General features: G+C 64.4%; 44 protein-coding genes and 1 pseudogene. 25 read left to right on the forward strand and 20 right to left on the reverse strand.

The annotated features are described in order from the left end of the window. Window positions 1-974, forward strand: a 974-nt coding sequence (locus WB785_RS08155; protein ID WP_424078359.1) for a PecA family PE domain-processing aspartic protease, incomplete at its 5' end; no start/stop codon positions are given. Here the strand turns inward: WB785_RS08155 and WB785_RS08160 are convergent. Beyond that, window positions 971-1,468, reverse strand: a complete 498-nt coding sequence (locus tag WB785_RS08160) for a hypothetical protein (protein ID WP_424078360.1) — start codon at window positions 1,466-1,468, stop codon at window positions 971-973. The genes WB785_RS08155 and WB785_RS08160 overlap by 4 nt on opposite strands. A gap of 283 nt (window positions 1,469-1,751) precedes the next feature. Between WB785_RS08160 and WB785_RS08165 the strand changes: the two genes are divergently transcribed. The 5 genes from WB785_RS08165 to WB785_RS08185 all read left to right on the forward strand — a co-directional run bounded on the left by WB785_RS08165 (window position 1,752) and on the right by WB785_RS08185 (window position 9,093). Then, entirely contained in the window at window positions 1,752-4,259 is a 2,508-nt protein-coding gene (locus WB785_RS08165; protein WP_424078405.1) for a SpoIIE family protein phosphatase, read from the forward strand. Continuing rightward, the gene (locus tag WB785_RS08170) at window positions 4,259-4,576 is read left to right on the forward strand and encodes an STAS domain-containing protein (protein ID WP_424078361.1); all 318 of its coding nucleotides are present in this window, start codon (window positions 4,259-4,261) and stop codon (window positions 4,574-4,576) included. The genes WB785_RS08165 and WB785_RS08170 overlap by 1 nt, the downstream gene beginning before the upstream one ends. 376 nt (window positions 4,577-4,952) lie before the next feature. Further along, window positions 4,953-6,995: a glycoside hydrolase family 172 protein gene (locus WB785_RS08175; protein WP_424078363.1), complete on the forward strand. Its 2,043-nt coding sequence runs from the start codon at window positions 4,953-4,955 to the stop codon at window positions 6,993-6,995. 197 nt (window positions 6,996-7,192) lie between these two features. Continuing rightward, entirely contained in the window at window positions 7,193-8,665 is a 1,473-nt protein-coding gene (locus WB785_RS08180) for an MFS transporter (protein ID WP_424078365.1), read from the forward strand. Window positions 8,666-8,751: 86 nt separating this feature from the next. Beyond that, on the forward strand, window positions 8,752-9,093 hold the full coding sequence (locus tag WB785_RS08185) for a DUF732 domain-containing protein (protein WP_424078366.1): 342 nt from the start codon (window positions 8,752-8,754) through the stop codon (window positions 9,091-9,093). Window positions 9,094-9,102: 9 nt separating this feature from the next. Here the strand turns inward: WB785_RS08185 and WB785_RS08190 are convergent, their stop codons facing one another. Beyond that, window positions 9,103-9,267 carry a hypothetical protein gene (locus tag WB785_RS08190; RefSeq protein ID WP_424078368.1) on the reverse strand — a complete coding sequence of 55 codons (165 nt, stop codon included), beginning with the start codon at window positions 9,265-9,267 and terminating at the stop codon, window positions 9,103-9,105. 574 nt (window positions 9,268-9,841) lie between these two features. Here WB785_RS08190 and WB785_RS08195 point away from each other — a divergent pair. Next, entirely contained in the window at window positions 9,842-10,819 is a 978-nt protein-coding gene (locus tag WB785_RS08195) for a Gfo/Idh/MocA family protein (protein ID WP_424078369.1), read from the forward strand. A 4-nt stretch (window positions 10,820-10,823) separates the two neighbouring features. Here the strand turns inward: WB785_RS08195 and WB785_RS08200 are convergent, their stop codons facing one another. Beyond that, a complete protein-coding gene (locus tag WB785_RS08200; protein WP_424078370.1) occupies window positions 10,824-11,675 on the reverse strand; it encodes an SDR family NAD(P)-dependent oxidoreductase in 852 nt (283 codons plus the stop codon). 136 nt (window positions 11,676-11,811) lie between these two features. On the opposite strand from WB785_RS08200, the gene WB785_RS08205 reads away from it, so the two are divergent. Further along, on the forward strand, window positions 11,812-12,558 hold the full coding sequence (locus WB785_RS08205) for a GAP family protein (RefSeq protein ID WP_424078371.1): 747 nt from the start codon (window positions 11,812-11,814) through the stop codon (window positions 12,556-12,558). Window positions 12,559-12,769: 211 nt separating this feature from the next. Then, window positions 12,770-15,022 carry a molybdopterin-dependent oxidoreductase gene (locus WB785_RS08210; protein ID WP_424078372.1) on the forward strand — a complete coding sequence of 751 codons (2,253 nt, stop codon included), beginning with the start codon at window positions 12,770-12,772 and terminating at the stop codon, window positions 15,020-15,022. On the opposite strand, the gene WB785_RS08215 is transcribed toward WB785_RS08210, so the two are convergent. Then, window positions 14,986-15,357, reverse strand: a complete 372-nt coding sequence (locus WB785_RS08215; protein WP_424078373.1) for a ClpX C4-type zinc finger protein — start codon at window positions 15,355-15,357, stop codon at window positions 14,986-14,988. The two genes, WB785_RS08210 and WB785_RS08215, sit on opposite strands and share 37 nt — an antisense overlap. Window positions 15,358-15,453: 96 nt before the next feature. Here WB785_RS08215 and WB785_RS08220 point away from each other — a divergent pair, with 96 nt between their 5' ends. The 6 genes from WB785_RS08220 to WB785_RS08245 are packed head-to-tail and all read left to right on the forward strand — an operon-like array spanning window position 15,454 to window position 21,537. Further along, window positions 15,454-17,058, forward strand: a complete 1,605-nt coding sequence (locus tag WB785_RS08220) for an AMP-binding protein (RefSeq protein ID WP_424078374.1) — start codon at window positions 15,454-15,456, stop codon at window positions 17,056-17,058. After that, complete coding sequence (locus WB785_RS08225; protein WP_424078375.1) at window positions 17,045-17,818, forward strand: class II aldolase/adducin family protein; 774 nt, start codon at window positions 17,045-17,047, stop codon at window positions 17,816-17,818. The genes WB785_RS08220 and WB785_RS08225 overlap by 14 nt, the downstream gene beginning before the upstream one ends. 12 nt (window positions 17,819-17,830) lie before the next feature. Then, window positions 17,831-19,099, forward strand: coding sequence for an amidohydrolase family protein (locus tag WB785_RS08230; protein ID WP_424078376.1), 1,269 nt, complete (start codon window positions 17,831-17,833; stop codon window positions 19,097-19,099). After that, entirely contained in the window at window positions 19,099-19,908 is an 810-nt protein-coding gene (locus WB785_RS08235; protein ID WP_424078377.1) for an MOSC domain-containing protein, read from the forward strand. Before WB785_RS08230 ends, WB785_RS08235 begins: the two co-directional genes overlap by 1 nt. Window positions 19,909-19,940: 32 nt before the next feature. After that, on the forward strand, window positions 19,941-20,705 hold the full coding sequence (locus WB785_RS08240) for an SDR family NAD(P)-dependent oxidoreductase (RefSeq protein WP_424078378.1): 765 nt from the start codon (window positions 19,941-19,943) through the stop codon (window positions 20,703-20,705). Between the two features lie 13 nt (window positions 20,706-20,718). Further along, window positions 20,719-21,537, forward strand: a complete 819-nt coding sequence (locus tag WB785_RS08245) for a sugar phosphate isomerase/epimerase family protein (RefSeq protein WP_424078380.1) — start codon at window positions 20,719-20,721, stop codon at window positions 21,535-21,537. 9 nt (window positions 21,538-21,546) lie between these two features. Here the strand turns inward: WB785_RS08245 and WB785_RS08250 are convergent, their stop codons facing one another. Together WB785_RS08250 and WB785_RS08255 are read right to left on the reverse strand one after the other, a co-directional pair. Beyond that, complete coding sequence (locus WB785_RS08250; protein ID WP_424078381.1) at window positions 21,547-22,134, reverse strand: hypothetical protein; 588 nt, start codon at window positions 22,132-22,134, stop codon at window positions 21,547-21,549. An 88-nt stretch (window positions 22,135-22,222) separates the two neighbouring features. Continuing rightward, complete coding sequence (locus WB785_RS08255; protein ID WP_424078383.1) at window positions 22,223-23,329, reverse strand: enolase C-terminal domain-like protein; 1,107 nt, start codon at window positions 23,327-23,329, stop codon at window positions 22,223-22,225. Window positions 23,330-23,371: 42 nt separating this feature from the next. Here WB785_RS08255 and WB785_RS08260 point away from each other — a divergent pair, with 42 nt between their 5' ends. Continuing rightward, complete coding sequence (locus WB785_RS08260) at window positions 23,372-25,153, forward strand: glycoside hydrolase family 15 protein (RefSeq protein WP_424078406.1); 1,782 nt, start codon at window positions 23,372-23,374, stop codon at window positions 25,151-25,153. Here WB785_RS08260 and WB785_RS08265 read toward each other — a convergent pair. Genes WB785_RS08265 through WB785_RS08275 form a run of 3 tightly spaced genes read right to left on the reverse strand, consistent with a single transcriptional unit; the run spans window position 25,150 to window position 30,963 of the window. Then, window positions 25,150-28,065 carry an FAD-binding and (Fe-S)-binding domain-containing protein gene (locus tag WB785_RS08265; RefSeq protein WP_424078384.1) on the reverse strand — a complete coding sequence of 972 codons (2,916 nt, stop codon included), beginning with the start codon at window positions 28,063-28,065 and terminating at the stop codon, window positions 25,150-25,152. The genes WB785_RS08260 and WB785_RS08265 overlap by 4 nt on opposite strands. Before the next feature lie 6 nt (window positions 28,066-28,071). After that, window positions 28,072-29,865, reverse strand: coding sequence for a thiamine pyrophosphate-requiring protein (locus WB785_RS08270; RefSeq protein ID WP_424078386.1), 1,794 nt, complete (start codon window positions 29,863-29,865; stop codon window positions 28,072-28,074). Between the two features lie 15 nt (window positions 29,866-29,880). Continuing rightward, window positions 29,881-30,963, reverse strand: coding sequence for an SDR family oxidoreductase (locus tag WB785_RS08275; protein ID WP_424078387.1), 1,083 nt, complete (start codon window positions 30,961-30,963; stop codon window positions 29,881-29,883). Between the two features lie 168 nt (window positions 30,964-31,131). Between WB785_RS08275 and WB785_RS08280 the strand changes: the two genes are divergently transcribed. Next, on the forward strand, window positions 31,132-31,368 hold the full coding sequence (locus WB785_RS08280) for a CsbD family protein (RefSeq protein WP_424078408.1): 237 nt from the start codon (window positions 31,132-31,134) through the stop codon (window positions 31,366-31,368). A 112-nt stretch (window positions 31,369-31,480) separates the two neighbouring features. Here WB785_RS08280 and WB785_RS08285 read toward each other — a convergent pair whose 3' ends face one another. From WB785_RS08285 to WB785_RS08300, 4 genes are all read right to left on the reverse strand, one after another. After that, window positions 31,481-32,578, reverse strand: coding sequence for a diacylglycerol kinase (locus tag WB785_RS08285; RefSeq protein ID WP_424078388.1), 1,098 nt, complete (start codon window positions 32,576-32,578; stop codon window positions 31,481-31,483). Window positions 32,579-32,656: 78 nt separating this feature from the next. Further along, window positions 32,657-33,388: a cutinase family protein gene (locus WB785_RS08290; RefSeq protein WP_424078389.1), complete on the reverse strand. Its 732-nt coding sequence runs from the start codon at window positions 33,386-33,388 to the stop codon at window positions 32,657-32,659. A 173-nt stretch (window positions 33,389-33,561) separates the two neighbouring features. Next, window positions 33,562-34,686, reverse strand: coding sequence for a DUF1214 domain-containing protein (locus tag WB785_RS08295; protein ID WP_424078390.1), 1,125 nt, complete (start codon window positions 34,684-34,686; stop codon window positions 33,562-33,564). Next, window positions 34,683-35,258, reverse strand: a complete 576-nt coding sequence (locus tag WB785_RS08300; protein WP_424078391.1) for a TetR/AcrR family transcriptional regulator — start codon at window positions 35,256-35,258, stop codon at window positions 34,683-34,685. The genes WB785_RS08295 and WB785_RS08300 overlap by 4 nt, the downstream gene beginning before the upstream one ends. Before the next feature lie 28 nt (window positions 35,259-35,286). Here WB785_RS08300 and WB785_RS08305 point away from each other — a divergent pair, with 28 nt between their 5' ends. Continuing rightward, window positions 35,287-36,534, forward strand: coding sequence for a sulfotransferase family protein (locus WB785_RS08305; RefSeq protein WP_424078392.1), 1,248 nt, complete (start codon window positions 35,287-35,289; stop codon window positions 36,532-36,534). 22 nt (window positions 36,535-36,556) lie between these two features. Here the strand turns inward: WB785_RS08305 and WB785_RS08310 are convergent, their stop codons facing one another. Further along, complete coding sequence (locus WB785_RS08310) at window positions 36,557-37,132, reverse strand: peptidoglycan endopeptidase (protein ID WP_424078393.1); 576 nt, start codon at window positions 37,130-37,132, stop codon at window positions 36,557-36,559. A 312-nt stretch (window positions 37,133-37,444) separates the two neighbouring features. After that, a complete protein-coding gene (locus tag WB785_RS08315) occupies window positions 37,445-39,157 on the reverse strand; it encodes a DUF4407 domain-containing protein (protein ID WP_424078394.1) in 1,713 nt (570 codons plus the stop codon). 341 nt (window positions 39,158-39,498) lie between these two features. Between WB785_RS08315 and WB785_RS08320 the strand changes: the two genes are divergently transcribed. Continuing rightward, window positions 39,499-39,846, forward strand: a complete 348-nt coding sequence (locus WB785_RS08320; protein ID WP_424078396.1) for an aminopeptidase — start codon at window positions 39,499-39,501, stop codon at window positions 39,844-39,846. Window positions 39,847-39,892: 46 nt separating this feature from the next. On the opposite strand, the gene WB785_RS08325 is transcribed toward WB785_RS08320, so the two are convergent. Beyond that, window positions 39,893-40,909, reverse strand: coding sequence for a DNA topoisomerase IB (locus WB785_RS08325; protein ID WP_424078409.1), 1,017 nt, complete (start codon window positions 40,907-40,909; stop codon window positions 39,893-39,895). 142 nt (window positions 40,910-41,051) lie between these two features. On the opposite strand from WB785_RS08325, the gene WB785_RS08330 reads away from it, so the two are divergent. Continuing rightward, window positions 41,052-41,615: a hypothetical protein gene (locus tag WB785_RS08330; protein ID WP_424078410.1), complete on the forward strand. Its 564-nt coding sequence runs from the start codon at window positions 41,052-41,054 to the stop codon at window positions 41,613-41,615. Between the two features lie 41 nt (window positions 41,616-41,656). Next, a complete protein-coding gene (locus WB785_RS08335) occupies window positions 41,657-42,085 on the forward strand; it encodes a type II toxin-antitoxin system Rv0910 family toxin (RefSeq protein ID WP_424078398.1) in 429 nt (142 codons plus the stop codon). A gap of 81 nt (window positions 42,086-42,166) precedes the next feature. Here WB785_RS08335 and WB785_RS08340 read toward each other — a convergent pair whose 3' ends face one another. Beyond that, entirely contained in the window at window positions 42,167-42,463 is a 297-nt protein-coding gene (locus WB785_RS08340; RefSeq protein ID WP_424078399.1) for a LapA family protein, read from the reverse strand. A gap of 105 nt (window positions 42,464-42,568) precedes the next feature. Between WB785_RS08340 and WB785_RS08345 the strand changes: the two genes are divergently transcribed. Further along, window positions 42,569-43,873: an NAD(P)/FAD-dependent oxidoreductase gene (locus WB785_RS08345; protein ID WP_424078401.1), complete on the forward strand. Its 1,305-nt coding sequence runs from the start codon at window positions 42,569-42,571 to the stop codon at window positions 43,871-43,873. A 28-nt stretch (window positions 43,874-43,901) separates the two neighbouring features. Next, window positions 43,902-45,086, forward strand: coding sequence for a glycosyltransferase (locus tag WB785_RS08350; RefSeq protein WP_424078402.1), 1,185 nt, complete (start codon window positions 43,902-43,904; stop codon window positions 45,084-45,086). A 2-nt stretch (window positions 45,087-45,088) separates the two neighbouring features. On the opposite strand, the gene WB785_RS08355 is transcribed toward WB785_RS08350, so the two are convergent. The 3 genes from WB785_RS08355 to malQ are packed head-to-tail and all read right to left on the reverse strand — an operon-like array spanning window position 45,089 to window position 48,611. Then, window positions 45,089-45,547, reverse strand: coding sequence for a nuclear transport factor 2 family protein (locus WB785_RS08355; RefSeq protein ID WP_424078411.1), 459 nt, complete (start codon window positions 45,545-45,547; stop codon window positions 45,089-45,091). Beyond that, window positions 45,547-46,428, reverse strand: a complete 882-nt coding sequence (locus WB785_RS08360; RefSeq protein WP_424078412.1) for an LLM class F420-dependent oxidoreductase — start codon at window positions 46,426-46,428, stop codon at window positions 45,547-45,549. The genes WB785_RS08355 and WB785_RS08360 overlap by 1 nt, the downstream gene beginning before the upstream one ends. A 20-nt stretch (window positions 46,429-46,448) precedes the next feature. After that, window positions 46,449-48,611: a 4-alpha-glucanotransferase gene (gene malQ, locus WB785_RS08365; protein ID WP_424078403.1), complete on the reverse strand. Its 2,163-nt coding sequence runs from the start codon at window positions 48,609-48,611 to the stop codon at window positions 46,449-46,451. A 302-nt stretch (window positions 48,612-48,913) separates the two neighbouring features. Here malQ and eccB point away from each other — a divergent pair, with 302 nt between their 5' ends. Together eccB and WB785_RS08375 are read left to right on the forward strand one after the other, a co-directional pair. Then, the gene (gene eccB, locus WB785_RS08370; protein ID WP_424078404.1) at window positions 48,914-50,434 is read left to right on the forward strand and encodes a type VII secretion protein EccB; all 1,521 of its coding nucleotides are present in this window, start codon (window positions 48,914-48,916) and stop codon (window positions 50,432-50,434) included. After that, a pseudogene (locus WB785_RS08375) lies at window positions 50,431-51,396 on the forward strand (type VII secretion protein EccC); the annotation flags it as partial. The gene eccB and the pseudogene WB785_RS08375, both read left to right, overlap by 4 nt.

Below are 51,396 nucleotides of genomic sequence, written 5' to 3' on the forward strand. Positions count from 1 at the left end.
GTGGTAACGCGGGCGCCGTTGGCACCGCCGCCGACGGCGGGGATGGCGGCATGGGTGGTATCGGCGGTAGCGGCGGCCCGGTCGGCACACCCGGTATCAACGGAGCCGGTGGCACCGGCGGAACCCCCGGCGGGACCGACGGCACGCCCACTTTGGCGAACGCAACCGTCCATATCACGATGAATGGTCTCAACCAGCCGGTGGCATACATCTCCGTAAATGGCGGACCGATGGAGCCGGTAATCGTTGACACCGGATCCACTGGACTTGTTATCGAACCCCAATACGTGCCAACGCTAGGCCTTGGCAGCGAAGTCTATTCGGGTGCAGCGGGTTACAGCGGCGGGCTGTCGTACTCCTACGACACGTACGACACCTCGGTGAGTTTCGGAAGTGGCCTCGTCACCTCGCCGACCGCCGTCGACCTTGTCACCCCCCAGTCGCTGTCGGCTTTCGAAAACTATTTCGCTGGCACCGGTGCAGTTGGGGTTCTGGGTATCGGGCCAGATAACGGCTTCCCGGGCACCAGCACTGTGATCACAGCGTTGCCCGGCACTCTTGATCAGGGTGCGCTCATCAACGAATCCCAGCACCTGCTGGAGTTCGGTCCCAACCCGTTACCCAGCACCATCTCGATCGCCGGAGCCCCGATCAGCACCCTGGACGTCAAGATCGGTGCGGGACCGCTGGAACGCATTTTCGTCTCAATCGATTCGGGTGGTTTGACCGGATACCTCCCGTCGTCGGTGCTCGCCACCGGCCAGACCACTGGATTCGTGCCAGCGGGAACAACCATTTCGGTCTACACCGGCAACGGCGACACGCTGCTGTACTCCTACACGACGACCGCGACGAATGGACCGTTTGTTACGACCGGAAACCTGGTGAATTCCGGGTACATACCCTTCTCCTTGGGACCGGTGTACGTGGCGGAAAGCCCGAGCGGTTTCGGGACCACTACCTTCGATTACTAAGCTCGATTCCGTCGTGGAAGATAGGCTCCGGCGGTGTACAGCAGCGCCCCGGCGAGCACGATGAACTTGATGATGGCTGCGCTGCGGGCGCGACTCGCATTAGCATCAATATTGTTGTCTGCCATAACGTTTAAGAGCGCAACGCCTTCCAGCGCATCGCCGGCCACAGCGGGAATGACACCAAGACAAACCGCGGCTGGGTGGCCTAGCCGCCTGCGGGCGTGGTCCACCAGCAGTGCGGTAAAGACACCATAGGTGGTCATGTAGCCGAAATCGAGTTGTAGGGATCGGCGCGCTGCGCGCTGGCCGTCGTCTCCCCATGCGCTCATAATTCGTTGTGCGCGTGTGGCATTGCCCGCCAATTCGAATGCAATGATGCCCGGCCCGCCGGCGCGGCGCATCTGTCGCTCCAGCGCCAGCATCACGTACGTATAGCCGGTGAAAGCCGTGACGGCCCAGATCAGGGCACTGCGGCGACGGTGGTTGCTGGACATTTCTGTCCTTTCTCCAGGCCTGGCTGTACAAGCGACGCGAATCGTTCGCGTCATTCTCGACACCCGATTCTGCTCGCCGAGGAACAGGTCCGCATCGTGCTGTCGGAGGTGCTGCGGAATGGTTGGTGATTACGCGCGCGGATAACGGGTATGGCGAGTACGACTCGTAGGCGCCTAAGACACCGATCGCGGCGTACGGTTTTGACAGATTGAACAAGGATTATGGGAGTGACGGGGTGCAGCGGTATTCACCGGGCAAGGTCGGCATGAGCCGGTGAGCGGAATGCATGATGAGCTTGACGAGCTAGTCGAGGCTCGCGATCAGCTGGAAAAACTGGTGCAGGTCATTGTCGGGATCGGTTCCGATTTGGACCTTGACGTGACGTTGCATCGAATCGTCGATGCGGCAATGGAGCTGACCGGCGCCCGCTACGGAGCCTTGGGCATCCGCGACCCCGACGGCGCCCTGGTCTCGTTCGTCCACGCGGGGATCGACGACGACGCCGCTCGACGACTCGCTGATCTGCCGGTAGGTGATGGTCTTCGCGTCGACGATCTGAGCACGTATCCGCAGGCCGCGCGGCTGCACGAGCACGACCCTCCGATGCGGGCACTCCTGGGAATACCGATCACCGTGCGGGCAGCGCAGTTCGGCGATCTTTACCTGGCCGACGACCGGCCTGGCCGGGTGTTTTCTACGGCTCACGAGAGTGCCGCGCGGGCGTTGGCGTCGGCGGCGGCTGCCGCCATCGACAATGCCCGGCTGTTCGAGCGAGAACGCGAATCGGCGAAATGGACGAAGGCCAGTCGTGAGATCACGACTGCGTTGCTGTCCGGCGACCCACAGATGGGACCGTTGCAGCTCATCGTCAACCGGGCGCTGGAGTTGGCCGATGCTGAGCAGGCGATCTTGCTGGTTCCGAGCGAATCGGATCTACCGGCCGACGAAGTCGACACCCTTGTCGTGGCGGCTACGGCGGGCCGGTACGCGTTGGAGGTGATCGGGCAGCAGGTTCCGATGGACGCTTCCACCACGGGCGGCGTTGCGCGCCGCGGCATACCCTTGATCACCGATTCCTTCCAATATCCGATCGAGGGGTTCACCGACGTCGGTGAACGCTCGGCGATCGTCATGCCGCTGATCGCGGACGAGGCGGTACTTGGCGTTATCGCCGTCGCACGCAACCCGCGACAGTCACCCTTCGGCAGCGATTACCTTGAGCTCGTCAGTGACTTCGCCCGACACGCTGCAATTGCGTTGGCGCTGGCAGCAAGTCGCGAACATGCGCTCAACCAGCAGCTCGCCCAAGCCGACACCGTGGATGACGCACTACGAGCCGCAGCGGAAGAACTACGTCGCCTCTGGCGGGCCCGCAGCGTGCTGGCCGTCATCTTCCCGGCCCACAGGTCATTCGGGGAAACCGGCTCCGGCGGACCGGACCTAGTGTCCGTCGGCGAGCCCGCGACGTGGGACGACCTGTCGACCGAAACACGCGAGACGCTGACGTCGCTGCGCGACGGCGACCTACTGGCGCCCAACGCAACGCGTGCGGGGACGGCCGGGATCGCATTGCAGCATCCCGAGGGCGTGCTCGTCGTCTGGATCCGGTTGGCCGAGAAGCGGCCGTTCACCCTCGAGGACCAGACCTTGCTCACCGTGCTGGCAGGCCGACTCGGCCAAGGTCTGCAACGGGTGCACCAGGTAGACCAACAGCGCGAAACCGCATTGGCGCTGCAGCACGCCATCCTCGGGCCTGCTCATCTGCCGCGCGGCTTCGCGGTGCGCTATCAAGCCGCCAGCCGGCCCCTGCAGGTGGGCGGCGACTGGTACGACATCGTCGACCTGGAAGACGGGCGCATTGCGTTGATTGTCGGCGACTGTGTCGGTCATGGGCTCGCGGCGGCGACCGTGATGGGACAGTTGCGCAGCGCCTGCCGCGCGCTGCTGCTCGACCACCCAAGCCCACGTGCCGCACTCGCGGGGCTGGACCGCTTCGCGGCGCGGCTACCCGGCGCCGAGTGCACCACCGCCTTCTGCGCAGTGCTCAACCCCGCCACCGGTGAATTGGTGTACTCCAGCGCTGGGCATCCGCCGCCCATCCTGGTCTACGCCGACGGCAGCACCCGGACGCTTGAGGATGGCAAAACCATTCCCTTGGGATTGCGACCCGACCGGCCGCGCCCGGAAGCTCACGTGACTCTGCCAGGGCGCGCGACCCTGCTGCTCTACACCGACGGTCTGGTCGAGCGGCGCGGCAGCGCGCTGGACCACGGCATCGGCCGCGCCTCTACCCTCGTACAAGACGGCCGCGACTCAGCCCTGGATGATTTGGCGAACCAGATCATGTCTCGTCTCGCGCCCGGCGACGGCTACCAAGACGACGTCGTGCTGTTGCTCTACCGCCACCCCGCGCCGCTGGAGATGGATTTCCCGGCCCACGTCAGTCAGCTTGCCCCCACCCGCGCCGCCTTACGCAGCTGGCTGAACCGAGCCCGGGTGGGCCCAGATCAAGCGCACGACATGCTCGTCGCCGCCGGAGAGGCCGTCGCCAACGCCATCGAACACGGTCATCGCGACAGCCCGGAGGGCAGCATTAGCCTGCGCGCGACTGCGCTGGTCGACCAGGTGCAGTTGACCATTGTCGACACCGGTTCGTGGAAGCCTCCGCAACCGGCCGTCGATGCCAATCGCGGCCGCGGTATCACCCTTATGCGAGCGCTCATGCACGACATCGCCATTCACCCCGAAGCGGCCGGAACAACAGTTCATTTGTTCGCGAGGATCACCTGATGCCCACATTGCTCACTCTCGACACCGCGCGCGGCGACGACGGGAAGCTCGTGCTGACCGCGGCTGGGGAAATTGATCTCAGCAACGTCGGCACATTCACTCAAGCTCTCAGTACCGCCATCGCTGAGGCAGAGGGTTGCGGCGGGAAACTCACGGTCGACCTCAGCACGGTGAAGTACCTGGACAGCGCGGCCATCAACGCGTTGTTCAACTACGCTGAGCAGATCCAGCTCATCGTCCACCCTTTCTTGATCCGCATCTTCACCATCACCGGGCTGAACGAACTGACTACCGTCGAGGCAGCGGCGGAAAGCTGAGGTACCTCTCTACCGACGACGTAAACCGCGAATGTGCTTGCGTGCCTGCATGTTTCGCCATGACACCAGCTCTGCCTGCATCGTGGCTAACATCACCCGTTGGATCCACAAAACGACGGTCGTACTAGCACGCCGCGAAGCCACCACGCTGATGTAGGCCCTCCAGCCAGTACTGGTGTATGAGTACCACATACCGAGCCAATTCCTCCAACCGGTTACGAGCAGTTTTCCTGCATGCGAACACCTCGAAACTGTTCTCACGGTAGCGATTTCGCGCCGTGAACAGTCTGACAGTCCCATCACCGGCATCGCGGATAGGTGATCGGCGTGTCGGTTACGCGCTCAAAGCAAACGGGCACGCGAGATAATCGCTGCCATGCCGGTCGTCGTTCGTGCGTTGTCGGCAACGTTCGCATTCCTGCTGCTGGGAGTCAGCATTGTTGCCGACGCCTCGGCGGAGCCTGTCGGCCCGGTTATCAGCGGGCACGGTGAGAAGCTGGTGGGCTGGGACACCTACCGTCATCTAGACCGGTTGCCATATTTGAGTGGCGACACACAGAGCCTGCAGGTCTCGAGCTTCGATCGAAGTGGCGGCAACTTCGACATCTCCACCGGCAACAAGAACGGCACCGGTGGCTGCCTGGCAGCCGGTGGTGCCGGTTGCGTCATCGCGGAAGATCGCGGCGCCGGTGAGATCGATTCGGTCTGGTTCACCCGGGACGGCGGGAATGTGACCGCGCTCGGAGCGATCCGCGTTGAGCTGGATGGGCACACAGTGCTCGACGCACCATTGCAATCGTTGGTCGACGGTGCGCTGGGAGCGCCGTTCGTCTGGCCTCTGGTAGCCAACGCGACGCAGTCGCCCGGCGGCGTCTACGTCAAAGTGCCGATGCCGTACCGGAAGTCGATGCGGATCAGCGTCGCATCGCATTTGGAGTATTACCACGTCGACTATCGCAAGTTTTCCACTGCCGACGGCGTGACCACGTTCGTGCCCTCCGACCCGGCACTCGACATCTTTGCTGCGTTCCGCGCGGCCGGCGCCGTCGACCCCAAATCGGCAGCACCCACCGCAACGCACAACCATCACGTCAACCAGATTCCCGCCCACAACCGGCTGCAGATCGCGGATTCGACCGGCTCAGGGAGTATCTCCGCGCTGCAGTTGCGGTTACCGCAACCAGCGGAGCAACTCCTGGCCGGGTTGCGGCTGCAGATCGAGTTCGACGGCCGACCGATGGTCGACTCGCCGCTCGGAGAATTCTTCGGCGCCGGGCTGGGCACCGACAACGTGCGTTCGTTGATGTTCGCGACGACCCCACACGCCGACGGATCGTTGTCGTTGGCAGCGTGGTGGCCAATGCCTTTCGCCCGCACCGCCCACGTCACCCTCACCAACGCGACCGGTGCCCCGGTAACCGGAATCAACAGCGATGTCGTGTTCACGCCCGACCCCCAGTGGGCGCCGGCGCTCGCCGGCGGCCGCGCCGGATATTTCACCGCACGTTCGCATGCCGGACCAACGACGCTCGGTCAGGACTGGTTGTTCGCCGACGAGCAAGGCCACGGAAAGTTCGTCGGCGTGAGCCACACGATTCGTGGTGCCCGGATCAAAACGTCCTTCGGCGACGACTCTCCCTACTTCCTCGAAGGAGCCGAACGGGTCTACACCGACGGTTCGGCATCGCCGCAGTGGTACGGCACCGGCACCGAGGACTTCTACGAAGGCGGCTGGTACTTCCACAACGGCACTGCCTACAGCGACCCGCTGACCGGCCAACCCGATCAGCGCACGGCCAGCGGTGGATGCGTCGATTACTGCGTTTCGGTCTACCGGCTCATGCTCGCCGAAGCGATCGACTACCGTTCCGCAATCCGATTCGGCATCGAACACGGCAAACGCAACATGGTCCAACCCGACTACAGCTCAACGGCATTCCTTTACACCCAACCCAACGACATCGTCACCCCGAGCGACGAAGTCATCCCGGGCGATCCGGTCAGTCGACTCCTGCACGGCTACTCCGACGGCGACGCCGGCGATCAGCTGTTGGTCAGTGAATACGAGGGCAGCGACGACGCTCGCGCCGTCGCCGGCTTGGTTCACGCCACCAATGCTCCGATCACATTCCACGTCCTCATCGACCCGGATAACCACGGCATCCTGCTGCGCCGTACATCAGACCAAGCGACCGGCTACCAATCAGCAGAGGTCGCCATCGACGGCACACCGGTCGGGATCTGGCTACAGCCCCGCAGCAACAACGCACACCGCTGGCTCGACGATACCTACCTCGTGCCCGCCCATCTCACCGCAGGCAAAAATCTGGTGACGGTCAGCTTGGCGCCGACCCCCGGCACGCCGCCGTGGACCGCGAGCCGCTATCACATCGATGCGCTATCTGTTGTCGCTGATTGACGTCTGCGCATACCCTGCCATCGGGGGCGGGCATATCAACTCAACGATCAAGCCTTCGAGTCGCAGAATTGTCAACCCTGGACGCGGGTCCCGTAAGCATAGTTGTGGCGTCGCCGGCCGAGATGCCGGCTTCTCGGTGGTCGAGGCTTGCGATCGACCAGAGTGGGTAAACGTCGGTCGACCCAGAACGGAGACGCATGAGCGAAAGCGTGCAGACCGGAACGATCACCACGCAAGTGCCGGCACGGCTGGACCGACTGCCCTGGGCCCGGTTCCATTGGCGCGTCGTCGTCGGGCTTGGCGGTGTCTGGATTCTCGACGGGCTCGAGGTCACGATGGTCGGCAACGTGTCGTCACGCCTCACCGAGCGCGGCAGCGGTATCGAACTCAACCCCGCCCAGATCGGTATGTCAGCGGCGATCTACATCGCGGGGGCCTGCTTGGGCGCGTTGTTCTTTGGTCACCTGACGGACCGCTTCGGGCGGCGCAATCTGTTCATCCTGACGCTCGCGGTGTATTTGGTCGCCACTGTGGCCACCGCATTCGCTTTCGCGCCTTGGTATTTCTTCATCACTCGCTTTTTCACCGGTTCCGGAATCGGGGGTGAATACGCCGCGATCAACTCGGCGATTGATGAGCTCATCCCCGCGCGAGTGCGTGGTCGGGTGGACCTAGTGATCAACGGGACGTACTGGCTGGGTTCGGCCGGAGGTGCGGCCGGCGCGCTGGTCCTACTGAACACGTCGAACTTTCCGGCCAACATCGGGTGGCGGCTCGCCTTCGGTATCGGCGCCATCTTCGGCATCTTCGTCCTTCTTGTCCGGCGCAACGTTCCCGAAAGTCCGCGCTGGCTGTTTATTCACGGGCGCGAGCAGGAGGCCGAAAAGGTCGTCGCAGCCATAGAACAAGAAATCCAGCACGACACCGGCCAGACATTGCCCGAACCGCAAGGGCGTCCACTCAAAGTCCGTCAGCGCGAGAACATTTCGTTCCGGGAGATCGCCAGGGTGGCGTTCAAGCTTTATCCGCGCCGCGCCGTCCTGGGATTGGCGCTGTTCATCGGGCAGGCGTTTCTGTATAACGGCGTGACCTTCAATCTCGGCACGCTGCTGAGTGGGTTCTACGGCGTCTCGTCCGGGAAGGTGCCGTTGTTCTACATCCTGTGGGCGCTCAGTAATTTCGTCGGTCCCCTGGCGCTCGGGCACCTGTTCGACACCGTCGGCCGCAAACCGATGATCACCTTGTCCTATGTCGGCTCGGCCGTGGTGGCAGTCGTGCTCGCCGCGCTCTTCGTGACGCAGGCCGGCGGGGTCTGGGCCTTCATCATCGTGCTCGCGGTGACGTTCTTCTTGGCGTCGGCGGGTGCCAGCGCGGCTTACTTGACCGTCAGCGAGATCTTTCCGATGGAGACCAGGGCGCTGGCGATCGCGTTCTTCTACGCGGTCGGCACGGCGATCGGCGGTATCACCGGTCCGCTGCTGTTCGGTCAGCTGATCAACTCGGGGGAGCGCGGCCTGGTGGTCTGGTCGTTCCTGATCGGAGCCGCGGTGATGGCGGTTTCGGGCCTGGTTGAACTTTGGCTGGGCGTCGCGGCCGAGCAACGCCCGCTGGAAGAGCTGGCGTTGCCGTTGACGGTGGCCGACGCTGAGCGCGAGGAGGAGTCGGGTTAACGCCGGCTGAACTCTTTTGTCGCAGGTCGCCCCCGGGCTGGATGCGGGATGCGTCGGCGACGTGATTTTGCGACACTGAAGCAACTATGAGACGTCTGCTGATTCTGACAAGCGTCGCCGCCGTCGTCGGTATGGCCCCGCCGGCATACGCCGACCCCAAAGACGACGACTTCCTTTCCCAACTTCGTGCGGCTGGCCTCACCTACCAGGACCCGGCTGCTGCGATCGCCGTCGCCAAGGACGTGTGCGCGTTGGTCGACAAGGGGACGCCGGACACTGAGATTGTGAACAACCTTCAGCTGCGCAATCCGGGATTCAGCGGCCACGGCGCCGCGGAGTTCACCACGATCGCGGCCGGCGAGTACTGCCCGAAATACCTGACCGGCGAAGGTCGGCCGCCGAAACCTAAAGGTGCTGACGGCAACTAGGGCAAGCGGCTAAACGCCGCTGCGAACCACCTCGTCGGCCGTAGCGCGCATCCGCTCCGACAATCGAAGCAGATCGTGCTCGCCGACCCCGTTCTGCAGCGTGTACGCAAGTCGCCTTAACTCGACAGAGCTGTTGCGCAATTCTTCAAGGAGTCGCGACTCAACGGTGAACATGACCTTCTTCCTCAAACAGGACGGGCGCAGGGCCCACAATCCGACTTAAAAAATGTACGCAGTCCAGTGGCGTCTCGGCGAGGGGTCGCAGGTCGCTTTTACAGGACTTTGACATGCCGTTTACGCCTTCGACCAAGCTCGAGAACTGACTTAGCCTCGCAGGCCTCGGTCTGTCGAAGCAGACTGCAGTTCTCGCTCAACTCGGGCCCATATGTCACGGCGCCGCAATGACATCGCCAGGTTGAGTGACGTCCGCAGGAGCATTCAGTGCTACCGACCAGCATCCGTTCTGGCCGCATCAGATGACCGCGAGGACAGCGCAGTGGCGGCGGGACCGCCGACCGACTCGACGGGAACCGAACCAGCTCACCGACCGCAATCATGGGCCGACGGTAGGCGGCTAGTCTGCGTGCGACATTAATAATTCGGATGATCTTGCTGAGAAAGAAGGAAGCCGACCTGCCGCCCACGCAAATGACAGGGATTGTTCAATTCGGCGTAATTCAAAATCACCGGACTTAACGTTCGATATTTTTCCCGCCCGCAGCTATGCGCCGCCAAGTAGCCTGATCCCGTGCAAATCGGAGTACTGGGTGCAGCTCGCATCGCGCCGCCGGCGCTCATAAAACCGGCCAAAGCAAACGCCGACGTCGAGGTGGCCGCCGTCGCGGCGCGCGACGTTTCGCGCGGAAAGGCATTTGCCGCCAAACACGGCATCCCCCGGGTGCACGATAACTATGACGCTCTGCTCGCCGACCCCGAAATCGACGCCATCTACAACCCGCTCCCGAATGGCTTGCACGGCAAGTGGACCCGAGCCGCACTGGCCGCCGGTAAGCATGTGCTGTGCGAAAAGCCCTTCACCGCCAACGCCGTGGAAGCTCGTGAGATCGCCGAGCTGGCCGCACAGTCGGGCCGAGTCGTCATGGAGGCGTTTCACTACCGCTACCATCCGATGGCTTTGCGGGTCGAGGAGATCATCGGATCGGGCGAGCTGGGCAAGCTCGAACGGGTGGAGGCGGCCCTGTGTTTCCCGCTGCCGATCTTCTCCGACATCCGCTACAACTACTCACTTGCCGGTGGCGCGACGATGGATGCCGGGTGCTACGCGGTCCACATGGTTCGCACATTCGGCGGTTCAACACCGGAAGTTGTTTCAGCGCAAGCGAAATTGCGCGATCCGCAGGTTGACCGGGCCATGACGGCCGAACTGCGATTCTCCGAAGGGCACACCGGCCGGATCCGTTGCTCGATGTGGTCGTCGCGTCTGTTGGACTTCAGCGCGCATGTGGTTGGCGACCAGGGCGAGCTGCACGCACTGAATCCGATAATGCCGCAGATTTACCATCGGCTCTCAGTTCGCTCAGCTGCCGGTAAACGCGTGGAGCGTTTTCCGCGTCGCGCCTCCTACGCCTATCAGCTCGACGCCTTCGCCGCGGCAGTGCTGCGCGGCGAACCCGTCAAGACCACGCCTGAAGACGCGATCGTGAACATGACCGTCATCGACGCGATCTATCGAGCTGCCGGCCTGTCACCGCGTGAGCCGAGCTGACCGGTCATGGCGCAACGGGGCGGTTAGTCCACTCCCGGTCCGGGCGGCGTGCCGATCGAAACCAGCCACCCGCTGCGCCGGTGCCACCGTCGGTGGGAATGGTGTGGCCGGTGACGAACGCTGACAGGTCGGAAGCCAGGAACAGGATGACGCGGGCCTGGTCTTCGGCCAGCCCCATCCTCCCGACCGGAACCCATTGCGGCCACTGCAGCTGCTCTTCGGCGGAGAGCCACCGCGAATACGGCACCTGCAGTGATTCGGTGACGTCGGGGCCAATGGCGTTGACGCGCACGCCGTCGCGGCCGACCTGCACGGCGAGGCTGCGGGTGAAGTGGATGACGGCGGCTTTGAAAGCGGCGTAGACCGGATCTTCCGGGTAGCCGCGAAGCCCTTCGACCGACGAGACATTGACGATCGCGCCGGCGTGTTGGTCGATCATCGTCGGCAAGAAGGCGTGCGTAACAAGGAAAACGTGGTGCAGGTTGATTCGGTAGAGCTCGTCCCACAGCTGGGAGTCGGTGTCCACGAAGTTGCCCGGATGGCGCAGCCAGTGGCCCACGTTGTTGACCAGCACATCGATGCGGCCATAGCGCTCAAGTGCTGCACGCGCCAGGCCGGCGACCTGGTCGGCGTCGCGGACGTCGGCGACGAAGGCGACGGCTGAACCGCCGGACTCGCTGATTTTGTCGGCGGCACGCTGAGCACCTTCAGGGTCGATATCGGCGATGACCACGTGGGCGCCATGGTGTGCGAACAGCCGTGCGGTCGCCGCGCCGATGCCGCCACCGCCGCCGGTCACGACCGCAACCCGGTCGGCGAGCAGTGCGCCATTAATTGCTGCGTCGTCGATCTTCATTTGACGGTTCCTCGGGGTAGGAGTGCGCTCAATTCTTTTGGCGTACTCAAAGTAGTTAATGCCGCTTTGCGGATCTAGTTCTGGCGCAGCCAGGTTCGATACCGATCACTACAAGCGGGCAGGTAGGTTTGCGGCCATGTGGAGCTCGCTGCTTGTGCTAGCGCTTCCCATCGCGTTGGACCCGGTGCGTTTCGGCCTCAATCTTCTGCTGGTTTCCCGACCCCGGCCCGCGCAGAACTTGCTCATGTACTGGGTCGGTTGCGGGCTAACCGGCTTTTTCTTATTGCTGATCCCGATTTTGGTACTGCATTTCACCCCGGCGTTTTCGTCGTTCGTGCACGACTTGGCCAACCCGGCCACGGCCACCAATTTCGCCGTCCGCCTCATCGAGATCGTCGCGGGTGTGCTCGTTTTATTGGTCGCCGCTTTGTTGGCGGTGCGCTTTTTGGCGCGCCGGCGAGCGCAGCTGCCGACGCCGGTCGCCCGCACGTCGACTTTGGTAGTGGACTCCGGTGAGCCGACCCCGATCTCGCGTCTGCTGAGCCGCGCCACCAGCGCATGGGAAAGCGGGTCCTCATGGGTAGCGCTGGCGATCGGCGTCTGGGCCGGGCCTAACCCGGCGATGGTTGTATTCGGGCTCACCGCCATCCTGACCTCGGGAGCCGCGCTTGCTGTGCAGACCGGCGCCGCCGTCGTTTTCATCGTCGAGACGCTTGCGGTTGTCGAAATCGTGCTGCTCAGCAATCTGGTCGCGCCAACCAAGACCGAAGCCATTTTGCGACGGCTACACGACTGGGCACGGTCCTATCGCCGCCAGATCCTGGTAGCGATGTTGACGTTGGTCGGAGTCGCACTGGTGGCTCAGGGCATGGGCAGCATCTGAGCCGCCACAAGCTATCCGACGGCCTGGTCGTGAGGTTCGGGCAGCATCTCGCGAGCCGGTCGAGGCATTGGGTGCGGCCGGCGCGGTTCTCGCACTCCGGCGTCGCCGTCACCCCGAAGCCACAGCCGGACCACCGATCCGGCCCGAACCCGCGCGCCCGACTCGGGGCTATCCACTTCCGTTACCTGTAGTAGCGGAATAGAGTGGGCGGATGGCCAGCAGGCATCTCCGCACCTGTCCACTGTGTGAAGCGATGTGCGGTCTGGAGATTCACGTCGACGGCGGCCCCAACAACGGGAAAGTCACCAAGATCCGCGGCAACCCCGATGACGTCTGGAGCCACGGGCACCTTTGCCCGAAGGGCACCACGCTGGGCGCGTTGCACAACGATCCCGACCGGATCCGCCGACCCATGATCAAAGTCGGGGGCAGCTGGCAGGAGGTCAGCTGGGACGAGGCGTTTCGTCGCTGCACCGAGTTGCTGACGCCGGTGATCGAGAAGTACGGGATCGGCGCGGTCACCGCCTACACCGGCAACCCGCTGGCACATTCGTTTTCGCTGGCCCGGTATGCGGGGGTGCTGATGGGGATGTCCGGGATGCCGGTCATGTACTCGCCGGGAACCGTGGACCAATGGCCAAAGAACCTGTCGTCGCACCTGATGTACGGCCTCTGGTGGAACTTTCCGGTGCCCGACATCGAGCGCACCGACCTGCTGGTGATCATGGGAGCCAATCCCGCCGCTTCGCAAGGTTCACTGCTGGCCGCGCCGAACGTGATGGGGCTGATTGACGCGATCCGCAAGCGCGGCAAGGTGATCGTGATCGATCCGGTGCGCACCCAGACCGCGGCGCGGGCCGATGAGTGGCTGCCGATAGTGCCGGGCACGGACGCGGCGCTGCTGCTGGCCGTCGTCTACACCCTCTTCGATGAAGACCTCATCGATCCGGGACCTTATGTCGACGATGTTGACGCGATGCGCCGAGTCGCCGCGGATTGGCCGCCCGAGAGGGTCAGCGGCGTCACCGGAATCGACGAGAACCGCATTCGACGGCTGGCCCGCGAACTCGCGGAGACCGAGCGATCTGTGGTCTATGGTCGAATTGGCTTGTGTAATCAGGAATTTGGCAGCCTGGCCAGCTGGCTGGTCGACGTGGTCAACATTTTGACCGGCCATTTCGACACACCCGGCGGGGCGATGTTCCCGAAGCCGGCGGCCTGGTCGATCACGACGCAGCCGCTGCCCGGCCTGGAGGGCGGCGTCGCCGAATTCGGCCGCTGGCACACCCGGGTCCGCGGCGCTAAGGAGGTGCTCGGGCAGGCCCCGGTGTCGTGCATGGCCGAAGAGATCGCCACCCCGGGCGAGGGGCAGCTCAAGGCACTGATCACGGTGGCCGGAAATCCGGTGTTGTCCACGCCCGGCGGCGACAAGCTCGACGAGGTGCTGCCGATGCTGGAAGCGATGATCTCCGTTGATCTTTGGCTCAACGAGACGACGCGGCATGCCGACGTCATCCTGCCCGGGCTGTCGCCACTGGAACAACCTCACCATGACGACCTGATTCTGCTGTTCGCCATTCACAGCATCGCGAATTACTCGGCACCGGTGTTCGACCCGGGTGATCGCCCGCACGAGTGGGAGATTCTGATCCGGCTGACCGGCTTGTGCACGGGCACCCCCGCCGAGGACGTCGACGTCGCCGCGATCGATGACGGCTATTTCGATTACCTGGCCTTCACTCAAGGACTCGACGGCGCGGAAATCCGCAAGCTCTACGACCACGGCGGCCCGGAGCGCATGCTCGACCTCACGCTACGTACCGGGCCCTTCGGGGATCGGTACGGCCAGAACCCCGGCGGGCTCACCTTGGAGATGCTCAAGGCCAATCCCAACGGAATCGACTTCGGACCGATGGTGCCGCAGCTGCCCGACCTGCTCGGCACTCCCGACAAGAAGATCCGCATCGCCCCGCAATACCTGCTCGATGACGTACCGCGGCTGGCTGAGCGGATAGAGAGGCCGGCCGAGCCGCTTGTCCTGGTCAGCCGCAGGCATTTGCGATCAAACAACACGTGGATGCACAACGTGCCTGCGCTGATGAAGGGCAAGGACCGCTGCACGCTGCTGATCCACCCCGACGATGCGGCGCGGTGCGGCGTAGCCGACGACGACGTCGTCACGGTGAAATCCGCGGCCGGCGAGATCAAAGTGCCGGTGGAGGTCACCGACGCGATCAAACCCGGCGTGGTATCGATGCCACACGGCTGGGGACACGGCAAGCCAGGAACCCGCATGTCGGTGGCGAACAGCTCACCGGGCGCAAACACCAACGCGCTGTCCCCACCGACATTTATCGACGAGCCGTCGGGCAATGGTGCCCTCAATGGCATCCCGGTGACGATCATCGGGGATCGAGTGCGATCGCGCTATTCCTCTCCGGAAAATCGCTCCCACGCGGATTGACGCGTGATGCCAAGGGCCGCACCGATCTTCGCCCACGTAACGCCGCGGCGGCGGAGTTCCAGTACCCACGACCGCAGGGTGGTCTCGACTTGCTGAGCCACCACCGCCATCCGGGGAACATGGTCGAGCATCTGCTGGTCGCTCAGCGACTCCCACACCGGCAGCCGAAACTCATGCGGCTTATCCCGAGACTGATCAACGACCGTTGCGGCCAACGCGATGCATCCGTTGCAAATATGCACGCCAGGACCCGCCACCAGCTTGTCGACCTCGGTGTGCGGCTTGCCGCAAAATGAGCACCAAAGCTGCCCGGTTTGGGTTGCCGTCGACCTCATCGCAACTCCTCGTGTCAGGATCGCCCTGACAAAGATAATGCGTCAGGCACATCCTGACAAGGAAGCGCGCGGAATCGTGGGCAATATCATCTGCTTATGAGCGCCGCTGGGCTGGATACCGTGGGCTCGCCCGCATTCACCGTGGACGAGTCGGCGCGCTACCGGGCGGCAGGCTGGTGGTCCGACCTCACCCTCTCCGATGCCGTACGCCGCAACGCCGAGCAGTCTCCGGACCGCGTCGCCTACCTCGACCATCCAGGCGTGTCGCTGACCTGGCATGAATTCGACTACGCCGCACGAACTCTGGCCGAACAGCTAGCCGGCCTAGGCGTCACGCGGGGAGATCGGATCGCGGTTTGGCACGGCGACTCGGCTGCGATCCATGTGCTGTTCGTCGCAATCGAACGCTGCGGCGCCGTCGTCGTTGGTATCGGCGCGCGCGCCGGCACCCGCGAGGTCGCGCAGCTGCTGCGCACCGCGCAGCCGAAGATGCTGATCGCCGATCAACAGCGCGCCGATGCCGCGGGGGCCGTGGCAGTCGAATTGCTGGTCATGACGCGCGACGGGGGAGCGCTGTGCCTGAACGCCGAAGTTCACCCCAAGACGCCTGAGCCCCAACTCGGACCGGACGACGTCTTCCTGATCAATTCCACCTCGGGCACCACCGGGCTGCCTAAGTGCGTCGCGCACACCCAAAACCGTTGGTACTACTTCCACCAGAAGGCCGTCGCCAACGGGCTGCTCACGCCCGACGACATCTTCTTGCCGGTCATCCCCATGCCTTTCGGTTTCGGGATATGGACCAGCCACACCACTCCGATCTACCTGGGCGCCACGTCGGTGATCCTGGAACGCTTCACCACCACGGCAACGTGTCAGGCGATAGCCCGACACAAGGTCACCGTGTTGTGCTGTGTCAGTACGCAACTGACGATGCTGATGGCCGATCCCGCCAGCCGAGATTACGACTTGAGCTCATTACGTGTCGTTTTCACCGGTGGCGAGGCACTGCCGTACCGGCCGGCCGCCGAGTTCGAGGAACTCACCGGCGCAACGGTCCTGCAGTTCTACGGTTCCAATGAAACCGGCCTGCTCAGTGGGACGACCGTGCATGACACGGAGCAACGCAGACTTCGCACGACCGGTCGCATCGTTCCGGAAATGTCGGTCCGGCTCTTTGACGGGGACAACGACGTCACCGACACCGGCAGAGGCCAGCCCGCCTGCCGGGGTCCGGCAACCAGCCTCGGCTACCTAGGCGGTGTCGACCATGATCAATTGTTCACCCGCGACGGGTGGATGCGGATGGGCGACATCTGCGAGATCGACGCGGACGGCTATCTGAGCGTCACCGGCCGAACGTCCGATTTCATCCTGCGCGGCGGCAAGAACATCAGCGCAGCGCAGGTCGAGGATGCCGCCACCACCAACCCCGCGATCGCCGTGGCGGCAGCGGTCGCCATGCCCGACCCGGTGTTCGGTGAGAAGGTCTGCCTCTATGCCGAACTCGCCGACTCGGTGACGATCGAGCTGCCCGAACTCGTCGAGTTTCTGTTGGCACAGGGCACCTCCAAAGAGCTGCTGCCGGAGCGACTGATTGTCGTCGATGAACTACCCCGATCGTCCGGCGGAAAAATCGCCAAAGGCCGGCTCCGTGACGATATTCGGGCCAGGATGGAGGCCAACCATGAACGCTCGTAACCCACGGCGAGGCGGCCTGGAAGTGTGGTCGCCCTCGGTGGTACCCCCGATCGGCGTCGAGCTATCGCAAGAGCAGGCGCTCGCTGTGGCGTTCCGGCACCTGGCCGCCATCGGTTTCGCGGAAAACATGGCCGGACACATCACCTGGCAGCCTGACGGGCACGCCGAAATGCTGGTCAACCCCTGGGGACTGTGGTGGCAGGAACTGACCGCATCCGACATCTGCCTGGTGGATAGCGAAGCCCGGGTGGTCCGGGGCCGTTGGGATGTCACGCCGGCAATCCATATCCATACCGAACTGCATCGCATCCGCGCGGACGCACGCGTGGTCATCCACAACCATCCCTATTACGTATGCGTGCTCGCCGCGATGGGCAGGCTGCCCGAGCTGGTTCATCAGACCGGATCGCTTTTCCTGGATGATTTGTGTCTGGTCGACACATACGACGGCGAGATCGACAGCCCTTCCCGCGCAGCCGATCTCGCGGCCCGCATTGGCGGAGCTAACCTGACCATTTTGGCCAACCACGGTGTTATCGCAACCGGGCGCAACCTGGCCCAGGCCGTCTACCGCGCCGCGTCGATCGAGCGGGTATGCAAGCTCGCCTACGACGTCATGCTTACCGGCAACGACCCGGTGACGATGAACTGGTCGGACATGGCGGGTATGCAACGGTCGCTGATCGAACGCGCCGCCGATGTGTACTGGGCAGGCGCGGCCCGGATGACCATCAAAGCCGATCCCGCCGTGCTGAACTGAGCGGACTGACGAATGAAATCAATCGACGAGCTGGCCGCCAACCCGAACTTCACCACCGCCAAAACCGGCGAAGATCGCTCCGTCACCTTTTTGCCCGACCCGCCGCGGGCGCACCGCCGCTACACGGTGATCTCAGTCGACGATCACATTGTCGAACCCCCCGACACCTTCACCGGGCGTCTGCCACGCAGATTCGCCGAGCGCGCACCCAAGGTTGTGGACACCGGGGACGGCGGACAGACTTGGGTCTACGACGATCAGGAACTGCCCAATGTCGGCTTCAACGCAGTGGTCGGGCGTCCGGTGTCGGAGTACGGATTCGAGCCGGTTCGATTCGACGAAATGCGCCGCGGCGCATGGGACATCCACCACCGCGTCAAAGACATGGACCTCAATGGCATCTACGCCTCGCTCAACTTCCCCTCGTTTCTGCCGGGGTTCGCCGGCCAGCGCCTACAGCAGGTAACGACCGATCGCGATCTGGCGTTGGCCTCGGTGCGCGCGTGGAATGACTGGCACCACGAGGTTTGGGCGGGTTCCTATCCCGGCCGCATCATTGGCTGCCAGTTGCCCTGGCTGCTGGATCCCGAGCTCGGCGCCAAGATGATCTATGAGAATGCCGAGCGCGGCTTTCACGCCGTCACTTTCAGCGAGAACCCGGCGATGCTCGGATTGCCGAGTATTCACTCCGGGCACTGGGATCCGATGATGGCGGCATGCGCCGAAACCGAAACCGTCGTCAACCTTCATATCGGATCGTCGGGTTCGTCGCCGTCCACCACCGATGACGCGCCACCGGACGTGCAGGGCGTGCTGTTCTTCGCCTATGCCATCTCGGCAGCGGTCGACTGGCTGTACTCCGGGCTGCCCAGCAGATTTCCCGAACTGAAGATCTGTCTGTCCGAAGGTGGCATCGGCTGGGTTGCGGGGTTGCTGGATCGCCTCGACCACATGCTCAGCTACCACGCGATGTATGGAACCTGGGCGTCATTGGGGGAGAGCCTCACTCCTGCAGAGGTTTTCACCCGCAACTTCTGGTTCTGCGCGGTGGAAGACAAGTCGTCATTCGTACAGTACGACCGCATCGGTGTGGACAACATGATGTTGGAAGCCGATTACCCGCACTGCGACTCCACCTGGCCGCACACCCAAGAAACGATCCATGAGCAAATCAGCGATCTTCCGGCCGACGTGATCCGCAAGATCACCTGGGAGAACGCTTCGCGGTTGTATCGCCATCCGGTTCCGCCCGACGTACAACGGGATCCAGAGGCGTTTTGATGACTCCGATGCACGTGGAGAGTCTGCGCCGCTACCCGGTGAAGTCGATGCTCGGCGAGGTTGTGCCATCGATGGTTGTCGATGAGGGTGGCGCGTCGGGGGACCGGCGGCTGGCCCTTGTTGATTCGGCGACCAACCGGGTGGCCAGCGCCAAGCAGCCGCGGTTGTGGCGCAAGCTTTTACAGTTCACCGCCAGCGGGGACACCGGCCAGGTAGTCATCCGGCTGCCCGATGGCGCAAGCATCGCGGCCGCCGACCCCGGCATCGATGAAGTCCTCTCGCAGTTGGTGGGACGCTCCGTGAGCCTGGTCGGCAGACGGCCACAGGGCGCGAGCCTGGAAAGGCCCGACCCCGAGACGGTCTTGGAGCTGGGCGAAGATGCCGAAGTCGCCGGCCAGGTCCTCGAGATCGCCCAAGCGACGCCCGGAGACTCGTTCACCGACCTCGCACCGCTGCATGCGATCACGACGGCCACTGTTGAGCACATCGGCACCGAGGCGCTGCGGTACCGACCCAATATCGTGATCGCCACCCCGCCGGGCTACCCGCCCTATGCGGAAAACGATTGGGTTGGTAGGGATCTGACCGTCGGTGCAACACGGATGCATGTTTTGAAACCAACGTCACGGTGTGCGTTGCCCACGCTTGAGCACGGTGCGCTACCGCGGGCACCTCACGCGCTACGCACTCCGGCCGCCGAAAACCGGCTGCAATCACCGGGATCCGGCCCGGTACCCTGCGCCGGGGTCTACCTGACGGTCCTGGCGGCAGGCACCATCCACACCGGCGATCCGGTAACCCCGCAATAGCCACGGCTAACAGGCGGATAGACTGCGCGGCCATGACCGTAGCTCATTCGTCACTGGCGGGCCGGCGCATCCTTATCACCGGCGGTGCCACCGGTATCGGCGCCGCCGCGGTGCGGGTGTTGCACGAGGCGGGGGCGCGCCTGGTCGCGACGTACCATCGCACCGCGCCCGCCGACGACATCGGCCCGGTCACGTGGCTGCAGTGCGATGTCCGCGATCCCGAGGCGGTCGACGCGGCGTTTGATGGTGCCGTGCAGGAACTCGGCGGGCTGGATGTGCTGGTGAACGCCGCCGGCTTGTGGCAGGCGGGAGTGCCCGGACGCATCAGCAGCGACGAAATCGACTTCCTGTTGGCAACTAATGTCAAGGGAACGATTCTCACCAATCAGGCGGCACATGCGGTGATGCGCGGCAACGGTGGACAGATCATCAACTTCGGGTCCTCCGAGGCGGTGATGGGCAGCCCGATCGCCGCGGTGTACTCCGCCACCAAGGGCGCCGTCCAAGCCTGGACCCGGTCGGCGGCCAAAGCCTGGGGTGCAGACCGAGTCACCGTCAATGCGCTGGCACCCGCAGTTCAAACCCCAGGCGCAGACCGGTTCCGAGAATTCCTGGGTCCCGATGCCGCGGCATTCCTCGATCAGCAGATGATGTTGTCAATTCCGCTCGGCGGCAAGCTCGGCGACCCGGCACGTGACCTGGGGCCGGTGTTGGTTTTTCTCGCCGGCGAGGGCGCCGGGTTCATCACCGGGCAGCTGATCCCCGTGGACGGCGGCCTCGCCATGGTCGGCGGCTGAGCGGACCGGCCCGATGGATCGCCTCGGTGTCGAGATGCTCTGTGTCTTCGGCATGCCGCCGGTCGACTACGTACACCTCGTCGCCGATGTGGGTTGCCGCTATATCACCACCGGCATGACCGGCTTTGCGCCGTTGAAAGCGCTTGGCTATAAGCCGTTTTCGTTACGCGACGATGCCCGACTGCGTAGGGATCTCCTTGCGGCGATGGACGAGCGAGGCGTGTCGATCGCATTGGGGGAGGGCCTGCTCATCGCACCGGGGGTCGACGTTCGTTCGTATGCAGCCGATCTGGACATCATGGCGCAACTGCGAATCCCGCGGATCAACACGGTCAGCTTGGAGCCGGACCGGGGGCGCACCTTCGACGAACTCGCCGTGCTCACCGAGTTGGCCGCCGAACGAGGCATCTTGACCAGCGTCGAGCCCGTTCCCGGCCTCGCCATCGCTGACCTATCGGCCGCGATGGCCGCCGTCGAGCATGTCGGCCGCGACGAGATCAGCCTGCTGATCGACACGATGCATGTGGCCCGCTCGGGTGCCGGACCGGACGACCTTCGATCGCTGCCCGCCGAGCGGATCGGGCATGTGCAGTTATGTGACGTCCCGTTGCGCTCCACCAAGGAGCACCACTACGCCGAGGAGGCGATGTATCACCGGTTGGCGCCGGGCGACGGCGAGTTGCCGCTGGCTGAAATGCTCGCGGCGCTGCCAGGTGATTGCGTGGTGGGATTGGAGGTGCCGATGCGGTCCCGCGCGGAAGCGGGCGTCAGCGCCTACGACCGGATACTTCCGTGCGTCGAGGCCGCGCGGGCGCTGCTGGCGGCGTGCTAACGGCGCAATCTACGATCCGAGGCCCTTCTTGATGGCGTCGTCTTGTTTGTGGCCGACGTCGGCCACAAACTCCGGCGGGGCCAGTGCATATGACGGGCCGTCGAATTCGATCGTGACGAACGCCTTGCCCTCGGTGAAAACCAACATCGTCACCGTCTTGGAGCGATCCGGTGAGGGTCCCGAGATCGTCGCGCCGTCGACCCCGACGTCAACCCCCAGGGGTTTGGCGAGCAAGGCTTCGCGGTGCACTGCCTTCGCCGAATCGAGCGCGTTCGCAGCAGCCGCAGGGTCCAACATGATCTGGATGGTGTCGATGATCGTGTGGGCCTTGTCTTGGTCGTTGAAGGTGATTTGTGCGCCTTGTTGGCCATTCGGGTTCTTGACCGCTGGGCCGGCGGTGAATGGCTCGGGTGCGTTGATGTCACCGGCCTTGATCAGCAGCTGGGTGTAGTCGCCAGGCTGCGCGGCGTGTGTGGAGGTGGTTGATCCCGATGTCGGCGCCGAGGACGTCGAATGGCTGCTGCAGCCGGCCACCGACACTCCCGCCAGCGTTGACGCCACGATCACACCGGCGACAACCGGCGGGGAAATCTTCATCGGGCCCTACTCCCTTCAATCGAGCTAATCTCCGAAACGGTAACCCAGGGCCGATTTATCTGGTCGGATGTAGCCGTTCTCGGCGATGTCAGCGCACCCGGAACGGCTCAAGGTCGGCATGCTTGACGGTCAATCCATGACCGGGTGCCGTCCGGTCCGGACGCAGCAAGCCGCCCGGTTCGGGTTCCAGGACTCCGTCGAAAGCCAAACCTTCGAGTCGCACGTGGTCGTGGAAGTACTCCAGATGTCGCAGGTGCCATAACGCCGTTCCGACGTGCGCGCTGACCTGCGGGGCGCAGTGCAAGGAGAGATCCATGCTGCGGGCGTCGCACAGCGCGCCGACTTTGAGCACGCCGGTGATGCCCAGGCAGCGGGTGACATCGGCCTGCAGGCAATCGACGGCGCCGGCATCGAGCATCCGCTGGAAATATGGCAGGTCATAGCCGTACTCGCCGGCAGCAATGTCCATCCCGGCGGGTCCCTGCTCGCACAGTTGGTGAAGGCCGTCGAGATCGTCCGACGTCACCGGCTCTTCGAACCAGCGGACGTCGTGCTCAGCGAACCGTTCGGCCCACAGGAGTGCCTGTTTACGGGTGTAGGCGCCGTTGGCGTCGACAAACAGCTCGTTCTCGGTGCCGATCGCCGACCGTGCTGCCGCGACCCGGGCGTCGTCCGTGGAAGGGTCACGGCCCACCTTCATCTTGACGCGGGGAATCCTCGCCTCGACCCACCCAGTCAGCTGTGATCGCAGAGTGTCGTTGTCGTATGACGTGAAACCGCCGCTGCCATAGATCGGCGTCGCGTCGTGGACCGCACCGAGCGCGACAACGAGCGGCTCATCCAGCAGCCGTGATCGCAAGTCCCACAACGCAATATCGACCGCAGCGATTGCTTCGGCCACCACGCCCGGTCTGCCCAGGTTGCGGATCGCATGCTGCATCTCCGCCCACCGCGCCGGCGGTTGCAAAGCGTCGCTGCCGGTGACGACGTCGGCCAGCTTCGAGTGCACCACTGTGGCAACGGGTGTGCCCGCGTACGTGTAGCCGATCCCGACATGGTCACCGGCACGAGCAGTCACCAAGACCAGGGTGGTCGAATCCCAGGCAAACGTGCCATCCGACTCCGGGGCGTCGGTCGGAACCGTGTAAGCCGACACTTCGACGGAGTCGATCGGCACGCCTGAATGCGCAGTCATATTCGTTGGCTACCCCCAAGCGAAACCGGGTATGCCCGCTTGGTGGTAGCTAACGGAGTTGCCGAGCAGTTTCCGCCGCACGTGCTGCGGCAATACGCCTTGCTCGCGGACGGGGAGCGGGGGATCCTGGTTGGCCCACGCGGCGACTTCTGCTGGATGTGCTTGCCGCACTGGGACAGCGCTGCGGTCTTCAATTCACTGCTAGGCGGTCGCGGCATCTACGCGGTTTCGCCGGACGAACCGCGATTCGTTTGGGGCGGATACTACGAGGGACGGTCGTTGATCTGGCGGTCCCGGTGGGTAACCAACGACGCGATTGTGGAAAGCCGCGAGGCACTGGTATTTCCGGGGAATCCGCACACCGCGGTAGTGCTGCGGCGCATCCGTGCACTGGATCATCCGGCCCGGGTGCGGATCACGCTCGACGTCCGTTCCGGCTACGGATCCGAGCCGATGAGCGACCTTTCGTGCGACGACGAAGTATGGACTGGGCGGTCCGGCAAGCTACGCTTCCGCTGGACCGGAGGGTTGCACGCGCGGCGGTGCGACGACGGGCGGCTGGAGGCGGTCCTGGACATCGCACCCGGCAGTGACCACGATTTGGTCTTGGAACTGTCCGACCGCGAGTTGAGTGCGCAGACAGTGCGTCCCGACGATGGCTGGCGAAGCACCGAAAATGCCTGGTATCAGTCGGTGCCGGAATTTTCCGCCACCTTGGCGGACGTGGATGTCCGAGCCTCCTACGCGGTGCTTCGCGGCTTGACCAGCAGTACCGGCGGGATGGTCGCCGCTGCGACCATGTCGCTACCGGAACGCGCGAAGCAGGGCCGCAACTACGACTACCGGTATTGCTGGATCCGGGATCAGTGCTATGCGGGGCAGGCTGTTGCTGCCGCCGGTGCCCACCCGCTGCTCGACGACGCGGTGCGCTACGTCAGCGAACGCATCCTTGCCGACGGGCCCGCGCTAAAACCCGCCTACTCGGCCGCAGGCGGGACGGTGCCAGAAGAGCGCGATTTGGACCTGCCGGGCTACCCGGGTGGCGCCGCCGACAAGCTGGGCAACTGGGTAACCGACCAATTCCAACTCGACGCATACGGCGAAGCACTACTGCTCTTTGCTGCTGCCGCCCGCCTGGACCGGATGGACCTGAACCACTGGCAGGCGGTCCAGATCGCCGTGGACGCAATCGAAAAGAGGTGGCGGGAGCCTGACGCCGGTATTTGGGAATTAGACAACCACCGCTGGGCACATTCTCGGCTGATGAGCGCTGCCGGGTTGCGGGCCATTAGCGCGGTGGCGCCACCACCTCAGGGCAGCGAATGGCAGCATCTAGCCGATCTGCTGGTTACCGATACCGACGGCGACTGCTTACACCCATCAGGCAGATGGCAACGGGCGCCTGGTGATTCACGGGTCGACGCGGCGTTGTTATTGCCGTCGATCCGCGGTGCAATCCCGCCAAATGATCCACGCACCGTCGCCACTCTCGAAACCGTCCGGGCCGAATTGAGTCAGGACGGATTCGTGTACCGATTCCGGCCGGACCAGCGTCCACTGGGCGAAGCTGAAGGTGCTTTTTTGCTCTGCGGATTCGTGATGGCGCTGGCCGATCATCAACAGGGTAACCACCTGGCCGCCGTACGCTGGTTCGAGCGCAACCGCACGGCCTGCGGTCCCCCTGGCCTGTTCACCGAGGAGTACGATGTGATGCAGCGCCAACTGCGCGGCAACCTGCCGCAGGCCTTCGTGCATGCGCTGATGTTCGAGACGGCGCATCGCCTAACCGAGCCGGGCGGTGCGGAAATCGGAGAAATCGGTTAGGCGTGTCGCAGGGCAGCGGCGATGACCTGTGCGATGTGCATCGGCTGGTGATCGGGTGAGAGCTCCCGGATTTGGGTGCGGCAGCTGAACCCGTCGGCAAGGACCAGCGCATCGGGATCGGCCTTGCGCAGTGCAGGCATCAGTTTGTCCTCAGCGCAGGCTACCGAGACGTTGTAATGTCCCTTCTCGAAGCCGAAATTACCTGCCAAACCGCAACATCCGGCGTCGAGGACATCGGGCTCGACACCCGCATCAACAAGCAGCTGCCGATCATCGCTGTAGCCCAGTATCGCGTGCTGGTGGCAATGCTGCTGGACTACCGCCTCGGCGTCGATGTGAGGCGGCTGCCAGCCAGGGGCCTTGTCCGCCAATACCTCTCCAAGGGTGTAAGTTTGCTTGGCCAACCGGTGCGCGTCCTCGTCGCCGTAGAGCAATTCGGGCAAATCTGATCGAAACACCGCAGCGCAGCTGGGCTCCAACAACACCACTGGCGTGCTGGTCCGCAGCGCCGGCCGTAGCGTCGTAAGTGTGCGGCGCAGAACCCGTTTGGCGGTCTTGAGCTGGCCGGTGGAGATCCAGGTCAGGCCGCAGCACACGGTCTGGCGCGGAACTTCGACAGCGAATCCCGCCGACTCCAGCACCGCGACAGCGGCTTTGCCGACCTCCGGGTCGAAATTGTTGACGAAGGTGTCCGGCCAAAGCAGCACCTGCCCGCGCGGCGCCGGCTTAGCCGCCGACCGCCGGTGATGGAACCAGGTGGTGAACCGCTCGTCAGCGAAGTTCGGCATCTCGCGATGGACGTCGATCCCGCCTGCCTTCTTCACCAGTGTCGAAAGTCCGCGGGTATGCGTGACGGTGTTGAGCAGTCCGGGCATGACCGCGGCCAGCCGCGCCCACAACGGTATCCAGCCCATCGAGTAGTGCGCCATCGGCCGCAGCCGCCGCCGATAGTGATGGAACAAGAACTCTGCCTTGTATGTGGCCATGTCGACGTCGACGGGGCAGTCACTGCGACAACCCTTGCAGGCCAAGCAGAGGTCGAGCGCATCGTGGACCTCGGAAGAGCGCCACCCGTCGGTGATCACGTCACCTTGCACCATTTCGAACAGCAGCCGCGCCCGCCCCCGGGTGGAGTGCTCTTCCTCGCCGGTGGCCCGGTAGCTGGGGCACATCACGCCGGATTCGTGGCCGCGGCACTTGCCGACCCCGACGCAGCGCGCGGCCGCGTGGGAGAACTTGTGGCCGTCGTCGGGATAGGCGAACATCGTCGCGGGTTCGGCCGGCCGGTAGCCCGCGCCGAAGCGGAGATTTTCGTCGAGCCGGTAAGGGTGCACCACCTTGCCGGTGTTCATCCGGTTATGCGGGTCGAACAGGGCCTTGGTCTGTTCGAACGCTCCGACCATCCGTTCGCCGAACATGATCGGCAACAGCTCGCCGCGGGACTGGCCGTCGCCGTGCTCGCCAGACAGCGAGCCGCCGTACGCCACCACCAGCCGCGCCGAATCTTCGACGAACGAACGGTATTTGGCGATGCCTTCGGCGTTGCGCAAGTCGAATGGGATACGGGTGTGAACGCAGCCCTGACCGAAATGCCCGTACAGCGAAGCACTTCCATAGTCGCAGCGGTCGAGCAACTTGTGGAAATCGCGCAGGTAATCGCCGAGCCGCTCCGGCGGCACAGCCGCGTCCTCCCAGCCCTCGTGGGTCTCTGGCTCGTTGGGCGGGTACGCGGTGGCGCCCAGCCCCGCTTCCCGAGCAGACCAGACTTCCTTCGCGCGGGCCGGGTCATCGAGGACCGTGACGCCGTTGTGCGGGACCTTTTTCAGCGCATCGATCATCGACTTGGCCTTGCGATCGGCGTCGTCCTGATCGTCGCCGTCGAGCTGCACCATCAGCCAGGCATCGCCATCAGGCAATTGACGCAGGGCCTTTTGCGCCAGGCGCTGCGAATTCTCCAGTTCGACAAGGCGATGATCCAAACCCTCCAGCGCCGCGGGATTGTGTTCCAGGATGGCCGGCACCGCGTCGGCAGCCGAGGCGATGTCGTCGAACCCCAAGACCGCCAGCGCGGTCGCCGCCGGCTGGCGCACCAATTGCAGCTCCGCGTGCAACACGGTAACCAGCGTGCTCTCTGAGCCGACCAACGCCTTGGCGACGTGAAAGCCGCTCTCCGGCAACAAAGAATCGAGGTTATAACCCGACACCCGCCGCGGGATGTTCGGATATGTCGACCGGATCTCGTCGGCGTACTTTTCTGCCAAAGCCTTCAGGCCGCGGTAGATTTCGGCGCGACGCCCACCTTCGTCGAGAATGGCGGCGAGCTTGTCGTCGTCGGTCGGGCCGACCCACATGCGCAGCCCGTCGTACGTCACCACCTCAAGGCGGCGCACCGAGTCGACCATCTTGCCGTATGCCTGCGCGCTGGCACCGCAGGAATTGTTGCCGATCATTCCGCCGATCGTGCAACTGACATGGGTAGAGGGTTTGGGCCCTACCATCCAGCCCGACGAGTCCAGTTCGTCGTTGAGCTGGTCGAGCTTGATGCCCGGCTCAACGACGACGATACCGGCATCGGTGTCGATCGAAGTGATGCGGGTGCAGTACTTGCTCCAGTCGATGACGACTCCCGCGTTACAGCACTGTCCGGCCAAACTCGTACCGCCACCGCGAGATAACACGGGCACCTCGTGCTGGCGGCACACCGCGAGGGCATCCACCGCGGCCTGGGGATTATGCGGCACGACCACGCCGATGGGCACCTGCCGGTAGTTGGACGCATCGGTGGAGTAGGTGGCCCGCGAACCGGGATCGAAGCGCACTTCTCCGTCCACGCGTTCGCGCAAGTCGGCTGCGAGCGCCTCGTAGACCCTGGGCGATGAGCTTGGACGTTTTGTTGTTATGCCCGCAGTCACGATTTCTCAGCTTTTCTTGTGCGGCAAGAACTCTTGCATTTTGGTTTTAAGACCGGTCTTGACAAAGCCGGTCCGGTCTTCGTCGCCAGCCAGCACGGCGGTGGTAGCCGCCTTGAACTGATCCCAGGTGGCGTGCGGCGGGATCGGAGGCATGTCGGGATCGGTGTAGACGTCCAGGACGGTGGGACGGTCGGCGGACAAGGCGTCACGCCAAACATCCGCGAGTTCCTCGGGATCCTTGACCGACGACGCGTTAAGCCCGAGTCCGGCGGCAAACGAGGCAAAGTCAACGTCGGGAAGGTTTTGCGATTCAGCGAATTTCGGCGCGCCGGCCATAGCGCGCATCTCCCAGGTGACTTGGTTGAGGTCGTTGTTGTGCAGGATCGCCACAATCAGGCGCGGATCATCCCACTCCCGCCAATATCGCTTGACGGTGATCAGCTCGGCCATGCCGTTCATCTGCATAGCACCGTCACCGCTGAACACGATGACCGGCCGGTCCGGTTGGGCGAATTTGGCTCCGATGCCATACGGCACACCGGGTCCCATGGTGGCCAGGGTGCCCGACAGCGAGCCGCGAATGTCACCGCGGAACCGCAAGTTGCGTGCATACCAGTTGGCCGCCGAACCGGAATCGGCTGTGACGATGGCATTGTCGGGCAGCTGGCGCGAGAGTTCGGAGAACAGCCGCAATGGGTTGACGGGGTCGGTGGCAACCATTGCCTCCTTGTCCATGGTTTGCCACCACCGTGCGACAGTTTTCTCGATGCCTTCCCGCCACGACCTGTCCTCCTTGCGCTTCAGCAGCGGAATGAGGGCCCGCAACGCGGCCTTGGCATCTGCGACAAGGTTGATCTCGTAGGGGTAGCGCATCCCGATGAACCGTCCGTCGATGTCGATCTGCACCGAGCGGCACTGCCCGAATTCCGGCATGAACTGGGTGTAGGGGAAGCTTGATCCCACTGTCAGCAGCGTGTCGCAGTCGCGCATCATCTCGTAGCTGGGCCGGGTGCCCAGTAGGCCGATCGACCCTGTCACCCAAGGCAATTCATCGGACAGCACATCCTTACCCAGCAGCGCCTTGGCTGCTCCAGCGCCGAGTAGGTCGGCAACTTCGGTGAGTTCTTTGCGCGCTCCGCGCGCGCCATTGCCCACCAGCATCGCCACCCGTTTGCCTTCGTTGAGGATGTCGGCGGCGCGGGCAATCGCTGCGTCGTCGGGTGCGATAGCCGGCCACTCGATGCCCAGGCTGGACGGCACCATCTTGAACGCATGAGTCGGCGGCGAATACGGCAATTCCTGTACATCGGACGGGATGATCAGCGCCGTCGGCACGCGTTGTGCCAACGCCACCCGGATAGCGCGATCGAGCACATTGGGCAATTGCTCTGGCACGGTAACCATTTGGACGTAGTCACTGGCGACGTCCTTGAACAGGCTCATCAGGTCGACCTCTTGTTGGTACGACCCGCCCATGGCGCTGCGGTTGGTCTGCCCGACGATGGCCACCACCGGCACGTGGTCGAGCTTGGCGTCGTAAAGACCGTTCAGCAGATGGATCGCGCCCGGCCCCGACGTCGCCATACAAATGCCGACACGGTTACTGAACTTGGCGTATCCGACCGCTTCGAACGCGCTCATCTCCTCGTGGCGCGATTGAATGAACATCGGTTGATTGTCTGCTCGCCCGAACGCGGCAAGGATTCCGTTGATCCCGTCGCCGGGATACCCGAAGACATGCTTTACATCCCATGCCCGCAGCCGCTCGAGTAGGTAGTCGCTGACTTCTTGCTTGGACATGGATTTTCCTCCTGATCATGGATTTTCAACGTTGCTAAGTTCGGCCGCACCGCGTCGTCGGCGCCATCGGCGCAGCTGTTGTGCGGCGACTCCCGCCCCGGCGGCAAGTGCAGCTGCCGCGCCGCCGAGAAGTCCGTGGTGCTGCGAGGCCCATAGTTGGATGCTGCGATTGCTGGATTGGTCGCCGAAAATGCCTCGGGCCCCGTAGTCTTCGCCGTTATGACCGTCGGCGGGTTCCCACAAATTCGCCGGCTGGTCGGGCGGTCTTTCATCTTCGGTCTGCTGTGAGTCGAAGCCCGTGCGGGCAAGGTAGCGATCTAACAGACCGGGCGCAATGGCGTTGGCGGCCAACGTGCCTGCCGTGCTGCCACCCACCCAGTACTCGCGGCGGCGAGGATGATCCGCCGCATACAGCACCGCCCGCGCGGCGACCTCGGGCTGGTAGATCGGCGGAACTGGCTGGGCCTGCTTCGGCAACCTGGATAGCACCCAGGAAAACTGCGGGGTGTTGACCGCGGGCATCGTCACCAGCGTGACGTGGACCTTGCTGCGCTCATGCAGCAGCTCGCAGCGCAGCGCCTCGTGAAATCCCTGAATCGCGTGTTTGGCTCCGCAGTAGGCACTTTGCAGCGGGATTCCCCGGTAGCCGAGCGCGGAGCCAACCTGTACGACGGTGCCGGTGTTTCGGGGCTTCATCCGCCGTAGCGCCGCCATGGTGGCGTAGACGTAGCCGAGATAGGTCACCTCGGTGACACGCCGGAACTCAGCGGGCGTGATCTCCGAAAACGGGGCGAACACCGACGTGAAGGCGACGTTCACCCACACGTCGACGGGTCCGAAGGCACGCTCGAGTTCCTCAGCGGCCGCCTCGCACTGCTCCGGGTCAGCAACATCGGTAGGTATCACGCAGGCCTTGCCGCCGGCAGCTTCGACATCCTGCGCCGCACCGGCGAGCCCTTTCTCGCCGCGCGCCACGAGGCCGACGTGTGCACCGCGGGCCCCAAATGCTTTCGCTGTGGCACGTCCGATCCCGCCGCTGGCCCCAGTGACCATCACAACCTGCCCCCGATGGGCAGCCTTGACACTTCCCACGCTCATCGAGATACCCGCAATTTATGGCGTTACTCCTGTTCACAGGCAGTTCACAGCGGTCAAATCGGGCCGGGTGCGACGTGATGTGCGCCGCCGGGTGTTTGAGGTGTTGCCGCGACGGGAAGGCCTGCCGGTGTTGCGAACTCAACAACCACCGAAAGGCAGATGAATTCAATGGGGGACAACAAGAGCGGGCCGCACGAAGCCGTCAAAGGCGTCGTCGAGGGCGTCAAAGGCAAAGCCAAGGAGGTTGCGGGATCGCTTGCTGGCCGTGATGACGTAGTCCGGGAGGGTAGAGCCCAGCAGGACAAAGCGGAAGCCCAGCGTGATGCGGCCCGCAAAGAAGCCAAGGCGGAGGCGGCGCGCGGCGCGGCAGCGGCCGCCGAAGAGCGGGAGAAGCGCGAGCAATAACCTAGGTCGCTGCGGGAGCTCGCGGGCTCCCGACATAGCCTGCCTAGCAACAAAGTTCACTGCGCCGAGATCGACGCCAGCGCCGAAAACCGGCGGTAACTCGGCGCTACCGTCAATCTCGGTGCAGGAGAGCGTAGTCCGAGGGCGCATAGAGGCCGCTCCCGGTGACCAGCGGCAGATCTAGCGTCGTCCGGATACCGGGCGGCGCCGCGACCACCGCCGGGATGGCGTTGACGATGCGGCCCGCCGCGGCGACGATCGCCGCGTGGTTGTGATCGCCCTTGGGGCTACTCGGGCAGATGTCCATGGTGTAGGACGGCTCGCCGACGATCTGCACCCGATACGAGCCGCCGGGCTGGGCGGGTTGCGCCCAGTCGGGTCGCAGGTCTTCTCGCAACCGGGTCACGTGCTCGACGACGATCGCGGGGTGGCCGTTGACCATGCCGCGGATCTCGAACTGCAGAGCGGCCATGGTCCCCTTGGCGATGCGTCCCACCGCGACGTCGAAGTCTTGCGGCGCCGGTTCGCGCTTGTGGGACTCGGTGATCTCGTCCAGCTCGATTCCCAGCCCCGCTGCGAGCTGACGGATCGCAGCGCCCCAGGCGATGCTGAGCACGCCGGGTAGCAGCAGCATCGGCACGTCGTCGAGGGGTCTGCCGAATCCCATGTAGTGCATGACCTCGGCGCCGTCGTAGGTCGCGTAGTCGGCGATCTCCATGCAGCGCACCTGCTCGACTTGCTGACAGGTGCTGGCGAGGACGAACGGCATCAGGTCGTTGATGAATCCCGGGTCGACACCATTGATGAAGAGGCTTGAGTTACCTTGCCGCGCAGCATCTTCAACGCGGGCGATGTATTTGTCTGGCATCACGCCCCACGGATACTGCAACATTCCCGGCGACGATCCGACGACGTTGCTGCCCGTGGCGAGGATGTGCATCACGTCCTTCATCGCCTCCGGGAGGCGGGTGTCACCCATCGCGCAGTACACGACACATTCCGGCCGGGTAGCGAGCACGGCATCAAGGTCGTTGACCGCCGCGATTCCGGTGGACACATCGACCCCGGCGAGTTCCCCGGCGTCCTTGCCGACTTTCTCCGGCGAAGAGACGCACAGCCCGGTCAGTTCGAATTGCGGATTGGTGACCAGCTCGGTCAACGCCAGACGACCGACGTTTCCGGTGCCGACATGGGCGACACGGATCGCCATGGGTGTCCTCCGTCCCTGGATGCGAGCGACAGACTTTCTAGACGCTAGTCCAGGGCGGGCGACGGTTATGCGTGGACGTCAGGCTCCGAAGCCTTGGTGCGGAGAAGCCGCGGGCGCGGGTGTACTGCCACCCGCACCGAGGTGGCTGACGGCGAAGTCCACTCCTTGGGAAATGACGCTCCCGTCGTCTGCGTAAGAATCGTGCGCGGCGAAGTTCATTCCCTCCGAGCAAATCGGGTCCTCAACGGCACACACCTGGATGGTCTTGGCCTGATACAGCGGGCCGATGACAACCTTGGGCTGGCCGAGAAACTCCATAGCTCTCACATTCGGTGCTCCGAACAGCACGACCGCGGCGACGTGGTTCGCTACGGCCGGGTCCAGCGGTTTGGGGAGAGTCGCCGGATCGACGTCAGGTGGTATCGAATCCGGGACGGCAGGCGAGGTGACGAAGCCCATCACGGCTGCGCCTTGGGAGTAACCGCCGAGCACCATCTTGGTGTTGGGGCAGGCTGACGCCTCGGAGACAACATGAGTGCCGGCGTCTCGAATACCGTCGATTCCGGTCGACCACTGTTCGCTGGCCGGGTAGTTCACCGGATAGACGTCCATCGACTTTCCGCCCAGGCGCGCGCGCAGGGAATCGACAAATGCCTGTCCGGTCGGGCCAAGACCGGGTTCCTCGCCGGTACCGCGGGCGAACACCACTTCGGTGTCAGGACAACCCGCGGCGGATGCGGGGGGAGCGGCAGCGACAGGAATGCCGAAGCTCAACGCTGCTAGTACCGGAAGACCCAAGAAACGATGCATATCGCCAATCATGCCGCAAAAGGTTCCCTCGCACATGCGGCTCCAAACCAAGAATTTCCTGGCAGAAATAGCGGCTGCCGAAACGCTCCTGAACAGCAGTTAACACCGGATGAAAGCAGCAGCGCGTGGCTGCTGCAAGCGTGGCCGTCAGTTGGCCCGTGGCGCAGAGTGATTCAACCCGATAGTGCGTCGACGTTCGTCGGCACCTCCGACAGCTTCACCAGCCGCACTTCCGGCCGCGCCGGGACCTCGTCGGCGAGAAACCACCGGAACGCGAGGTTGCCACGGGGATAGTCAAGTGTGGTCAGGGAATTCGGGTGCGCGGTCATACCGCGAGAGATGACGATCGTCGCCGACCCGTCTGAGTTGAGCACCGCGCTGTGGCCGTTGACCGAGCTGCGCGCATCGGTGACGCCGTGGGTGGCCATGAATTGGTTCCACACGACCAGGTTCCAGAACCTGCACCGCGGCGGCCGGTGGGTGATCACGAGCGCCTCGTCCTCGTCGAGCACGAAACTGCCGTAGGAATAACAGGCGTCGCGGGCCGACCAGCCGAAGTTGGCGTCCGGGACCTGATAGGGATCGGCGAATTGATTGGCCGCATGCGCGATCTCGTGCCCCAGCGCGTGCACGTCGTCGACCCGCGCGCCGACGGCCAGCGGGACGATCGCGAACATCGTGCGCAGCCAGATGGCGCTGGCCCGTAGCCGGGCGGCGGTCTCGGCATCGCCGTGCCGAATCGGTTTCGGTTCGTCGAGCGCCTCAATACGCCAATTGACCTTGCGACCGGTCAGCGGGTCGGCCTGGTAGTCGCGGGTCATCAGAACCGCTGCGTCGGGCGTGGGCCCGAGTTCAAACGAGAAGTTGCCGGCGTTGTCGATCTCGAGATCGTCGTCGCGCACGAGTGCCACAATGCGGTCCGACCACGCGCCAGGCGACGGCTCGTTGTAGGCGGTCAGCGAAAAGTAAACGCTGTTGCCGCGGTTGCCGCTGATCCGATATCGCCGTTTGGGGTCGACCGGGCACATGTAGTAGTAGGCGTCGGTGTTGTCGCCGCCCCATCGACGATCTCGTCGGAACGGAGTATTCACTGCGACGAACACCGGTCGACTGGGCTCAGCGAAGAGATAACTGTCGAACGCCACGCCAAGCGTGGTGGCGAGCATGCGGTAGCCATCGGCGATGTGGCGATCGTCGGTGACGGCACGGTCGCCCTCGAGAAAGGTGCGGTCGAGTCCGGCCAGGGTCTCGAGTAGCTCGCTCCAAGCCGCGGTGGACTCGTGCTCGCTTTTGGTCATGCGCTAATTCCTCTCGTTATGAACGCGGCGGTCCGGTCGACCCAGCAATCGTCGAGCGCGTCCCCGCGGGTGAGCAGCGCCAAGAATGTGGTGCCGGCGACGACCTCGACGATTTCGGCCGCGGTGACGTCGGGCCGTACTTCGCCGCGGGCGACGGCGTCGGCCAAGCGATCCGACAGTCCGCGCGACAGGATGTCGCCGAAGCGTTCGAGCAGCGCGGAGTGCAGGGTGAGGTCGGCAGCCATTTCACCGACGAGTCCGGGCAGTGCTGCCCGCGCGGCCGGCGTGGTGAGCACCTCCGCGGTGCGGCGCACCATCTCGCGCACGTCGCCGGCCAGCGACCCAGTATCGGGTAGCGCGGTCGCATCGCTGATCGGGAAAACCGCCTCGTGAACGAGGTGCGCCTTGCCGGGCCATCGTCGGTAGATCGCGGGCTTGCTGGTGCCAGCCCGCCGCGCGATCGCGTCGACCGAGAGGTCGGCGTAGCCGGTCTGCGCGAGCAGTTCGACGGTGGCCTGCAGTACCGCGCCGTCGATGCGCCTATCGCGGGGCCGGCCAATTTCTGTCGTCATTACGAAACTCAGAGTAACATAAGTCGCCGTGACCGATGCCGCTGCCGTTCTCGTGCACCTGGACGACCTTGCCGAGCCGCGTTTCAGCCCCCAAATCCAGCCGATCCGCGACCTCATGACGGCGATGGCGCCGGAGTGTCCGCTGGAAGCTGACGCGCTGCACGCCAAAGCCGCCGCCGATACCGGGCTTACCGACTTCGGGCCGGACGATTACCGGGAGCGCCTCGATGTCTACCTCGCGGCGGTGTCCGAGATCCGCGGCCTGCACGGGCCGGGAATCGTCAACTTCCATGCTCAGGTATTGCAGTGGCTCAAGAACCGGCTACTGCTCAACGATCTGCTGACGCGACACCCTGAGATTCATGACATCGAGCTGCTGCCGCCGGTCGTCATCGCGGGCCTGCCCCGCACCGGCACCACTCATCTGCACAACTTGTTGGCGGCGGCCACAACCTTTCGCACCATCCCGTACTGGGAGAGCGTCGAGCCATTTCCGCTCCCCGCCGAGGTGGGCATCGAGCCCGATCCGCGAAAAGCGCGCATGGACGCCGCCGTCGAGTTCATGAACGCCGCGATGCCGCACTTCCCGCTCATGCATGAGATGACCACCGAGCATGTCCACGAGGAGATCCAGCTGCTGGCCAATGACTTCTCCACGATGCTGTTCGAGACGCTCGGGCACGTGCCGCGGTGGCGCGACTACTACCTGACGCATGACCAGACAACGTCCTACCAACACCTGGCCGTCCAGTTAAAGGCGCTGCAGTTTCTTCGCGGCGGCCACCGTTGGTTGTTGAAGTCGCCACAGCACCTGGAGCAGTTGCCGGTGTTGAACGCCGTTTTTCCCGGCACGATCGTGGTGTGCACCCACCGCGACCCTGTGCCGGTAACACTGTCCATGCTGGCGATGCTCACCTACAGCGCGCGGATGCATTGTTCGCCGGTGCCGGTGCAGGAGATCGCGGCATCGTGGGTCCAGCGTTTGCAACTGATGCTCGATGCGCTTGTGCGCGACCGTGACATCATTCCGCCGGAGCGGTCGATCGACGTCCGCTTCGACGCCTTCATGGCCGACGAGCTCGGCGTCGCCGAACGGGTGTATGACCTAGCCGGCGAGGCGCTGACCGACGGGCCCCGCACGGCGATGGCCGATTATCTGCTAGCCCACCAGCGCGGGCGGTTGGGCCAGGTCGTGACGTCGGCCGAAATGTTCGGACTCGACGAGCAGGACCTGCGCAACCGGTTCGCCCGCTATCTGGAGCGCTTCTTGGCGTAGAGGCCCAACGACCTCGGTGGCGCTAGGCTGCCGCCGGTGGCTCGTCAGGAGCTGGCGCGGGCGGTTGGTTCCCTTCCGGCTCGGCGGGTGCCGGGGCGGGATCCGGTGGCGGAGGCAGTTCGTTCTGCACCGGCTCGACCGGAGGGGCTTCGGGAGCGGGCGGCGGGGGAGGCTCGGGAGCCACCGCGTCCGCCAGCACCGGACCGGGCGGCGGGGCATCCTGCGGTGCGCCGGGATCCAGCGGAAGGAACATGTGGTGGGTGAACTGGGACTGGTAAGCGCCGCCGCCACCGATGTGCACGCCGCCGCTTTCACCGCTGGAGACCGGCGTTCCATCCGGCAGCGTCACGGCCGTATGACCGCCATTCCAGCCGATCACTAGAGCGCCAGGGGCGGTCCCGTATTGGAAGCCGCGTGCCAACAAGGCTGATTCTTCATTCCCGGTATTGAACCGTTCGGCGAAAGCCGGGCGGTTTGTAGCGACATTCGATACCAGGGACGCCAGACCCGAACAGTCCGTTCCGGCCGGCGAATAGCCGTGGCTATACGGCGTGCCCGACATCTGGTCAAGCAGCGCCATGATCGTTTCTGCAAACATGGGCCGGGACATTAACAACAAGATCAAAGCCGGCCAAAAAATGTGTCGGCCATCACTTTGCATATTACTGAATGGTCTGCGCTACATTTCTACACAATATGCGCTGGTAGAAGCGGGTTAGGAATTACCTATTAGACACAAGTAAAAGATACCGTAATTGTTCACTCTTCGTGGTTTCGGTCTCAGATGCGCAACCTTACGACATAAATGGTTTCGGCGAAAGGGTTATTCCCGCTGGTAGCGATATTGGGGGGCGATGCCGCTTTCTCAGCTAATTTGAGGTTTCGATCACAACGCGGTTACGGCCGACGATTACTGGGCAGGCGGCAATTGCCGTGGGCCGTCACCCGCGCGCACCTCATGTGGTCCATGGCGCTCGGTCAGCCCGCGCTGCGCCGCCCGCTGCGTCAACGACACGTCATCCACATCCTTTGCGGATAGCCGCTCTGACATCACGGCTTGCGCGCCGTGATCGTCGTCGCTGGCGGCGATAGCGGCCGATCCGCCCGATGGCGCGGGGCGGGCACTCTCCTCGGTATCGACGACGACCTTGCGGGTGCGCCTGAGCGAGAAAGTGATTTCCTCGACTTCCTCGAGCACCTGACGCGCGGTGCGTAGCGGGTGGGTTGACGTATCGATCGCGCGGGCGACAAAGCCCGGCACCATCGGACGAATCCAGCGAGCGGCCGCTCTGGTGACATCGGGGATGGTCGGAATCGGCGAAGTGGCAGGCACGCCCCCAGATTCCAGTGCGGCGGGCAGGTTGGGTGTCTCGGCCGCACCGGTTTCCACGGTCGCGTCGGGCAATGCCGTCGCGGCACGGCTGGCCGCCTCAGCCTCGGCGGCGATCGGTAGGTAGATGTCTTCGGCCACCGGCTCAGCGACGGGCGGTGCGCCTTTCAACTCTGCGCTCACGCGCTGACGAAGCTGCGCGCGGTCGATCTCGGTCTGTGCCTCGATGGCCATCCGGGCTTGCGCGAGTTGCTGTTCGGCCCACATCGTTTCGGCGGCCGCGCGCACCTCGGCTCGTTTGATCGCGATTGCGGTCTCCGCCTCCAGCTCGGCGCGTTCGCGTTCAGCGCGGGCTCTGGCCTGACGATCGTGGGCCGTTTCACCGCGCCATAGCCGCAGTATCAAAGGGAACAAGCTCAACAGCGTGAAGAACGCGATCGCCAAGAGTCGCAGCATTAGTGCGCCGGCGCCGGCCAGCGTGAGGTCCTGCATTGCCAGCCACCGCGCGCCCAGGCCGTGGTCGGCGTCGGCGGTCGCGGATTGCTGCGCCCGTGCGAGGGTCCGCTCGCCGTCGCCGATTTTCGAGTCCAGCTCGGCTGATTGCCGGTCACGAGCAGCCGTGGCGGTGTCCAGTTCTCGCTGGGAGTCTGCGAGAAGCTCATTGGCTGTTCGGGTTTCGGGCCCGGAGCCGGGCACCCCGGTGATGCGGGTTTGCGGACAGGCCGGGCTCGGATGGTATTCGCAGCGCGCCACTACCAGTGCCTCGTCGCGGTGACTGCGGGCGGTATCGACCGCCGTGTCAAGCGCGACCCGCGCCTTGCGTAGTTGCGCCAGGCTGGTGGATGTCTGCACGACGGTCGGTGCCGCGTCGACGCTGCGCGCGGCCTGTAGTTCCAGATGACGATCGATCGACCCGGAGAACAGCGCCAGAGCGGCGATCTCGCCCACGACCATACCGACGGCGGCCGCCACCAGTCCGCGGCCCACGATTGTGCGCAGTCCGCGCATCGGTCCGCTGGCTACGCCGCGGGTGATCGCGCCGACCAGCAGGCTAAAGATCAGCGTGAACGGCATTATGGCCGGCACCGGCCAGCGCGTTGCTTGCAGCACAGCGAGCGTCGCCACCAGCCAGCACAGAGCGGCATCCAAGATCACGACTATGCCGGCGATCGCGTGCGCGGACCGCTCGTGACGCTCGTCGAGTTCGCGGCGCTCTCCGCCGCCGACCCAGGTGAGCAAGGCTTGAATTTGCGAGCCGCCGGTTCGCGGTTCGGTCACTTTGTGGGCGCACATCGGATGCGAAAACACCTCCAGGTTCTGCCAGCCTGACAGGCCGAGGCCGGGATAGAAGAATCAGCGGGTGGATGTGTGGCGCGGTTAACAACACGGCCGAAATCGCCCAGCCCGGTTCGCGCCGGTGCGACAGCCGAATTGTCTCATAGCCCGCGCCGACGACGATTTAATGGGCAGCGATGACGATTTAATGGGCAGCGATGAGGTGAGGGCACCTCCCGCTTGCGGGGGCAAGCGGCGCTGACAACCGTGGCCGCAAAGGCTGTCAGCGTGCGACGTTTGGCGTACCGACGCGAATGGGTAACTCTTCAGCAAATGACTGCGGGCATAAGGAGCACGGTGTGACATTGCGGCGGTTGGTTCTGGTGGTGGGGGCGGTGGTCCTGGTCGTCGGGATCATCGGACTATTTGTGCCAGTGTCGGTGTCGGACGGCAACGGCGGCAGCCTCGGATGCGGAAGCGCCGCGGTCTCGAACCTATCCAGCGCTCAAGAGGCAAACAACAAGTCAGTAGCAAGCATCCCGTTTCTTAACGAGATAATCCCGCACACCGATTTTGTTGCCGAGTGCCAGTCAGCGCTTTCCAAGCAGCGGAGGTGGACCATTCCGGTAACCGTGATCGGCGCGATCGTCGTGGTCGCAGCATATTTCGTGCGAACAGGCCGATCCGCCGCCGTCGGCGGCATCTGACATCTGCCAATCAGGTTCGACAACAACCACTTTCGAGCCTCATCGCTCAGCTCTGCGCGACGCGTTTGATCATCCGCGCGGTGGCTCGCTCGATTGTTTCGCGCTTTGCCTCCGGCGTCCGCTGACGTTTGATTCTGCGTAATGCCGGGGCGATGGTGACGCCTTGCTCGTAGGCGGTGACGACGCGTGGATCCACATAGGAGCTCCGCGCCACCGCCGGTGTATTACCCAATTCTTCTGCCACCGCGCGCATCACGGCCGCCTCTTCGCGACGGCGAGCCGTCTTTGACGTCGGCTCTCGGGCGATGGCGAAGGCCTCAGCGGCCAGCACCGTGCCGTGCCAGGTCCGCAGATCCTTGACACTGAACTCGTCACCCACCAGCTCCCGAAAGCGGGTGTTGAGGTCGTCGGCGTGTACTTCCGACCAGCCATCTGTACTGCGATATACCAACAGCCGCGGAATCTTCGTTTCGGCGCGCAACAGCGATCCAACTGCCTTGATCACCAGCGGGTCTTCGAGGGAAATCGTCCGGCGCACCCCACTTTTCGCCGGATAGTCAAATTCCACGCAGCCCCTTTTGAGCCGCACATGGTCACGACGCAGTGTGGCCAGCCCGAAGCTGCCGTTCTCTTGCGCGTACTCCTCACCGCCGGCCCGGAAGTAGCCCTGATCAATCAAATGCTGGGCCAGTGCCAGCACGCGATCGCGTCCCAGCCCGCGACTACGTAGATCGGAGAGAAGGTGCAGGCGCCAGTCAGGCAGATGTTTGGCCAAGCTGACCGCCCGGTCGTACTTCTCCTCGGACCGCTCGGCCTGCCATTGCTCGTGGTAGATGTACTGGCGGCGGCCGGCGTCGTCAGTGCCGACCGCCTGGATGTGACCATTGGGGTGCGGGCAGATCCACACGTTCTTCCACGCCGGCGGGATAACCAGCGCCTCGATCCGCGCCAAGCATTCCGGGTCGTCGACGCAGTCGCGCTCGGCGTCGACATAGGAAAAGCCGCGGCCCCGGCGAATACGACGAAATCCTGGGCCGCCGACGGTGCTTTTCCGCAACCTCATCTGTGCGTGTCCGGCAGCTGCGTATTCATCGCTCTGGTTTACCCACGGCGGTATTTGCTTAACACCACTGGCAGGGCGGGCGTCGGCCGACACGATGGGATCAGCCGCGGTGTCGGAAGGCGACATGAGACGGTATGTAGTTATGCAGGGCTATGACTACGTCAGCTACGAGGCTTTTGGGCGGCGATTTTTCGAAGTGGCCGTCACCGAGGAACGTGTCGGCGCCGCGTTCGCGGCGTTCGCCGGCACCGAGTTTGACATGCCTCCGATGGCCCAGGGGCCGGGCAAACTCGCCAAAGTCAGCGCCAGGGTGACGATCAAGGAGCCTCAGGTCAGCCGTAACGTCGGCGACAGCATCACTTGTGACATCCACATCCCGCTGCTGATCGATCTGCTTGTCGACCTACGGTTGGACAAACAGCGGTTTCGGGTTAACGGCGATATCGCGTTGACCGCGACCGCGCGCGCCGCCGAACCGCTCCTGCTGATCGTCGACGTGGCCAAGCCACGATCGTCGGATATCACCGTCCAGGTGTCGTCGACGAGCATCCGGGGCGAGCTGTTGCGCATCGTGGCCGGGGTTGACGGGGAGATCCGACGCTTCATCGCGCACTACGTCGGCGACGAAATCGACTCGCCGCAATCGCAAAAAGCGCAAGTCATCGACGTAGCAGACCAACTCGATCAGACCTGGACCGGCATCTGACCCCGGTTTATCGCCCACCCACCCCCGGGTATGCCGCTCCGGTGGCCCGAGTAGATGTTTCGACGTCGTCGGATTTGGCGCCGGAATCAGCCTGGAAGCTGGCGTGCGATCTGAATCGGTTCGGCGACTGGATGACGATATTTGCCGGTTGGCGCAGTCCGGTTCCATCCAAGATCAGCAAGGGCACGCACGTGTCGTCGTGCGTGAAGGTGAAGGGTTTTCGTAACGTCATCCATTGGACGGTCACTCGGTACGACGAGCCGGAAGTGATCGAATTGTCGGGCCGTGGCCGTGGCGGGATTCGGATCGCGGTAGCGATGACGGTCGCTGACAACCATCCCGGGTCCACGTTTCATCTGACCGCTGATTTGTCGGGGGGTCTGTTGAACGGGCCGATCGGGAAGCTGGTCGCCAGGATCATCAAGTCCGATGTGCATGAGTCGGTTTGCAACTTGGCTGCCCTGCAATAACCGCGCGCCGGTGCCGCCGGACAGACCCGCACCTTGAGCACGTCCGCGTCGTCGCCGCGAGCTGATCGGAACTGGGCGAGCTTAGTCGACGCCCCCGTCGTGGGCCCCGACCCATGCCCGTTGAACGTGGCGGATTCGGCGCGAGTCCATGCCCAGCCAGGCGAAGCCGGCGCCCGTCGCAAGCAACGCGACAACGGCTGCGCCCACTCCGACGCCGACCGCTCGGTCAGCGAAGCTGGCCAGGCAAACCACCAAAGCCACCACGCCAGTGGCCAATAGGAAAAGGCCGGGCGTCTTTGCGCCGCTCTTCATCGATTCGCCGGCGCGTGGCTGTGTGGTCCGGTGGTGATCGATAGGGTCGCGCGAGGTGTCTCCCATTCCGGTCTACTACCCGGATCGGGGAGCGAGAAAACGACTCCCGGGCGGAAGCGGCGAAACCCGACAACAACGCGCGCAGCGGTGCTGGTCGCTAGAGTGGAAACGATGACTTCGGTCGTAGTTGTGGGCAGCGGATTTACCGGCTTCGAGTGTGCACGCCGACTGGTCCGGCGATTACGCAGATCGGACGTGGACGTCACGATCATCTCCCCGGTCGACTACATGCTCTACACACCGCTGCTGCCCGACGTGGCGGGCGGAGTCGTCGACCCGCGGTTCGTGACAATCCCGCTGGCTGGGACGCTCAACGGGGTGCGCAAAGTGCGTGGACGGGTCGACAAGGTCGACTTCGAGCAGCGCCGGCTGCAATTCACCGACCTGGAACAGCGTTCCCGCGAGATGTCGTGGGACCGGCTGGTGTTGACGCCCGGGTCGGTGACCCGCTTGTTCGATATACCTGGATTAGCCCATTACGCAAGGGGTTTGAAGTCAACAGCTGAAGCGCTCTACTTGCGCGACCATGTTCTGGAGCAGCTGGAGTTGTCATCCCTCGAAGACGACCCCAAGCTCGCGGAAGCCCGTCGCACGATCGTGGTGGTTGGAGCGTCCTATTCCGGTACCGAACTGGTGGTGCAGCTTCGCGCACTGGCCGACGCCGCAGCCAAGCAGATGGTCTTTGACGCGCCCGACGTGAAATTCGTACTGCTTGACCTTGCCGAGCAGGTGATGCCCGAGGTGGGTGAGAAGTTGGGCGCTCGGGCGATGCGGGTGCTGCGGCGCCGTGGAGTTGACGTGCGGCTAGGCCTGACGCTCAACGAAGTTCACCCGGATCACGTTGTGCTAAGTGATAACTCGCGGATAGACACCCGAACAGTGGCATGGGTGACCGGAGTGAGCGCCGCCCCGCTCATCGAGACGCTGGGCCTGCCGACCGAGAAGGGCCGGCTGAAGGTGCAGACCGATTTTGAGGTGCCCGGGCACCCTGATGTGTTCGCCGCCGGCGATGCCGCCGCAGTGCCCGACGTGACGCAACCTGGCAAGATCACACCCCCCACCGCCCAGCACGCGATTCGTCAAGGCAAGGTGCTCGCCGACAACGTGGCCGCCAGTCTCGGGCACGGGAAGAAGCGCGAATACAAGCACCGCAACCTGGGGTTGGTGGTCGATCTTGGACCCCATCGGGCCGTGGCGAATCCGCTGGGCGTTCCGCTGTCCGGCTATCCGGCGAAATTCGTCACCCGGGCCTACCACTTGTACGCCATTCCGCGAGGCGTCAACCGCTGGGCGGTTACGTTGGCCTACCTGACCGATGTCTTGTTCCCGCGGACCCTGGTATCGCTGGGGCTGTCGACACAAAGCGATGCGGAATTCTCGACCAGCGAAGGCATTCCGCTGCCGAAAACCGACTGAGGCCATCACCACGGGTTAGGTTCCGCCGATGCAGTTTGTGGTGGCAGGATATGGAAGTCGCGGAGACGTCGAACCCTGCGCCGCCGTCGCTGCCGAACTGCTGCGCCGCGATCACGATGTGCGAATGGCGGTGCCGCCGAACCTGCTCGACTTCATCGAATCGGCAGGGCTTTGTGGAGTCTCCTACGGACCGGACTCGCGTGAGGAGATGAACCCGGGCTCGGATTTGGTCCGCAAGATAGCGCCGAGGATGCGGAATCCGATCAGCGTGGTGCCCGAAGTTGTCGAGCATGTCACCCAGGTCAAGCTCGAAAAGGGCGCGACGCTATCCGCGCTGGCAAAGGGGGCCGATTTGGTATTGGCGAGCTTCAACGAACAAGGGCTGGCCGCCAATGTCGCAGAGCATTACGGGGTCCCGGTAGCTGCGCTGCACCTCTTCCCGGAGCGGATTTGGTCATCTGGCTGGCTGTTTTCGCGGATGACGAAGGTCGCCGAAGACGCTCAACGCCGGGCGCTGGGCTTACCGGAGGCAACCGCGCCCTCGACGCCACCGCTGGAAATCCAGACCTACGACGAGTTCTGCTTGCCCGAGCCGGCAGGCCAATGGGTCGAAGCAGATCGCAGCCGGCCCTTTGTCGGAGCGCTCACCCTGGAATTGCCGACGGACACCGATTACGAGGTTCTTTCGTGGATTGCCGCGGGAACACCGCCCGTCTACTTCGGTCTCGGCAGTACGCCCATCGGGTCCGCGGCTGAGACCTTTGCGATGATCAGCGCGGCCTGCGCCCGGGTAGGGGAGCGGGTGTTGATTTGCTCCGGGCCCAATGACCCCGCCACCGTCGAGCATTCCGATCACGTCAAGGTTGTAGAAGCGGTGAACCACTCGGCGATCTTTCCCGCGTGCCGTGCCGTCGTGCACCACGGCGGCGCGGGCACCACGGCCGCGGCCCTGCGCGCCGGAATCCCAACCTTGGTCATTTGGCAGTGGCTGGATCAGCCGTTCTGGGCCGCTGCGGTGCAACAACTGGAAGTTGGCTTCGGGCGGCGTTTTTCGGATACCACGGTGGAAACACTGGTTGCCGACTTGCGCCTGCTGCTAAGCGCGCAATACGCCACCCGGGCCCGCGAGATTGCCGTCCGAATGACCAAACCCGCCGAAAGCCTCGCCAAGGCCGCCGATTTGTTAGAAGAGATCGCGCGCCAGGGACGCTGAACTCACTGAGACCGCACCTGGCGCATGGACCGGGTTTCGATGGCGTTGATCGTCAACGTGCGACGGGCAAACCGCCATCCGGCATCGGTCCGTTGATACTCGTCGTCGTAACGCAGATGCCACACCACGTCGGTCAGCTGATCCCCGCGGCGAGTCCAGTGATGCGCGACGCAGGTGATGCGTCCGCGGGCACTGTCGGGTTCCGTACCGACGTCGTAGACCTGGCCGACGATCGCGTGCTCGGTGCGGATTGTGGCCGCGACGGCGGCGATCGCGGCGCCGATCGCCGCATGACCACGGTGCCGATGGACAGCGGTCAACTCACCCGGCGGATCGGGCAGCAGCAGCTCGGCTGCCTCGGTGAAAAGCCCTGTGACACGGTCAAATTGCCGGTCGTCGACGCCGGCCGCATACCGATGCACCAAGTCGGCGAGAGCAGCGCGATCGGTTGGGCCGAGCATCACGTCGACAGCGAAAGGCGTTGCGCACAGGCCGACAACTCGTCCTTGGCCTGCTGGAGGTCGGTGATCGGCGGCATGGCCAACACTAGCCGGTTGGCACCCTGCGCGGCGAGCCTCTCGGCGCGTTCGGCGTCGATCTTGGTCACCAAATGTCCCAGCGATACTTCGATATCGGCCGGATCGCGTCCGGCAGCCGCCGCCACCTCACGCATCAGCGTCAGCAGGCCGTCCAACTGTTCACCCGTCACGCCCAGGGGCTGAAACCCGTCACCGAAGCGCCCGGCCCGCCGAGCCGCGGCTTTGCTGTGGCCGCCGATGTGTATCGGAAGATGCTGTCCGGAAACTGGTTTCGGACTGCAGACCACGCTCTCGAACTGAAAGAACTCGCCACGATGGGTGACGCCCTGTTGCCGGTCATCCCAGAGCGCCCGTAGCACCACCAACTGCTCGTCGGCGCGTCGCCCCCGGCTTTCGAATTCAGTGCCGCATGCTTCGATCTCTTCCCGCAGCCAGCCGACACCCACGCAGAGCCGAAGCCTCCCGCCGGACAGCGCATCGACGGTCGCCGCTCGTTTGGCCAGCACCACCGGATGATGGTTGGGCAGCACCAGAACTCCGGTGGCCAATCCGAGCCGGTCGGTATGGCCGGCCAGAAACGACAACAGGTCAAGCGGGTCGGGGACCGGGCAGTCGGCCGCCAATTCGACCCGCCCCGAGCGGTCATACGGGTAGACGCTGTCGTATCGGGTGGCCAACACGGTGTGTTCGACGGCGATGATCGATTCAAACCCGCACGCCTCGACATGGCGCGCAAAGACCGTCATCCACCGTGGGTCGGCGGTGACCCCTGCGGCGACCGGGGCGACGACACCGAACTTCAAGACGCTCATGTACCCGAAAGCTAACAGGTGGGTTGGGTAGGGGTGACGGTTGTCTGCGCGCGCATCGCTTCGGCCAGGGCGATCGCTCTGGGGCTGGTGAACACGTCCTCGAGCAGCACCGGCCGACCGTCGGGGCCGCTGAGCGGCACCCGCCAATTGGGATACTCGTCGGTGGTGCCGGGCTGATTCTGAGTCCGCCGATCTCCGACCGCATCGGTCAACGAGACGCCGAGCAGCCGCGACGGCGTTCGACCCAGGTATTGGTAGAGGGCCAGGATGGTCTGCGCTGGATCCTTTTTCGGGCCGGCTTCTTTCGACAACAGGCCGACGCGGCGCAGCTCGGCGATCCACGCCGCCCGCTCGCTTTTCGCGGCGGCGAGCTCCTCGTCGACGGGTCGGGTCAGCAGGCCAAGCGAATCCCGCAGGCGGACATGCTCGTCGGCCAGATAACCGGCGGTCGGGGGCAGGTCATGGGTGGTCACCGACGAGAGGCAATACTCTCGCCACCGCTCGGCCGGCAGCGGGCCGCCGCCGCGGTCGCGGTCGAGCTCGAACCACAGAATTGACGTGCCCAGCACACCGCGGTCGCGCAGGTAATCACGGACCCATGGTTCGACAGTGCCGAGATCTTCGCCCACCACGAGTGCGGCGGCGCGGTATGCCTCCAACGCGACGATGCCGATCATCGCTTCGTGGTCGTAACGCACATATGTGCCTTGAGTGGGTGGTTGGCCTTGGGGAATCCACCAGAGCCGGAACAGCCCGATGATGTGATCGATCCGCACCCCGCCGGCGTGCCGCAGCACGGTGCGGATCAGCGCGCGGAACGGTTGATACTCCTGTTCTTCCAGCCGATCCGGGCGCCATGGCGGCTGCGACCAGTCCTGACCCAATTGGTTGAACTCATCCGGCGGTGCACCGGCAGTGACGCCGAGCGCCAGCACGTCCTGCAATGCCCAGGAGTCGGCGCCGTTGGGATGCACGCCGACGGCGAGGTCGTGGATGATGCCCAGCGACATCCCGGCCGCCACCGCTTGCGATTGCGCGGCGCCGAGTTGTTCGTCGAGCTGCCATTGCAACCAGCGGTGGAAATCCACCGCTTTGGCGTGCTCGGCCACGAACTCGCCGACAGCGTCGGCGCCGGGGTGCTGCAGCGAGTCGGGCCACTGATGCCAGTCGGCGCCGTATTCCTCGGCGAGCGCACACCAGGTGGCGAAGTCGTCGAGGGCAGCGCCTTCCCGGGCGCAGAACGCTGTGTAGGCCAGTTCGCGCCCCGCCGCGCGCGGGACCCGATACACCAGCTCCAAAGCCTTGCGCTTGGCTGCCCATGCCGCGTCGCGATCGATGGCGTCGACCGAGTTCGCGTGACGCTGCTCGTCGTCGCGTAACCGCCACACCCGGCGACGCTTATCCAAGTAAGCGAATTCTCCGATGGCCTCGACCCGCAGGTAAAGCGGGTTGACGAAGCGCCGCGACGTCGGCAGATACGGCGACGGCTCCATCGGCTTGGTTGGCGCGGCCGCGTGTAGCGGGTTGACCAGTACGTAACCCGCGCCGTGCACGGAAGCCGACCAGACAGCAAGGTCGGTGAGGTCGGTAAGGTCGCCGACGCCCCAGGACTGCCGGGACCGGACACTATATAACTGGGTGGCCAACCCCCAGGCCCGACGACCGCCCAGCCGCTCGGGCAATCCCAGCCAGCCCGGTGTCACGATCAGCGCCGCACTGGCCTGCTGCGCCCCGGAACGCAGATGCACCCGGTGGTACCCCAGTGGCAGATCGGCGGGCAGAACGAAGCTGGCCTCGCCGACCGAGCGCCCGTCGAGGTCAAACGGCGCGGCGAAGTTGTCGACCTGGGGTATCCCGGTGCGAACCGTCCCGTCCTCCAGCTGGATCCATACCTCAGCGGGATGACCGTGGGTCACGTGCACCCAGAACGGCGTCTGGGTACCGGCGCGTCCAAGGATGGTGGGCGGCAGCGGACGCGACCAGTGCGCGCGATCATGCGCGATCAGCGCCGTGTTGCGCGTCGCCTCGGTGCCGGCGGCCACGCCAAGCGCCGACAGGACAGCCACCAGGGTGCTTTCCGGCACGCCGATCCGGCGACCGCTCCAGTCCTCATAGTCTGTGGCGATCCCAAACCGCCTGGCCAGTTCGACCAATGACGGCGCCAATTCAGTCATCCCGCCATCTTGCTTAAACAGATGACCGAAATGCGACCCGAGTGTTCACCTCACGGCAATTTTTTAACAGGCCTGAGTTTGCTCTTCGCCGTACGATGCGCAGTGAAGTTTTCATCGATTTCCCCACTACTTGATGGCAGGTGACAGCACTGTGGCGCAGACCACTCCCGGCGCGGCCGCTGATGCGCCCGGCGCAGACACGCTCGCGTGGCGAGGTGGCGCAGGGTGCCCTACGGTTAACCATGTGAATCGTGGGACTACGCAGGACTCCTCCCTTCCGTCTGCTTGGAGCGTGAACAACCGTGGCTGATTCGAACGGCGGAAAGGGAGGTTCGGGTTACGGCCTCGGACTTTCCACGCGGACACAGGTAACCGGTTACCAGTTCTTGGCCCGCCGTACCGCGATGGCGTTGACCCGGTGGCGGGTCCGGATGGAGATCGAGCCGGGTCGCCGTCAAACGCTGGCCGTCGTGGCGTCGGTGTCCGCGGCGGCGGTGATTTGCCTGGGCGCGCTGCTCTGGTCGTTCATCAACCCGTCGGGGCAGATGAACGAGTCACCGATCATCGCCGACCGCGATTCCGGCGCACTTTACGTCCGGGTGGGGGACAAGCTGTATCCGGCGCTGAACCTGGCGTCTGCCCGACTGATCGCAGGCCGGGCGGATAACCCGCACAAGGTCCGGTCGGGTCAGATCGCCGAGCAGCCGCATGGGCCAATGGTCGGTATCCCCGGCGCGCCGTCGGACTTTTCCCCGACCAAGCCCGCGTCGTCGTCGTGGCTGGTGTGCGACTCGGTGACTTCGACGGCGGGCGTGGGGGCGCCGTCACCCGTGACCGTCACCGTGATCGACGGAACGCCCGACCTGTCGAATCACCGACACGTGCTGAACGGGCCCGACGCGGTGGTACTGCGCTACGCAAACGACACCTGGGTGATCCGGCAGGGGCGTCGGTCGCGCATCGACTCGTCGAACCGGGCGGTGTTGTTGCCGTTGGGACTGACCCCGGAGAACGTCAACCAGGCCCGGCCGATGAGCCGGGCGCTGTACGACTCGCTGCCGGTGGGCCCCGCGCTGTCGGTCCCCAAGGTGCCAGACGCCGGCAAGCCGGCCGGCTTCGCCGGTGCACCCGGACCGGTGGGAACCGTGATCGTGACACCACAAATCAGTGGGCCACAACAGTATTCAGTGGTACTGGCCGACGGTGTGCAGACCGTGACGCCGGTCGTCGCCCAGATCCTGCAGAACGCCGGAACCCCGGCGGGCAATGCGCCGGTGGTCGTGGCGCCGGCGTCATTGGCGAAGATGCCGGTGGTCAACGGGCTGGATTTGTCGGCCTACCCCGACGGCCCGCTGAAGGTCCAAGACATCCGTGATAACCCGGCGACCTGCTGGTGGTGGGAGAAAACCGGCGGTGAAGAGCGTGCCCGGACCCAGGTGATCTCCGGGCCGACGATCCCGGTGAAGGCCAGCGATATCCAAAAAGTGGTGTCGCTGGTGAAGGCCGACAATTCCGGTCGCGAAGCCGATCGAGTGTTCTTCGGACCCGACTACGCCAACTTCGTGTCCGTCACCGGGAACGACCCGGAGTCCGCCACATCAGAATCGCTCTGGTGGCTCTCCAGTTCCGGTGTCCGGTTCGGTGTGGACAACTCCCGTGATGCCCGTTCCGCGCTCGGATTGACATCGCAGCCGAGCCCGGCGCCGTGGGTGGCGTTGCGGCTGCTGGCAGCGGGTCCAACCCTGTCGCGCGCCGATGCGCTGGTGCGCCACGACACCCTTCCGACCGATATGAGCCCTGCAGAATTGGCGGTACCGAAGTGAAACAAGGTTTTGCACGCCCAACGCCCGAACGCGCACCCGCGGTCCGGCCCGAGAACATCGTCCTACCGACACCGCTGAGCGTCCCGCCGCCGGAAGGCAAGCCGTGGTGGCTGATCGTGGTCGGCGTGCTGGTGGTCGGCTTGCTGGTCGGCATGGTCGGCATGACCGTGGCCAACGGGTCGCGGATGTTCCTGGGTGCTGGTTCGATCTTCCCGATCTTCATGATCGGCGGCGTCGCAATGATGATGTTCGGCGGTCGTTTTGGCGGCCAGCAGCAGATGAGCCGGCCCAAGCTGGACGCGATGCGCGCTCAGTTCATGTTGATGCTCGACATGCTGCGCGAAACCGCGAACGAGTCCGCCGACAGCATGGACGCCAACTACCGGTGGTTCCACCCCGAGCCGACAACGCTGACGGCGGCGATCGGATCGTCCCGGATGTGGGAACGCAAGCCGGACGGTAAGGACCTCAACTTCGGAGTCGCCAGGATCGGTGTGGGCATGACGCGACCCGAGGTGACCTGGGGTGAGCCGCAGAACATGCCGACGGACATCGAGCTGGAGCCGGTGACTGGTAAGGCGCTGCAGGAGTTTGGCCGCTACCAGAGCGTGGTCTACAACCTGCCCAAGATGGTTTCGCTGCTAGTCGAGCCCTGGTATGCGCTGGACGGCAATCGCAACCAGGTGATGGGGCTGATGCGGGCGATCATCTGCCAGCTGGCCTACTCGCACGGCCCGGACCACATCCAAATGATCGTTGTCACTTCCGATCTGGCGAAATGGGACTGGGTCAAGTGGCTGCCACACTTCGGCGATCCACGCCGTCGCGACGCCGCCGGCAACGCGCGGATGGTGTACGGCTCGGTACGTGAATTCGCCGCCGACCAGGCCGAATTGTTCGCCGGCCGTGGGTCTTTCACACCCCGCCACGCCAGCTCGTCGGCGGAGACACCGACACCGCAC

The sequence above is a fragment of the Mycobacterium sp. genome, from assembly GCF_049585075.1.
GTDB lineage: Bacteria > Actinomycetota > Actinomycetes > Mycobacteriales > Mycobacteriaceae > Mycobacterium.

What these genes read in the sequence shown, in the direction of transcription:
- WB785_RS08295 (WP_424078390.1), bottom strand. Translation starts at nt 34,686, where the DNA reads ATGACCAAAAGCGAGCACGAGTCCACCGCGGCTTGGAGCGAGCTACTC.
- WB785_RS08215 (WP_424078373.1), bottom strand. Translation starts at nt 15,357, where the DNA reads ATGAGGTCGACGGCAACCCAAACCGGGCAGCTTTGGTGCTCATTTTGC.
- WB785_RS08300 (WP_424078391.1), bottom strand. Translation starts at nt 35,258, where the DNA reads ATGACGACAGAAATTGGCCGGCCCCGCGATAGGCGCATCGACGGCGCG.
- WB785_RS08205 (WP_424078371.1), top strand. Translation starts at nt 11,812, where the DNA reads ATGTGGAGCTCGCTGCTTGTGCTAGCGCTTCCCATCGCGTTGGACCCG.
- WB785_RS08275 (WP_424078387.1), bottom strand. Translation starts at nt 30,963, where the DNA reads ATGAGCGTGGGAAGTGTCAAGGCTGCCCATCGGGGGCAGGTTGTGATG.
- WB785_RS08165 (WP_424078405.1), top strand. Translation starts at nt 1,752, where the DNA reads ATGCATGATGAGCTTGACGAGCTAGTCGAGGCTCGCGATCAGCTGGAA.
- WB785_RS08315 (WP_424078394.1), bottom strand. Translation starts at nt 39,157, where the DNA reads ATGTGCGCCCACAAAGTGACCGAACCGCGAACCGGCGGCTCGCAAATT.
- WB785_RS08210 (WP_424078372.1), top strand. Translation starts at nt 12,770, where the DNA reads ATGGCCAGCAGGCATCTCCGCACCTGTCCACTGTGTGAAGCGATGTGC.
- WB785_RS08175 (WP_424078363.1), top strand. Translation starts at nt 4,953, where the DNA reads ATGCCGGTCGTCGTTCGTGCGTTGTCGGCAACGTTCGCATTCCTGCTG.
- WB785_RS08325 (WP_424078409.1), bottom strand. Translation starts at nt 40,909, where the DNA reads ATGAGGTTGCGGAAAAGCACCGTCGGCGGCCCAGGATTTCGTCGTATT.
- WB785_RS08345 (WP_424078401.1), top strand. Translation starts at nt 42,569, where the DNA reads ATGACTTCGGTCGTAGTTGTGGGCAGCGGATTTACCGGCTTCGAGTGT.
- malQ (WP_424078403.1), bottom strand. Translation starts at nt 48,611, where the DNA reads ATGACTGAATTGGCGCCGTCATTGGTCGAACTGGCCAGGCGGTTTGGG.
- WB785_RS08170 (WP_424078361.1), top strand. Translation starts at nt 4,259, where the DNA reads ATGCCCACATTGCTCACTCTCGACACCGCGCGCGGCGACGACGGGAAG.
- WB785_RS08350 (WP_424078402.1), top strand. Translation starts at nt 43,902, where the DNA reads ATGCAGTTTGTGGTGGCAGGATATGGAAGTCGCGGAGACGTCGAACCC.
- WB785_RS08160 (WP_424078360.1), bottom strand. Translation starts at nt 1,468, where the DNA reads ATGTCCAGCAACCACCGTCGCCGCAGTGCCCTGATCTGGGCCGTCACG.
- WB785_RS08340 (WP_424078399.1), bottom strand. Translation starts at nt 42,463, where the DNA reads ATGGGAGACACCTCGCGCGACCCTATCGATCACCACCGGACCACACAG.
- WB785_RS08220 (WP_424078374.1), top strand. Translation starts at nt 15,454, where the DNA reads ATGAGCGCCGCTGGGCTGGATACCGTGGGCTCGCCCGCATTCACCGTG.
- WB785_RS08230 (WP_424078376.1), top strand. Translation starts at nt 17,831, where the DNA reads ATGAAATCAATCGACGAGCTGGCCGCCAACCCGAACTTCACCACCGCC.
- WB785_RS08330 (WP_424078410.1), top strand. Translation starts at nt 41,052, where the DNA reads ATGCAGGGCTATGACTACGTCAGCTACGAGGCTTTTGGGCGGCGATTT.
- WB785_RS08280 (WP_424078408.1), top strand. Translation starts at nt 31,132, where the DNA reads ATGGGGGACAACAAGAGCGGGCCGCACGAAGCCGTCAAAGGCGTCGTC.
- WB785_RS08225 (WP_424078375.1), top strand. Translation starts at nt 17,045, where the DNA reads ATGAACGCTCGTAACCCACGGCGAGGCGGCCTGGAAGTGTGGTCGCCC.
- WB785_RS08270 (WP_424078386.1), bottom strand. Translation starts at nt 29,865, where the DNA reads ATGTCCAAGCAAGAAGTCAGCGACTACCTACTCGAGCGGCTGCGGGCA.
- WB785_RS08290 (WP_424078389.1), bottom strand. Translation starts at nt 33,388, where the DNA reads ATGCATCGTTTCTTGGGTCTTCCGGTACTAGCAGCGTTGAGCTTCGGC.
- WB785_RS08255 (WP_424078383.1), bottom strand. Translation starts at nt 23,329, where the DNA reads ATGACTGCGCATTCAGGCGTGCCGATCGACTCCGTCGAAGTGTCGGCT.
- WB785_RS08185 (WP_424078366.1), top strand. Translation starts at nt 8,752, where the DNA reads ATGAGACGTCTGCTGATTCTGACAAGCGTCGCCGCCGTCGTCGGTATG.
- WB785_RS08250 (WP_424078381.1), bottom strand. Translation starts at nt 22,134, where the DNA reads ATGAAGATTTCCCCGCCGGTTGTCGCCGGTGTGATCGTGGCGTCAACG.
- WB785_RS08245 (WP_424078380.1), top strand. Translation starts at nt 20,719, where the DNA reads ATGGATCGCCTCGGTGTCGAGATGCTCTGTGTCTTCGGCATGCCGCCG.
- WB785_RS08355 (WP_424078411.1), bottom strand. Translation starts at nt 45,547, where the DNA reads ATGCTCGGCCCAACCGATCGCGCTGCTCTCGCCGACTTGGTGCATCGG.
- WB785_RS08180 (WP_424078365.1), top strand. Translation starts at nt 7,193, where the DNA reads ATGAGCGAAAGCGTGCAGACCGGAACGATCACCACGCAAGTGCCGGCA.
- WB785_RS08285 (WP_424078388.1), bottom strand. Translation starts at nt 32,578, where the DNA reads ATGGCGATCCGTGTCGCCCATGTCGGCACCGGAAACGTCGGTCGTCTG.
- WB785_RS08310 (WP_424078393.1), bottom strand. Translation starts at nt 37,132, where the DNA reads ATGTTTGCAGAAACGATCATGGCGCTGCTTGACCAGATGTCGGGCACG.
- WB785_RS08240 (WP_424078378.1), top strand. Translation starts at nt 19,941, where the DNA reads ATGACCGTAGCTCATTCGTCACTGGCGGGCCGGCGCATCCTTATCACC.
- WB785_RS08190 (WP_424078368.1), bottom strand. Translation starts at nt 9,267, where the DNA reads ATGTTCACCGTTGAGTCGCGACTCCTTGAAGAATTGCGCAACAGCTCT.
- WB785_RS08200 (WP_424078370.1), bottom strand. Translation starts at nt 11,675, where the DNA reads ATGAAGATCGACGACGCAGCAATTAATGGCGCACTGCTCGCCGACCGG.
- WB785_RS08235 (WP_424078377.1), top strand. Translation starts at nt 19,099, where the DNA reads ATGACTCCGATGCACGTGGAGAGTCTGCGCCGCTACCCGGTGAAGTCG.